Here is a 53,549-nt window from a genome sequence, read left to right as displayed (position 1 = left end):
CGTTGAGGACGGGAAGGGCAGGCCAGACGCGAATAGCTTCGTTCCACTGGAGAAGCTGATCTTCTACCGCGACTTTTACGGGTTCCGGATACCTGAGGCTGAGGCCGAGCAGGTGGAGCTGCTGCTGCGCGCTGCTGGTGACATCAACGGTCGGCAGTGGAAGGGTCGCAAGGCCAATCCTGATCAGGCAATGGCCTGGCCCAGGCGCGATTGCAAGATCGAATGCCAGACGTTGTCCGAGACGTTCGTGCCCTTTGAGCTTGAGTGGGGTCAGGTGCGGCTGGCGGTTGAGTTACACGCCGCCGAGCAGGGCTTTCAGATCGAAGAACCGACGCATTGCACTGAGCTGAATGGTCGGCGCACAAGACTCAACCGCGATACGCCAGGCTTTCGCATGCGGCCACCGCCATACGCGCCGAGCAGGACGCAGTTCGCCGATTATTTGGTGATGCGCGGCCTCAGTATCGTACGAAGCCAGGCTCAGTAATGGCGGCAATTACATCGTCATCAAGTATTCGGCCACGATGATATCGATGAGGTCTGTTTAGTCTTTCCAGTTCATCAAAGTGCCTCTTTGTGGCATTTCTGTTGATTATGAACTGTTTGTGGATGACCAAAAACTTATCGTGCGGCTCCGCCCTGGTGTTGATCAGTTGGCTGCTGGCGGTCACGTAAATCTCTGCGTCGCATGGCGACTTGTCGCTGTTGATTTCTTCGAGTCGGCTGTAATGATGCGCCGTCGCGTCAGTACTCATGATGTACTCGCCGCCCTCTACAAAGCCCATATGCTCAAATTCTCCCAGAACATCAGTACCCTGAAACATGAGGATATGACCTTCTTCGTGAGTACGCCCGACTATAAGCCCGCCGTCTCGAGCATCGACGATCCATCCGTTGATGAAGCTTCTGACGAATTCATCCTGCGACATTGAATACCGTTCTTCGCTCATAACCGCTTCCTATCGTTGAGTGATCAGCAAGTACCGAACATTAGCAAAATTCCAAGCCTCGGCCATGCCGGGGTTTTTTTATGCCTGCAAAGCGGGCCGACCAAACCCAAGGGGTGCACCAAGTGGCAGACGAAAACCAGATTGATCTTGAAGACCCGGCAGTTCAGACCGCCATTGCTGCAGCTGTCGAGGCGGCGACCCTGGGCCTCAAGAACAAAAACACCGAGCTGCTTGGCTCGCTCCGGACCACTAAAACAGAACTGGAAGGCTTCAAGGGCCAGTTCGAAGGCCTGGACATCGCAGCCGTAAAAGGGCTGTTGACCAAGGTTGGACAGGACGAAGAGACCAAGCTGATTGCCGAGGGCAAGCTGGACGAGGTCATCACCCGCCGCACAGAGCGCCTGCGCACCGACTACGACACCAAGCTGGCCGCCGAGAAGGCCCGCGCCGATAAGGCCGAACAATTTGCCGCCAAGTACAGCGACAAGGTGCTGGCCGACTCCATCCGCGCTGCTGCCATCAAGGCCGGCGCGCTCCCAGAGGCCGCCGAGGACATCATCCTGCGCGCCCGGGGCACTTTCAAACTCAGTGAAGACGGCGAGGCGATTGCCACCGACCGTGACGGCGAGGTCGTTTACGGGAAGGACGGGAAAACCCCGCTGTCGCCACTCGAATGGGCGGAATCCCTGCGTGAAACAGCAACACACCTGTGGCCAAGGGCCCAGGGCGCCGGGCAGACCGGCGACAACGGTGGCAAGGCCACGAAAAAGTGGGGCGAATACACGGAGGTCGAGCGCGCCTCGATTGCCCGTGACAACCCTGAGCTCTTCAAGAAAATCCAGGCCACCAAAGGAACCTAATCCATGGCAACTACCCAACTGACCGACATCTTCGTCGGCGACTACTACGCCTCGCTGGCGCCGGTTAACAGCCCGGAAAAGACCGCTGTATATGAGTCGGGCATCGTGACTCGCTCGCCAGTGCTGGATGCGATCGCATCTGGCAGCCAGGGCACCGCCGAAATCAGCTACTGGCAGGATCTCAACGCTGATGAAGCCCCTAACATCAGCAACGATGACCCGAACGACCAGGGCGAAGTCGGCAAGGTTACCCAGGACAGCATGCGTGCCCGCGTCCTGTACCTCAACAAAGGCTATGGCGTCACTGACCTGACCGCTGAGCTGGCGAACAGTGAGCCCCAGCAGCAGATTCGCAACCGTTTCGGCACCTACTGGACCCGCCAGTGGCAGCGTTACACCTTGGGCGCGGCTCGCGGCATCATCGCCTCGAACATCGCGAACAACGGCGGTGACATGGTCATCGACGCGGGCGCGACCATCAGTGCGAACGCCTTCCAGGATGCTGCGTTCACCGCCGGCGATGCCGCTGACCAGTTCGGCGCGATCGGCGTGCACTCGGTGGTGATGAACCAGATGGTCAAGCAGGACCTCATCGAGTACCTACGTGATTCCGACGGCAAGATCATCCTGGCCACCTATCTCGGCAAGCCAGTCTTCATGGACGACGCTCTGGTGTATGGCGCTGGCAAGTACTTGTCGGTGTTCTTCGGCCAAGGCGCCTTCGGTTACGGCGAAGGCACTCCGAAGGTACCAGTAGAGCTGGAGCGTAAGCCGGGCGGCGGTAACGGCGGCGGTGCCGAAGTGCTGTGGGAGCGGAAGACTTACATCCTCCAGCCTGCCGGCTTCAGCTGGAAGGGCTCCGAGGCTCAGAACCTCAGCCCAACCGCGACTCAGTACGCCGCCGCTGCGAACTGGCAGCGCGTGTTCAGCCGCAAGCAGGTTCCGTTCGCCGCCGTGATCAGCGGTACCACCACGCCGTAATTCGGCCCACACAGCCTGGCGCCCGTATGGCGCCGGGATGCTTTTGAGGTGACTTATGAAAGTGATCTACACGGACAAGCCGGGCAAAGAGCGCGGCGTGTGCTACCGCCTGCTGAGCGAGTTTTTCGGCGTCATCGGCTCCGCCACTGAGGTGGTTGTTGATGGTGATGCGCCGGATATCTTCGATGCTTACCAGGCCGCCGGCATCAAGGTGTCTGACGGCAAGGAGCAGGAAGCCCCGGAAACCGGCCCTCTGAAAATGAAGGTCCCCGAGCTGAAAGAATGGCTTACCGGGAAGGGCATTGCGTTCGACCCGTCCGCCAAGAAAGAAGACCTGCAGGCCTTGGTGCCAGCGGAATAAGGACAAGCACATGACCGACTTCATCACCGTTGCCGATGTTGACGCCCAGCTCGGTCCTGACTGGGCCGGCACCGGTGATCCGGTCCTTGCTGTGACCATGGCCAACGCCTGGCTCACGGCCAAGATTAAGCGGGCTGTTCCCGATCCGGTTCCTGCCGAGATCAAAACGGCCGGCGCCCAGGTTGCCAAAGAGGCGGCGGCGGGCAAGCTGTACACAGCAACGCAGAAGGAAGTGCAGAGCAAGACGGTATCGGCTCAGCCCGGCACATCGGTGAGCAAAACCTACGTGGCGGGCTCTACCGATCAGTCGGCGGGCGTCAACTTCGCCCTGGCGCTGCTGGCACCTTGGATTAAGCGCTCCGGCGTGATGATGCTGAAAAGGATCTGATCATGGGCATGCGCGAAGATATCCAGGCCGAATTGGCTGAGTCGTTCGACGATCCTGATGGCCTGGCCGATGCGGTAAATCCGGTGACAGGCATACGCAAGGTTGCGGGCGAGTATGACCCCGACCTGGGCGGCGAAACGCCCGAGACCACCGTCACGTACGTGGGGCGCGGTGTCCTGGGCAGCTACCTGTCCAAGGAGATAGACGGCTCCCTCATCCAGACGACCGACAAGAAGCTGCTGGTGCTGCAAAACGAGCTTTTCGTGTCGGAGGCCGGCGTTCCAACGATGGTACCGGCTGCCCCGGCTATTGGCGATATCGTCAACGGGCTGCGGGTTATGAACGTATCCGCCGATCCGGCTGATGCAACGTGGACGGCGCAGCTGAGGAAGTGACATGGCGACTCAATCCGGAAGCTTCGCCCTTAGCCTGGCCGAGTTCGCCGCCCAGACCAGCGAGGCAATCGACGCGAGCCTGCGCGAGATCATCATCGAGATCGGCAGCAGCATCATCCGCATGTCACCGGTGGGCAACCCTGAGATATGGGCTGCCAACGTTGCTCATCGAGAGGCCAACTCCCGCGCTGCCGATGACTACGACTTCAAAGTCGCTGTACGAAATACGCTCATCAACCTGAACGAATCGAATTTCACGAAGGCTGGCAACCTCAAGCGCGGCGTGAAATATGCCAAACCGCTAACGAAGACCGAGCGCGACCAGAACTTCAGCGTGAATGGCTTGGTGACTGGCCGGGACTATGTTGGCGGGCGCTTTCGGGCGAACTGGAATTTCTCCATCGGCTCTGTCGACAACAGCTTCCGCATTCACCCAGACCCGACAGGAACCGAAGCAACCGCAAGGCTTGTGGCGGGCGCTATTGAGTTCAAGGCCGGGCAGACAGCTTTCATCGTTAACAACTTGCCCTATGCGATCCCGCTGGAGTTCGGCCATTCCACCCAGGCCCCTGGCGGGATGGTCCGGGTAACAGTGGCTCGCTTTCAGCAGATCGTGCTGGAGGCCATCAGGAACAATCAGGTATGAGTCACGCACGCGCCCGTCAGGCCATCGAAACGAAGCTGGCCGCATGGGCGGCTGCGCGCCCGATACGAGTGGCCTACGCAAACCAGCCTTTTACACCAAGTGCCTCTGAAACGTACCTGCGAGCCTACCAGCTGCCGGCCAGCACCACCTGCCGCTATCTCGGCGGGGAGGCTTACGAGTACGCCGGTGTTTATCAGATCAGCATCGTCTGCCCCTCCGCCCAGGCCATGGCCACCGCCGAGACGCTTATTGATGAGCTGACCCGTCTATTCCGCGTTGACACGCCTATGACCCGCAACGGTTTCGAGGGACTGATCATTGAGCCAGTAGATCAGGGGCCAACTATCACAGAGTCGGCGACCTACACGGTCCCGGCCAGCTTCACCTATCTGGGTGTCGCAGACCAACCGCCCGCTGGGGCATAACCTACCGCCATCAGGCGGGCATTTAAGAGGAAACACATCATGGCCGCACGCTTCCCGCTGCCGAACGGCGCTGTGCTGGAGATCGCCAGCGTTTTGGGATCTGCTGTACCGTTCACCGCCCTGACAAATGCGAAGCCACCTGTCGCCGCCTCTGTAGGGCACAGTATTGAAAACGGCGACGTCCTGCTGATCAATTCTGGCTGGGCACTCATCAATGACCGCGCTGTAAAAGCTTCCGGCATTACTGCGGACGCTTTTGCTTTGGCTGGTCTCAATACCGCCAATGTCGACAAGTACACCGTGGGCGCAGGCGCTGGCTCGGTGATCCCGGTGTCCGGCTGGACGCAAATCTCGAAGGTCACATCGTTCACATCCTCCGGCGGCGAGCAGCAGTATCAAACTGTCGGCTACCTGGAAGATGACGACGACAAGCAGTTCCCAACCAACCGTAACCCCACCACCCTCACCATCGTGGTGGAGGACCAGCCAACGGCCCAGTACGTGGAGACTGTCGAGGGCTACGACGACACCAAGGAGCTGGCAGTTGTTCGCATGAAGCTGCGTAACGGCGATCAGATCCTCTACCCCGGCTACGTGAGTATCACTCCGGATCCGACCATGGAGCGAAATAACGTAATGACGCGCACCATCAGCATCGGGCTTTCTGCTCGCTCGCTCCGCTACTTGGCTGGCGCATAAGGAGTTCCCATGGCAAAAATCAGGATCGCCCAGAGCCCTACATTCAAGGCATTCGTGCTGATTCCAATTGTTGGGGAAGAGCCCGAGAAAATCGAGTTCACCTTCAAGTATCGGGATCGCCCAGGGCTTGCAGCCCTGTTCGATGATTGGAGTGCAAAGGGAAAGGAGATGCGCGCGAGCTTCGGTGAGGCGACCACACTGTCCGATGTCGTCGCGGCCGAGACCGAGCTTCAGGTGCAGCAGATCAAGGATCTAGTTGTTGGTTGGGGTTTCGATGACAAGTTCGACGACAAAAGCATCAACGCCCTTGTTAAGTCCTGTTACGGCACCGCCGAAGCGGTTGTTAACGCTTATCAGGGCGCGTTCAGTCAGGCTCGCCTGGGAAACTGAAGGCGGCAGCCAGCGCTATGTACGCAAGCGGCCAATCTGCTGAGCAGTTGGCTGCTCTCGGGCTGACGGCTGCCGACCTCGATGAGGAAGAGGTCGAAGTCTGGCCCTGCAACTGGCCGTCCTTCCTCTTGTTCAACCGCATGTCCACTCAGTGGCGAGCAGGCTCTAGCGGCGTTATCGGTCTCGACTACAGCAGCATCCGCGACGTAGCCGGGTTCCTCGGCATCAAGAAAAAGAAACTCGCTGAAATCTTCCCTGACCTTCAAGTCCTGGAAGGCGAAGCCCTGCGCGTTATGGCGGAGGAAAGGGAAAACAGCCCGTAACCACGGGCACTTATTCAAGGTGAGTCGATGAACATTGCAGAACTCGGCGTCAAGATCGACTCGGCCGATGCAATCCAGGCGAAAACGAGCTTTGATGAAATGGCGAAGGCCGGCGGCCGGGCCGAGCAGTCCGCTGTTTCGCTGATGAACGAAATGCAGGCGCTGGAGAAATCGCTTTCTACCAACGCCAAAACCACGCAGGACCTGGCAAAGCAGCGTGACGCGCTCGCCAAACTGACCAAGACCGGCGCCTATGGCGAGTCCGAAGCCGCGAAGATCTCCGCGCAGCTCGACAAGCAGCAGGTGGCGCTGACCAAGTCTGCGATGGATGAACAGAAGGCGCTGAACAGCCTGCTGGGGGCGATTGATCCAGCGCGCGCGGCACTCGTCAAGCTCGATACCCAGGTAGAGCAGCTGGGCAAGCACCTCGACGAGGGTCGGATCAGCCAGGATCAGTACAACAGCGCCCTGGGCAAGATCGATAAGGATTACGCAAAGCTCGAAAAGACTACAAACGGCTTCGACAAGCTGCGGCTCGGCACCCGCCAAGCCCAGGAAAACGTCGTTCAACTGGGTAACGCGCTGTCGTCCGGCGACTGGGGTAGCGGTGTTCGTGCCGTTGCTCAGTTGGGGGCTGGCGCCGGTGCGGGGGCTGCGGGGCTCCTTGCCATACTGGCTCCGCTTGCCTTGGCCACTGCCGCCGTGGGCGGCCTTGCTTACGCGTACCACAAAGGTAGTGAAGAACAAGACAGCTACAACAAGTCGCTGATCCTCACCGGAAACTATGCTGGTGTGAGTGCCGGGCAGTTGGGCGATATGGCGCGCCAAGTGAGCGCGACGGTAGGCACTACCGGGCAGGCTGCGGCGGTGCTGGCCCTGCTGGCTGACAACGGCAAGATCGCTGGCGAGAGTTTCTCAGGTATCACCCACGCCGCCGTGTCGATGCAGGAGGCCACCGGCAAGGCCGTAAGCGAAACGGTCGCTGAGTTCTCCAAACTGGCTGACGATCCGGTCAAGGCATCCGCCGCGCTGAATGAGCAATACCATTACCTGACTGCCTCGGTTTATTCGCAGATTGCAGCACTGGAACAACAAGGCAGTCACGCGGGCGCCGTGAAGCTGGCGACGGAGACTTACGCCGATGCCATCAACGAGCGCACGCCGAAGATTCTGGCAAACCTCAGCCTCTGGGAAAAGGCATACAACGCTGTAGCTCATGCTGCAGATGGCATCAAGAATATCGGGCGACCTGATATTGGTGCAGATATAGAGCAGGCCCGCCGCGATCTGGACGATGCCCAGAAGGGCAATATTGGTCTGTTCCAAAACCAAAAAGAGATGATCGAGTTCCGGCAGAACCGCCTGAACATGCTGGAGGATGAAAAAGCCGCTCAGGCAGATATCGCCAAGTTTGAAGGTGAGCAGGCAAAAGCGCAGAGCGACGCTGTTTCGTCCATGACGAAAATCGACGCGCTGACTAAATCTGCATGGACGAATGAGCAAAAGCGCACAGAGGCGATCAAGGACTACAAGCGGCAGCTCGAAAACATCCGCAAGGTTGCGCCGAATGACCCGCGCCTGAATCAGGCAACGATCGATAAGAACCTGGCGAACATCAACGACCAGTTCAAAGATTCGAAGACTGCCGGAACGCAGGTAGATCTGACCAGCTTCAACGATGCCAAGAACAACCTTGCGTCCATCTCGGCTGACTACAAAAACTACCAAAAGGAACTGGAAGCGGCACAAAAGGCCGGCCTGCTTTCCGAGGGTGACTATCTTCTGCGGCGCCAAGCTCTCATCGGCAACGAACGCGACCAGGTAACGGCAGCATACGAGGCCGAGATCACCGCACTGGAAGCCGTCAAGGGCAAGAAGACCACATCGGCCGCGCAAAGCATCCAGCTGGACCAGAAGATCGCCGACGCACGCGCAGGCATGGTCAAAGCCCAAAAGGATGCCGACAGCCAGCTTGAGGTGTTGGCGACCAACGAGACTGGGCGACTCGCCAAGCAGGAGCGGGCGATCAGCACATATGTGCAGGCGCTCGGGCAACAACAGCGCGCCCTGGAGCTTGCCGGCCAACGTGCAGTTATCGGCGTTGGGCAGGGCGATCGCCAGAACGCACTCAGTGGTGAGCTGAACAGCCAGCAAGACCGGTTTGCTCAGCAGTCGCTGGAGTTGGCCAACCAGAAGTCGGACCCGTCGCGGAACATGTCGGAGGAAGAGTTCACCCGGAAATCGCAAGCGCTCGTAGACGCAAACAAGGCGGCTACCGACCAAATCCGGCAGAACTACGCGGATGTAGAGAACGCCCAGGGCGACTGGACGAAGGGTGCGACAGCTGCCTGGGATAACTACCTTGACTCGGCGCGCAACATAGCCGGCCAGACGAAAAGCCTATTCGGCAACGCTTTCAGCTCAATGGAAGACTCGCTGGTTAACTTCGCCGTATCAGGCAAAGCGTCGTTCGCTGATTTTACCAAGTCGATCCTGGCGGACATGGCACGCATTGCCACACGTCAAGCCAGTTCGGCATTGCTGGGAAGTCTGGTGGGCGCAGCGGCAAGTTACTTCGGTGGAAGCGCCGCCGGTGGCAATGGATTGGCGGCCGGATCTGCCGGTGCCGCGTCGTCGAATCTTGGTGCATCTGCAGGCGGCTATTCCGGCTCGTACTTTCCGCAGGCCAAGGGTGGTGCATGGGTGGGTGGTGTGCAGATGTTCGCCGACGGCGGCGCCTTCACCAACTCCATCGTCAGAAAGCCTACGGCGTTCGGCATGGCCAACGGCAAAACCGGGGTCATGGGTGAGGCTGGGGCGGAGGCGATCATGCCTCTGACCCGTACTTCGAGCGGCAAACTTGGTGTTATGGCCATGGGAGGAGGCGGTGCTGGCTCTACACAGATCAATGTGGAAGTGCACATCGACGGCCACGGCAATGCGTCTTCCTCTGCGGATGCGCCCGGCTACGACCTGTTCGGCAAAGAACTGGCCACGTTCGTTGAGCAGAAGTATCAGCAACTGCGCAACAAGGATATGGGCCAGGGCGGCGTCATCAACAAAGCAATCAAGGGGCGCTGATGGCAATCGAACGATTCATTTGGGCGACGGAGAAGGGCGCGGAGGGCGATATTACCCAGCGCATCCGGACCAAGCAGTTCGGCGATGGGTACGCCCAGTCTGTCGAGGACGGGATCAACAACCGGACGCAATCCTGGCCGGTGACCTTCACTGGCTTGAAGCCGCGTATCAAAGACATCATGGCGTTCCTGGATCGGCACAAAGGGGCGCGGGGTTTCCTATGGGAGCCGCCCCTGGGTGATCTTGGACTCTACAAGTGCAACGGTTACAAGCCAGTGCACCGCGGCGGCCAGGTCTACGCCATCACCGCTACCTTCGAACAAACCTTTCATCCCTGAGACTTACCCATGGCACTGATCACGGACATCCAGAAGCTGGAGCCCGGCGGCGAAATTCGACTGTTCGAAATTGACGGGACCGAGTACGGCGCGGATTACCTCCGCTTCCACGGGCACGCAATTCCGCATACGCCCGAGGAGCTGCTTGCCTACGAGCATTCGGAAGAGGGCTTGCCCGCGAAGTCGATATGGTGGCAGGGCGCCGAGTACGCGGCCTGGCCGGTGCAGATAGAAGGCATAAGCTCCAGTAGCGACGGCACGGCATCTCGACCGACGTTTGCCGCCGGCAACATCAATGGTCGCGTCACCGCGTTGTGTTTGGCTTTCGAGGACCTGCTGAAGTTCAAGCTGACGGTGCGCGAGACGCTGGCGCAGTACCTGGATGCGGCGAACTTCCCCGACGGTAACCCAACTGCAGATCCGACTCAGGAGGCTCTGGAGATCTGGTACATCGACCAGAAAACCAGCGAAGACGGCGAGGCGGTGGTCTGGGAGTTGTCCTCACCAGGCGAGATCGATAACCACGGGCTGCCTGGGCGACAGATGACGACCTTCTGCCACTGGGCAATGACCAACGGTTACCGAGGGCCGGACTGCGGCTACACAGGTGCGGCGATGTTCGACGACGAGGACAACCCAACGGATGACCCGGCCCTGGACCAGTGCAAGGGCTGTCTGTCGTCCTGCAAGTTGCGGTTCGGCGAGAACAACGAACTCTCCTTCGGTGGATTCCCCGCCGTTTCCCTGATTGCCCGGAGCTGACCATGCGCAAGCACATCGTTGCGGCGATCCAGGCGCACGCTGCCGCCGAGTACCCGAGAGAGTGCTGCGGTCTGTTGCTTGCCATGGGCCGCGCGCAGAAGTACTTCCCCTGTAAGAACATCTCCACGGAGCCTCACGAAGAGTTCAGGCTTGATCCAGAGGACTACGCCGCTGCGGAAGACCTGGGCGAGGTGATCGGCATCGTCCACTCCCACCCAGACGCCACCAGCCGGCCGTCACCGCACGACCTGGCCATGTGCGAGGTCACGGCGCTGCCCTGGCACATTCTCTCCTGGCCCGAAGGAGACTTCAGGACGATCACGCCGTCTGGCGCCGTGCCGCTGCTCAAGCGTCCGTTTGTTCATGGGGTTTGGGACTGCTGGGCTGTTTGCGCAGAATGGTATCAGCGCGAGTGGGGGCTTGAGTTTGAAGCGTTCCAGCGCGTCGACGGCTGGTGGGAGAGCGCGGAAAACGCCAGTCTCTACGAACAGCATTATGAGGCTGCCGGCTTCGTGCGCGTAGACAGCCCTCAGCGCGGTGACATGATCGTTATGCAGGTGGGCCGGACGGCGCATCCAAACCACGCAGGCATCTACCTGGGCACTGATCCGGCTCTACCTGGTGAGGATTCCGCTACCTTCGGCCCTGGGCCATTCATGCTGCACCACCTTTACGGTAGGCCGTCCGAGATCATTGTCTACGGCGGTCCCTGGCATGACCGTGCGCGCCTGATCCTCAGGCACAAAGACGCAAAACAACCAACATGACGCGGCATGGCCGCAGGAGATAGCTATGTTTTATATTGCTGAGACTGTCAGATCTGAAAATTTTGAAGATGGTGTTGCAGGCTGGGAGTTGGGGGCAGATGGCTCGATTCGATTTTTTGGATCATCGTCGAGCCATTTTCTCAACGCGGTTACAGGCTTTGATTAATCCACTTCAGAGCCTGCTCTTGGTCATTGGCCAAGGCTTCTAGTGTCCTGCGGTACGATACGAGCGCTTCGGGCGTACTGATTGCTGCAGGCGGCTCCAAGATGAATTTCTGAGCGACTAACTTTAGTGCTTCGTTGTTGAACCCCGGCGACGCCTTCAATGCCAGAGCTATAGCTAGAATTGATTGTTGCAGTCCAATCTCATTAGGGGTTGCCAAACTTTCGTTTTTACTCACATTGACCTCCAGGTCATAAACGCGCCGATATTGGCGCTATCCCAGTCCTTGGGCTTGCAGGCGAAGGACTGGGGAAGTCCTTTAGCCTTTTGTTTGGGTTTCGACGATCAATCGCCACCCGATAGTGGTGGCTGATCCGGGGTGCTGATGCTTGTTCTGGGGAGGGAACTCTGTCCCCTTGTTGGATGTGATCTCGTCACCACAACCCTCACACCGATAAATACCTGATACCGGTACGATGCTCCCAATTTTATGCACGGTGCTCCAAGCAGCGCTGCCGAGAACGCTCGGTGTCGTTTTGGAGAGGTACTTGACTGTTTCCTGAATGTATAACGCCATTTTCCGTCCTACCTTGGTTAGAAATGAGGCGCAACGCTACTACGCCAAACCCTTCACCGGTTACTGGCATTCCATCCACGCTGGATGCCTGGCCAGGTCGCATATAGTAGGAGGGATTCAATTTCGGGCGAACAGGGGAGACGCGCCTGGGGCGGTTTGAAAATGCTATGGTGAGCGATACAAATTCATTGAAAGGATTCACTGCTAATGCAAAAGCTACCTAGCCTCACCGTCACAGCGGATCAAGTTATTGCCGACTCCTTCCAAGGCAGTATTAGCGTGAAGGGGTGTACGCTCGTTATTAGCGGGTCGCATCAAGGTTCTTTAGCTATTTCTGAAGGGGCTATGGTGGAGGTTTATGGCGCACATCAGGGCTCAACATCTATATCTGGCGATAGCAAAATGGTGGTTTCTGGCACAAATCTAGGCTCTGTTACCATTTCTTCTGATTCAGAATTGGTAGTTGAGTTTGGCGGTAAACATACCGGATCTGTTGGCAACGAAGGTCGCCTTATCATTCGCGGGACATTTGGAGGCTCAACTAGCGGCTCTGGAGCCCAAACGGTTGAAGAGGGTGGTTACATCAAAGCCCCGCGTATCGAAAATGGCATTCACTACTACGACTTGTGAAGCTGCGCTTCTCGTCCGACGCTGGGCTTTTTGCTTCTGGCCCCTAGTGCTCTACAGTCCCGCCAAATCAAAGAGGGAACGACATGCGGATTTTGATAGCGGCGGTGGCGGTGGCGATGCTGGCGGGGTGCATGGCACCGACGATGAATGAGGCGCGCCAAAGCGGACCTTACAAGGTGATGAGCTCCAAGAAGCCTGATGCTGCGCTCGCCAAATGCGTTCAGTACGAATGGCAGAACCAGTCAATCTTCGGTGGTACGCCTGGCGCAACCCTTCAGCCTGGCCGTGAAACCGGATACACGGTATTCACCGAGGGATCGCAATACTTCGTTGATATCCAGCCGAAAGGATCGGGGGCCGAAGCAAAGTATTACGTGGTGGTCGCCAACTGGATTGCGAATAAGCGATTGGCCGCACTGCAAGGCTGCCTATAGCCCGCACCACTTCCATCAAAGGCTCGCTTCGGCGGGCTTTTTTATTGTCCGGAGAAAAATCAATGGCAGCACTCGCAATCAATTATCAGCCCATGACCACGATCCTGCTTTACGGTCAGCTTCGACAGTTTGGCCGGTCTTTCCGCATGGCTGTGAATTCGCCCGCAGAGGCGATAAAAGCGCTGTGCGTGCAGATCCCCGGATTTGAACGCTTCCTGTCGAACGCCAAATCACGAGGGATTGAGTTTGCCGTATTCCGAGGAAAGACGAACCTGGCAGAAAAGGAGCTTGGGTTTGCGGGCGGCGGCGATATTCGAATTGCCCCGATCATCACCGGCAGTAAGCGCGGCGGAGCGCTGCAAACCATCATCGGCGCTGTGCTGATTGTTGTCGGTCTTGTCATCACCGGCGGCACGTTCGGTGCCGGTGCGCCCTTCGGTTCCGCTCTGGTCATGATGGGCGGATCGATGGTGCTGGGTGGCGTGATTCAAATGCTCAGCCCCCAGGCTGGCGGGCTCAAGACCAGCGCCGCGCCCGAGAACACACCGGGCTACGCGTTCGGCAGCGCGAAGAACACCACTGCATCCGGAAACCCGGTACCGCTGTGCATCGGCGAGCGCCGCTGGGGTGGGGCAATCATCAGTGCCGCCATCTACGCAGAAGACCAGATGTAGCCAATACCTGAAGCACCGCAGCCGCCCCATGAGGCGGTTTTTTATTGCCTGGAGAAAAGCATGGGCGCAGCACGCAAGATTGACATCCACGGCGCCAAGGGCGGCGAAGAGAAACCAAAAACGCCAACTGAGGCCCCGGACAGCCTTCGCTCCGTTGCCATCGCCAAAATGTTGATCGCTATAGGGGAGGGGGAGTTCGAAGGCACGCCGACAGCCCGAGACATCTACCTCGACAACACTCCGCTGCAAGACCCCCAGGGCAACATGAACTTCCCGAACGTGAAATGGGAGTGGCGCACCGGGGCTGTGGACCAGACCTATATCCAGGGGATCCCGTCGGTCGAGAACGAGACCACTATCAACACCGAACTGCGCAGCGGAACCCCGTGGGTTAGAGCGATCAGCAACACTCAGCTTTCCGCTGTGCGCGTGCGGTTTGCCTGGCCGGCGCTTCAGTCCGTCGATGCAAATAACAACATCAACGGCTATCGCATTCAGTACAAAGTCGAGTTGGCAACCGATGGCGGGGCTTACCAGGAAGTCTTGAACGAGGCGGTAGATGGGAAGACAACAAACCTATACGAGCGTACCCGTCGAATTGACTTGCCGAAGTCCACCACCGGCTGGCTGATGCGCATAACACGGTTGACGGTAAACCAAAATAGTCCGGGCAAGTTTTCGGACATCATGCAGATCGCCGGTTTCACCGAGGTGATTGACGCAAAGATCCGCTATCCAAACACCGCGCTCCTATTCATCGAGTTTTCCGCCGAGCAGTTTCGCAGCATTCCGGCGGTAACCGTCGGCTGTAAGGCTCGCAAGTGGCCAGTCCCAAGCAACTACGACCCAGTTTCGCGCACATATAGCGGAATTTGGGACGGGACATTGAAGGAGGTTTATACCAACAACCCTACCTGGGCTACCTACGGCATTACCACCATTGATCGCTTCGGCCTTGGCCGGCGCATCAAGCCGTGGATGGTGGACAAGTGGGAGCTGTACCGAATCGCGCAATACTGCGACCAGCTTGTGCCGGACGGGAAGGGTGGCCAGGAGCCGCGCTTCATCTGCAACTTGAACCTGCAGAGCAAAGTTGATGCCTGGTCACTGTTGCGCGATATCTCGGCGATCTACCGAGGCATGACCTACTGGGCCCAAGGCCAGGTGTTCACCCTCGCGGATATGCCGCGGGCAACGGACTTCGACTTTGCCTACACCCGGGCAAACGTCATCGACGGCAAGTTCACCTATTCCAGCGCTTCAGAGCGCACACGCTTTACCCGGGCGCTGGTCAGCTACGACAACCCGCTGAACAACTACGACACTGACGTCACCGCCGTGACCGATCAGAAGCTGCAGCGGCGCTACGGCGATAACCCGCTGGAGATCAGCGCTATCGGCTGCACGCGTGAATCCGAGGCCCAGCGCCGCGGCAAGTGGGCGCTGCTGACCAACTCCAAGGATCGGGCCGTAACCTTCAAGGTTGGCCTGGATGGCCGTATCCCGCTGCCTGGCTACGTGATCCCGATTGCTGACGAACTGCTGGCCGGCCGTGCCATTGGCGGGCGTATATCGGCGGTAAACGGCAAGGTCATCAAGCTGGACCGCGATACCCAAGCCAAGCCAGGCGACCGACTGATCCTCAACCTGCCTGACGGCAAGTGCGAGGGCCGCACCGTGCAACTGGTCAACGGGCGAGAAGTTACGGTCACCGTGGCTTACTCCGTTGTGCCTGAACCGGAACTTGTGTGGGCGCTGGATGCTGATGATCTGGCCGTCCCGCTTTACCGGGTGGTCAGCGTGGCCCGGCCAGAGCCTGGCGTGTTCGAAATCTCGGCCGTACAGTACGATCCGAGCAAGTTCGCGCACATCGATACCGGTGCGCGCCTTGAAGAACGCCCGATCAGCGTTATCCCGATCACCGTTGTACCGCCGCCGGCCAGCGTCACGCTCACGTCGAGTTACGCGGTAGATCAGGGCATTGCCATCAGCACCATGAACATCTCGTGGCCAGCCGTCGCTGGCGCCGTTGCCTATGACGTGGAGTGGCGCAAAGACAGCGGCAACTGGATCAAGGTGCAGCGTACCGGCTCGACGAGCGTTGACGTCACCGGCATCTACTCGGGCGCCTACCTGGCCCGCGTGCGTTCGGTGAGCGCCTTCGAAATCTCGTCGATCTGGAAAAGCTCTAGCCTGACCAACCTGGAAGGCAAGACCGGCCTGCCGCCGGCAGTTTCGTCCCTTACCACTAAAGGCGAGCTGTTCGGGATCAGCATCAAGTGGGGCTTCCCTGCTGGCGCCGAGGACACCCAGCGGACCGAGCTGTGGTATGGGCCTGCGAACAACCTGGAGGCGGCGACGAAGCTGGCCGACCTGGCATATCCGCAGGCCGACTACCGTATGCAGTCGCTTTTGTCCGGGGCGACACTGTTTTTCTGGGCGCGCCTGGTGGATCGTACCGGGAACATTGGCCCTTTCTATCCGACCGTAAACGGAGTGATGGGACAGTCTGTTTCGGATGCTTGGCCGCTCCTTGAGCAGGTCAAGGGGCAGATTGATGAATCATCGTTGGCTCCAGCCCTTAACGGTCGCATCGATCTGATTGACGGAGATGGGCCTGGCTCCGTAAACGCTCGAAATGAGCAGCTTAGAAAGGATCTAGAGGAGCAAATCAAGCCATACGTTGATGCGCTGTTGTGGGACGCAGCAAAGGCTTACGCCAAGGGTGACATTGTTCGCCAGGGAAACAAGCTGTACCAAGCCCTGGCGGCTAACAGTGGCTCTCAGCCGCCCAGCGCAAACTGGAAAGACGTCGGCGATATCCTCACTGATGCGAACGCTTTGGCAATACGGGTTGATAACCTTGACCAGGAAATCACCGTAGTCGATGGGAAGGTGGTTGCCACTCAGGACCAGCTTAACCAGCTACAGACAAAGGTAAATGACCCTGTAACTGGCCTGGCGGCTACGGCAAATAACGTTACCCAAGTGAATCAGCGAGTAACCAACGTCGATGACAAGCTGACCGCGCAGACGCAGCGAATTGATGGCGTTTACGCTGAAATCAATGCGCCTATGGCTGGTTCTGAGAATGACCTGGCTGGCGGAACCCAGGGCTATGCGGGCGTTTGGTCGATCCAGTCTGCTATTACCGATGGTGACTACGCCCAAGGCAAGCTGACTCAAACTGTCGAAGCTCAAGTCATCAAAAACTACGCCACCTATGAGGAGACAACTACCGCGCTCGTCAACCAGCAGACCGCTACAACCAGCCAAGTAACGGCTCTTCGCTCCGATTTTGATGGGAACAAGTCCACCGTACAGACGCAGATTAAGGCGGTATCCGATCAGGCGTCAGCCACCGCAAGCCAGACCACTCAGCTGCAAACAACCGTCAACGGACACACGCAGCAGTTCCAGCAACAAGCAAGCATCAACCAAGACGTAAACGGAAAGATCACCGGCACCTACTCGTTCCGATTCAAGTTCGATGTGAATGGGTCGCCTTACTCTACCGGCGTAGGACTTGGTATTGAGACTGGGGCGAACGGTCAGGTTACTTCGCGCTTCGTCATCCAAGCCGACCAGTTTGCAATCTACAACGGTGCGGTAGGGGCGGCAGGGTCAAGCGTGCCATTCGCGGTGAACGGGACAGAAACCTACATCAAGTCGGCATTCATCCAGGACGGGACGATAACGAACGCGAAGATAGGTAGCTACATCCAGTCGAACAACTACGTCGCAGGGCAGACAGGCTGGAAGTTGTTCTTCGACGGAACCTTCGAAATCAACGGTATAGCTCCTGGTCAAGGGCGATCAATGATGACGAACAGATCTCTGCGCTTTTGGGACGCAAACAACGTCAAAAGACTGCAGTTAGGAGACCAAACAGAATGAGTTCCGGCTTAAGAATTTGGTCTCCTAACGGCACCCTTGAGTTCGATACAAGCATATCCACTTATAGGATTGTTCTGTCCGTACTTGTGTCCTATGCCTCAGGACCGCTGGGCACTAGGACGTTTGCAGCGCCAGGGTGCACCACAAACAACGCAATATGCTTTTTGTTGCCGATCAATAACGATAACTCGCAGGTCGTATCTAACAGGCAGTTGGAGTGCGAAATGGGCACGAACGAAGTTTATGTTAGGAATTTTCTCAAGGCTCGTCCTTCCGATTCATTCTCTTCCGCAACCATGCGTCTCATTGTTGCAAGGTGGGCGTGATGAGTTACGGACTGCAAGTGGTAAATGATTCTGGCGCTATATCCCTAGACTCTGAATATGCGAGGTTGTGTGTCTTTCATAAGGGAACCTATAACTCTGGCGCGTCCGTCGTCTTTCAGAATGTGGTTGACACGCAGGAGCCGCCCCTTGTTTTTATCAGGCCGCCAAATAATGGCTCGCTGATTCAGCTTGGCGTTCTTCTTGAAGGATCGGCGGGGGCGTGGACCGGCGCCACAGTGACCTCTGGGCAGGTTCACTCTGGAAACATATTCGTAGCTGCGTTTTCATCCAAGCCTTTGTCCACTTATGGCCTAAGAATGTGGGGTGCGGATGGAAAGCAGATATTTGACTCTGCTGTTCAGGCGGCAGTATTCACAAGGGTCGCGCACAACTGGACATTTACGCACGCGGAGCAGAGCGGACAAGGGCTAATAACAAATTGGTATTCGGTTCCTCTCAACTACGCCCTAGGTGATTACTTGATGATCAATAATGCAAGGATGCCCATGATGGCGGGAAACAATGAATCTAGAGGGACGGGGCTGCGATATGACTTCCCGGCCGGGCTTATCAGATTTAGCGTTACTACCGTGACGAATCCAACATACTTTTCGCTCTCTGCGGTATTTGGGAAGCTGGCTGTTTAATTTTCATTTCGTATAGGGGTTTAATTCAATGGCAAGACAAGGCATTAATCTCGGTACGGCGCCTACAGGCCAGGGCGGCGATACGTTCCGTACTGCCAGCCAGAAAAATAACGACAACTCGAGCGAGCTTTATACTGCCCTTGGTGCTCCGGCTAACGGACAGCTGCCTGGGTCACTACCCGTTGCAAAAGGCGGCACGGGCGGGACTACGCAGATTACCGCCCGACAAGGTTTAGGCCTGGGCACTGCTTCAACTGCGAACTCAGGTATCCAAGAAGCTCAACTTATTCCTGCCGGCGTTGCAAGCGGCATGTTCTCTAGCGTTGCTCGTGACGCTTACCAATATGACAGACCGGCAGAGCCTGGTCAGCCAGGAGCTTTTTACAAGTTCCTTAACGACGGATCGTCTTCAGGGCTCAGCTACTCCACTCTCATTAGAATCCCTTACAACACCGGGTATGAGGCGCAGATTTTCATTCCGGTGTCGCAAGGTACTGGATCGCTATACTTCAGGACTACTCCGGGAGCTGCCGGCACGTTCGGCCCGACTTATAGCGTTTACCACACAGGCAACACCACCCGAGGTTCGGGCGGTGCGCTTTCTGCGGCTTCACCCATCCTGCGAATTGCCAATGTCGCGCTGACTGAGCGCCGGGATTTGGGGGAGCAATCCTTTGAGCCGGCCGGTGAATGGGGCGTAGCAAACGAAGAGGCGCGGGGCGTGACCGTTGAGCGCTTTGGTTTGGGCGAGTACCGGGTGAACGGAAGCCTTGGCCTGGCACTGGAAGGCTGGCGGACCCACGACCCAAGCTCCCCAGATGGTGGCCGAATGCTTGGTATCACCGAAAGCCATCAGGAAGAGGATGGCACTGTCATCATTCGCCTATTCAAACAGCGCTGGACGCTCACCGATGACGGAGAGATGGTGCCGGGTCGGGGGGCGCCAATGGATGTCCCGCTGAATAGCTGGATCGATGTGCGGCTTGAAATGCCCAAGGTCGATACACCACCGCCACTCAGATCGACCGAAGAATAGCAGCCCGCCAACTGAGCGGGCTTTTTTACGCCTGGAGAAAAGCATGTCGACCACCGAAACTCGCGGGGTACGCAACAACAACCCCGGCAACATCGATTACAACCCGGCCAACCAGTGGCAGGGCCAGCTGAAGCCAGACCCTGCTTTAGAGAAGCGCTTCGCCAGGTTCGACACGCCGGAGAATGGTATCCGCGCCCTGGGCAAGCTCCTGCTGACTTATCAGCGCAAACATGGCCTGAAAACTGTGAAGGCGATCATCAGCCGGTGGGCGCCGTCGGTAGAGAACGACACTGCGGCGTACGTGCGCGCGGTCGAAGCGAACACCGGCACCCGGCCTGGCGCCGAGATTGACCTGGTCAACCCGGTGGTAATGGCTGGCTTCGTCAAAGCCATCATCCATCACGAGAACGCCGGATATGCCTACCCTGATGCGGTGTTGGCAGAAGGCGTGCGGCGGGCGCTGGCATGACGTCGGTACAGAAGCTGGCCGGCCTGGTGGTGCTGATCCTGGTGCTGATGGCCAGTGCCGCGGGCGTTACCTGGCAGGTTCAAGACTGGCGGATGGGCAATAAGCTCGCCCAGCAGGCCGTCCTGCACGGGGATGACCTTGCCGCGATCAGTAATGCCGCCACCGCCCAAGCCCGCGCCGAGCAGGGCAAGCGCCTGGCCCTGGAGCAGCAGCTCGCTGGCCAGGACAAACAACATACAAAGGAATTATCCGATGCTCAACGCAACCAGGCTCGCATGCGTGACCAGCTTGCTACTGCTGATGTCCGGCTGTCAGTCCTCCTTGCCGAGGATCCAGCCAGTAGCTGCAACGTGCCTACCGCCCCCGGCGCCGTCGGGATGGTTCATGCAGCCCGTCGAGCCCAACTTGACCCAGCGCATGCGCAACGAATTGTCGCCATCACCGACGATGGGGACAACGCCATAATCGCCTTGCGTGCGTGCCAGGCGTACGTCAGGGCTATCGCTCGCTGATCGGCTGAATCAGCTCGGGCCCTTTGTTGCGCACGTTGCCCACGGCCGTGTCGACCTTGAACCACTCGAATACCTCAGACGGTTCACCCTGGTGAAGTACCATCTGCTCGGCGCGCTCCTTGGGCGTGGCAGGATCCAACCATTCCCGCGCCAGGTCCGGGGTAAGCACCACCGGGCGGCGGTCGTGAATGTCCACCATGCCCCCGGCACTGTCGGCGGTGATGATCACGAAGCCATCATGCTCGCCCGGTCCTTCATCAGCGTCCGGCAGTTGGCCAATGGCAGCGCAGAGTATCGGTGCACCATCCCGCCGGCGGATGAGGTAGGGCTGCTTTTTTGGGCCGCCTTCATCCACCCACTCAAACCAGTTGTCGATAGGTGTGATGGCCCGGTGCGGCCAGATCGCTCGGAAGAACGGGCCGTGTGCCACCTTCTCCACGCGGGCATTGATCGGCGCTGCTCGGTCTTTTGCCCAGTGTGGTCGCCAGCCCCAGCGCACTGGATCAGCGTGTAGCAGGTCGCCCTGCAGGTGCAGCAGCGCAACCGCAGTTGATGGCGCCACGTTGTACCGCTCAATCGGCTGATCGCCCACGGAGTTAGCAAGCGCATTGGGCATGCTCAACGCTGCAACGAAGTCGTGGATTCCCCGGTACTGCGAAAGTCTCCCGCACATAAGCATCTCCGCTCGTCGGCGCCGATGAACAGCCGGTCCCCGGCCAATCTCTACACTGTAGACACTGGCCCGAGGTATTCGTCATGGCGATCAACATTGATCAGGTGAGCGCAATGGAGGCGTGGTTTGCGCTGCGTAACGATCCAACCTTCATATCGGCCACACCGGAAGAACGCTACGAAACGCGACTGGCCCTGGCTGACGACCTCAAACAACAGGGGCTGATCAACGAAGGTGAGTGGCGCGAACTGACTGAGGAAGCAGTTGCGGCCTATGCCGACGAGTTAGGCTAATGGCTGCTTGTAAACGCTAAGCTCGAGCAGCAATCGCTGGTTCTCCCTGCGGAGGTGTTCGTTCTGGTTTGAGATCATCTTCAGGCTCATGATCTCTTTGCCTCTTTCCGAGTATTCGACATTTAAGCGGCTGAGTTCTGCCTCGGCGTAACGGAGCTTTTCTTCTGCGTCGGACTTTCCTGTCATCAGCAGATCATTCATCTGCACCAGGCCGGCAATATTCGCCCGCGCTCGACGCAGCATGCGCTCAGTCTCCACCAACTCATCCACGAGGATGGCGCACTGGTGCTGGTACATCTCCAGCGGAGTGGGGCAGCCGAGCCAATCATCGGTGTCCATGTCTACGTTCATAGCGTGAATCTCGGGTACTGTATGTGCGTACAGTAATGGAGGTTTTAGCGTGGTGCGATTTGAGCCGACGAACTGCATCAGGCTCCACGTGATGGCATATTGGTATTCCGTGCTCTACAGTCACACGCTCAGATCTTTAGATGGAGCGCGTGATGAAGCTAAAAGTGGACAGCGTCAACAATCGTGGAAATCTCAATCAAGAGCACGTCTCCCTAAGGGTGCTTGCGAACTGCAATCTGTCGCACTACATGGTGATGGACACGACTTTTGCTGGTGACGGCGGAATATCGAATGCTCATCGTCATGTAAAATGGTTGCCTCAAATCGATGTCACGGCCGGGATGATGGTCGCGCTCTGGACCGGAAAGGGCGCAGACCGAATCGAGGTACATGATGGAATTACATGGCAGTACATATATTGGGGGTCTGGTACTCACATCTGGAACAATGATGGTGATGCCGCCGTTTTACTGGAGCTTTCGAATTGGGAAACGACAGCTGTAAAGTAGTTTATTTTACGGGTTTGGCCTCTGGTGTAACGAGGTTGGCCCATTCCTGCATCATCCCTCGACGCTGATCTATATAGGTGGCGTGGTTATACACGTCACGGATGAAGCTACTATCGGCGTGAGCAAGCTGTCTCTCAATCCAGTCACGGTTGTATCCGCGTCCGTTCATCTCGGTGGAGAATAGGTGACGGAACCCGTGTGGTGACTGGATGCCGGTGAGCCCGCAGGAATCCATGACGTTGTTGGCGTAGTTGGTCCCGATCGGTGCGGTGGTGCTGTTGCGGTTGATGAACACGTACCGCTTATCGCCGGTGATGGGGAGCATACTCTTGAGTATGGCGATGGCCTGTGTCGATAGCGGGACTGTGTGATCCCTCCGCATCTTCATTTTCGCGGCAGGCGTGGTCCATATCGCGGCGTCCAGATCGATTTCCGACCATTCGGCGTGTCGGACCTCGCCCGGACGAGAAGCGGTGTAGATCATCAGCATCAGCGCGGCTTTCAGCTGTTGGCCTGAGGCGCAGTCGCGGATCGCCACCATAATCCTGGGCATTTCACTGAACGGAAGGAATGGGTGCGGCTTGTGCTGGCCCATCTTCTCGGTCACGGCGTGCATCTCGGCGGTGGGATTCGCCTCAATGACGCCAGTAGCGATGGCATAGCTGAACACCTGGCTCATGCGCTGACGGACCTTCACGGCAGTGGCTACCGATCCCCGCTTTTCCACCCGGCGAATCAGCGCAATAACATCGGCTCGCTTGATAGCGTCGATCTGACGATCGCCAAGCGTAGGCAGAACGTCCAGCGCCATGGCATTGCTGATCACCCTGTAAGTGCCCGGCGAAATGCTCCCCTTCCTGAACGCCAGCCATTCGTCATAGACACGACGGAAGGTTTGCCCGCCTGCCGCGATCATCCCGGCTTTCTTTTCCCTTCTTGAATCGCGCGGATCTACTCCATTCGCGACGTCCCCTCGCGCCTCGTCTCTCCGTGCGCGCGCTTCCTTAAGGCCGGTCTCCGGGTAAGTCCCGATCGAGATGCGCACCTGCTTTCCAAGCCATGTAAATCGAAAATGCCAACTCTTTACACCGCTTGGAGCCACATAGAGTGAAAGGCCGAGCGAGTCGGGGATGGTGTATCCAGTTTCCCTGGGCTTTGCCTGCTTCGCTGCCGTGTCCGTGAGTGCCACTAGTACATTGCTCCACGCGTTCAATTTTCAATGTACTGGATAATGTACTAACTGTTTTGCATTGGGAAGGTATTGAGCGGTACGCGGTGATACGCCTAGCGCTGAGACTCGCGGGCGTTCATTGAGATGGTGATGCGAGGCGGTTTTTGGTGGGAGGCTACCGTGGAATTCTTGAAGATTTCCACAGTGTTTTCAGCTCGGTCAGGTGTCTGGCAGGCGGCGAGTTTAACAGCTTGATCAACCTCTGCGCATACCGCCCCTCATGTTGTAGGAGCAAGCTTGCTCGCGAAAAACCCAAGGGCGCCGCGTTAGTCCAGGCACCCTGCGTTATCGTTGACGACCTTCGCGAGCAAGCTCGCTCCTACACTTAAAGGGCTAGCAAACGGTCGCCGAGCTTGCCGTTATCCGCCAATGCCAAAAACTCATCCCCCAGCCGTTGGCTCTCGCTCATGGCAGCTTGCCAATATTTGTTGCGACCAGGGTCATCGCCCATAAAGCGCTTGAAGTCGCTGCGGTCTGGCAGCTTGCCGTGGGGCAGGCGGGCCAGGTAGTCCCTGGACGGCGCCAGCAGTAACACATCCTGCAAGCCTTGCTGGTTGCTGCGTCGCCATGGCAGGCCCTTGTCGAACCAGCCGGGGATGACCCGGTCGGTAAAGTGCGGGTACAGCACGATGTCATCGCCGTGGTAGGGCAGGTCGAGGTGGTAGTCCAGCAGGCCGCCGTCGCGGTAGGTGCCGGCCCCGGCCCCAGGCAGGTCGCGTACGCCTTGCATGACCATGGGGATCGACCCGGACGCGAGCAACGCCTGGCGCAGGTTGCCCACGTCCAGGGTGAGAAAGCGCGAGGGGAAATCTTTCAGGGGGTGTACCGGTGGCGCCTGGCGCGGGTCGTGGATGATCAGCCGCTCGAAATGCCGCGACAGCCGTGCGCGGCCCCGCAGGTTATCGGCAATCACCGACGACAGGCCCAGCCCCAGCCGCCCACGGTGGTCATCGGCGAGCAAGCCGTGGCTCTTTACCACCATGATGTTCAGCCGATAGTCGGGGTTGTCCAGCACCCGCGCATCGCGCCCGGCCAGCAGGTCGTCGAGCATGCGTTGGCAGCTCTGGCTGACTTGCGCCATGGTCACGCCTTTGGCAAAGCGCTGCTCGTTGTACAGCCGGCCCAGGTCGAGCAAACCTTGCACCGGGTCGGGCAGGCAGGCGCTGGCAAACCGCCAGGAGCCAATGGACGCGCCGATCAGCGCACGCTCGCGCGGCGCACGGGGCAACCAATCACCGAACAGCGCCAGGTCGAGCCCTTGGATACCCAGGGCCTTGGGGCCGCCAGCCGCCCCGGGGAGGATGCCGACGTCGGCAGGCGCAAGGCCCTGCTCGCGAATGCGGGTGATGGCGCGTTTACCGGCCTTGAGTGTCAAGGCCGGGAACTTGATATGGATGGCTGTCATACCGGTCTCTGTTGAGGCGAGCGGGGCAGTATAGGAAATCTCGCAGGCAGTGGGAAAAATGGCTCGACTGGAATTGCCATGGTGGCAATTCAGTTTCAGTTAAGTTGCAGCGCGTACCGTGGCCGGCGTAGGAAAACATCATGTAACGGAGACTTATCATGAAGCGCCTCACTGCCCTGGGCGCCGCCGCTATCATCCTCGTTACGGCGACCCCGGCCGCCGCCGTGGACCCCGACAAGCCACTGATCGTGCCGGCCACTGTTACAATTGTCGCTTTCGATCAACTGGAAGCTACGGCCCTGGCCCTTCACCCTGGTTCGACGCTGCTGGACACCGATTTGGATGAGGAATACGGCAAGTACGTCTATGAAGTCGAGCTACGAGATGCAGACGGCATTGAATGGGACGTTGAATTGAACGCGCTCACCGGGCAGGTTCTCAAGAATCATCAGGATACGTAATGAAGGTAAATTTACGCGTCGGCAGTCGCGTGGCGCTGGTGCTCATGGTGTTCTGTTCCAGCCTGGCGGCCCGCGACCTCAACCAGGACGAAGCCCTGGCCCTGCGCCAACAAGGCGTCATCCTGCCATTGGAACAGCTGTTGCAGCAGGCCATGGCGCGATACCCCGGCTCACGGCTGCTGGAAGCCGAACTGGAAAAGAAACACGGGCAATACGCCTATGAAGTGGAACTGGTGACCACCGAGGGCGTGGTGCGCGAGATCAAGCTGGATGCCACCAATGGCGACCTGATCAAAGATGAGGAAGACTGATGCGCCTGCTCCTGGTGGAAGACAACGTGCCCCTGGCCGACGAACTGATGGCCGGCCTGCAGCGCCAGGGCTACGCGGTCGACTGGCTGGCCGATGGCCGCGACGCCGTGTATCAGGGACGCAGCGAGCCGTATGACTTGATCATCCTCGACCTTGGCTTGCCCGGTTTACCCGGGCTTGAAGTGCTGGCGCAATGGCGCGCCGCCGCGTTGGCCATCCCGGTGCTGATCCTTACCGCCCGCGATTCCTGGGCCGAGCGTATCGAAGGGCTCAAGGCCGGCGCCGATGATTACCTGAGCAAACCCTTTCACCCTGAAGAGCTGTACCTGCGCATCCAGTCGCTGCTGCGCCGCTCCCACGGCCAGACGAACCAGCCCACCCTGCAAGCTGCCGGTCTGCATTTGGATGAAGGGCGCCAGTGCGTGCTACGCGACGGCGCCGAGATCCAATTGACGGCTGCCGAGTTTCGCTTGTTGCGCTATTTCATGCTGCATCCCGAACAGATCCTGTCCAAAAGCCACCTGGCCGAACACTTGTATGACGGTGAGACCGAGCGCGACTCAAATGTACTTGAGGTGCACGTCAACCACCTGCGACGCAAATTGGGCCGCAGCGTGATCGAGACCCGGCGTGGCCAGGGCTACCGTTTCGGCGCCACCCCGGCATGAGGTCGATCCAGCGGCGCTTGAGCCTGGGGTTGATCAGCGTGATGGTGATTGTCGGCGTGGTGCTGGCGCAAACCAGCCTGTGGTTGTTCGAGGCGGGTTTGCAACGCTACCTTGAAGCGGGCTTGCGCAACGACAGCGAAAACCTGCTGGTGGCGCTGGTGCGTGGGCCCAACGGCGTGCAGTTGGATGAGCAACGCCTGTCGCCGGCGTACCAGCGGCCGTTTTCCGGGCATTACTTTCGTATCGACTTTGCCGATGTGCATTGGCGCTCCCGTTCATTGTGGGACCAGGAACTGCCCCGGCTCCCGGTGGCGGGGCTCAAGGGCAACCTGCAACTGGGGCCCGAAGGCCAGCAACTGTTGGTGCTGCGCTCGGACTACAAGCGCTTCGGCCAATCGATTTCCATCAGCGTGGCCCAGGACTACACGCCTGTGCGCGAAAGCTTTCGCCTGATGCGCCAGGTCGGCCTGGTGATGGGGCTGGCGGCGCTGCTGTTGGTGCTGATCCTGCAACGGGTCACCGTGCGCCGTGCCCTGCGCCCCCTGGAGACCGCACGCAACCAGATCGCCCAACTGCAACAAGGCCAACGCTCGCAACTCGACACCCAAGTGCCGCTTGAGCTGGAGCCCCTGGTGGCGCAGATCAACCACCTGTTGGCGCACACCGAAGACAGCCTCAAGCGCTCTCGCAACGCCCTCGGCAACCTGGGGCATGCGCTGAAAACCCCGCTGGCAGTGTTGTTGAGCGCCGCCTCCAGTGACGCCCTCAAGGATCATCCGCAACTGAGCCAGTTGCTGCGCGAGCAATTGGAGCAGGTGCAGCAGCGCCTCAACCGTGAACTCAACCGTGCGCGCCTGGCGGGCGATGCCTTGCCGGGCGCGTTGTTTGACTGTGAACAAGAGCTGCCCGGTTTACTGGCCACCCTGCGCATGATCCACGGCGAACACCTGGACCTCAGCTATCAGGTGGCGCCGGGCCTGCAACTGCCCTGGGACCGTGAAGACTTGCTGGAACTGCTGGGCAATCTGTTGGACAACGCCTGTAAATGGGCGGACGCCGAGGTACGCCTGAGCGTCAGCGAGACGCCCCAGGGCTATCGGCTGGCGGTGGAAGACGACGGCCCCGGCATTCCCGAGGCCCAGCGCGACCAAGTGTTCAGCCGTGGCGCACGCCTGGATGAGCAAAGGGTTGGCCATGGCCTGGGTTTGGGGATCGTGCGCGACATTGTTGAGGTGTGGGGTGGGGTGTTGCAACTGCAGGAGAGTGAGCTGGGTGGGCTCCAGGTATTGATCCAGTTGCCACGCCGCTGACACTGGCACACCGCTGCTCAAAATGTGGGAGCTGGCTTGCCTGCGATCGCATCGACTCGGTTTACCTGGAATACCGAGGTGTCTGCATCGCCTACTGTAGGAGCGAGCTTGCTCGCGAAAAACNACGTCAACGAGTGCTTGCTGAATGAACGCGGCGCCTGTGAGTTTTTCGCGAGCAAGCTCGCTCCTACAAAAAGCCCTTAACGGACTGGCATTGGGGCAGGGTCCCACAGAAAAGCCTAGCTACATTCAGACCCTGAACTGATCCATCAACCCCTGCTGCTGGTTCGCCAGGCTGTTCAACGCCTGGCTGACCCGCGCCGATTCATTGGCCTGCTCCGACAACGATTCGGTCACATCGCGAATGGTCGCCACGTTGCTGTTGATCTCTTCGGCCACGGCGCTTTGCTCTTCCGCGGCGCTGGCGATTTGCAGGTTCATGTCGCTGATCACCGTGACCGCATCGCCAATCTGGCGCAAGGCGGTGACGGCCTGGCCGACCTGTTCGACGCTGCCCTGGGCCTGGCGATAGCTGTTGCCCATGGAACCGACCACATCGCTGGTACCGGTTTGCAATTGTTCGATCACCAGGCGGGTTTCTTCCACCGATTCCTGGGTGCGCCGTGCCAGGTTGCGCACTTCGTCGGCGACCACGGCAAAACCGCGGCCGGCTTCACCGGCGCGAGCGGCTTCGATGGCGGCGTTGAGCGCCAACAGGTTGGTCTGCTCGGCGATGCCGCGAATCACTTCGAGCACCGAGCCGATCTGTTCGCTGTTGGCGGCCAAGCCTTCAACTTGGGTCATAGCGGTGCTCATGTCGGCGGCGAGCTCGCCAATGTTGGCGGTGGTGCGGTCGATAACCGTCAAGCCTTGACGAGTCGCCTGGTCGGCATCTCGGGCGGCTTGGGCCGCCTGGGCGGCGCTGCGGGCCACGTCCTGGGCGGTGGCGCTCATTTCGTGGGATGCGGTGGCCACCTGATCCACCTGACGGTACTGCTGCTCCATGCCGGCGCTGGTTTGCGTGGCAATAGCGGCGGACTGGTCGGCGGTGCCGCGAGCGTCCTGCACCGAGCGTTTGACCTCGGCAATGATCGGCTGCAGCTTGTCGAGGAAACGGTTGAACCAGCCGGCCAATTGGCCCAGTTCGTCCTGTTTGGCATAGGCCAGGCGCCGGGTCAGGTCGCCTTCGCCGCTGGCGATATCCTCAAGCATGTGCGCCACGCCGAGGATTGGCCGGGTCACGCTGCGTGCCATCAGCCACACCAGGATCAAGCCGACCACGGCGGCCAGCAGGCCCAGGCCCAGTTCCAGCAGGGTGCCTTTGGCGTTGTCGGCGTCCAGCTGGTTTTTCAGCGCTTCGGCGGGGGCGACCAGGACTTTTTCCGGTACATCCAGCAATACGCCCCACGCCTTACCGCCGGGAATCGGCGCAAAAGGCGCCAGTACCTTGAGTTGGTGGTCGGTGCGCAGGCTGCGGGTCTGGGTACTGCTGGCCAAGGCACTGGTCAGCTGTGCGCCGCTGGCCGGGTCGACCTGCTCCAGGCGTTGGCTGAGTTTGCTGGCATCCGGGCTGTAGCCAGCCAATAAGCCAGTGGCGCTGAGGATGCTGACCTGGGTCTGGCCGTCGTACAGTTTCTGGCTGGCCTGTTGGCTGACCGCCTGCAGGCTGTTGAGGTTGATATCCACCGACAGCGAGGCGATGACTTTGCCATTGACCATCAGCGGGAACACGATGCTGGTCATCAGCACGTTCTGGCCGTCGATCACATAGAAGTAGGGCTCGATCACGCAGGGCTTGAGAGTCGTGCGCGGGCAGGTGAACCAGGCGTTGGCCTTTTCGCCGCTGGGGCCGATGGAGGTGTCGGCCATGTCGCTCTCGGGCAGCGCCATCGAGGTGATTTTCCCCGGTGTCGGTTGCGACCAGTACAGCGCGAAACGGCCTTTGTCATTGCTGCCCAGTTCCGCCTGGTTGGCGAACAGTTCGTCCTTGCCGTCCAGCGCATTGGCTTCGAACACCAGGGACAGGCCGAGCAGGTCGGGGTTGGCCTGCAGGGCGGCCTTGACCTGGCGCGTCAGGTCTTCACGGGTGTCGAAGGCATCGAGAAAGCGCTTCTCGGCCTGCTCGCGCAAAAACAACACCTGGCGGGAAAAGCCATGGCCGTACTGGTAAGCATCCATGAACTGCTGGCGAATGCCCAGCGCTTGCACTTCGCCTTGGGCCTCGATGCGCGACTGGGCAGCTTCGTCGAGCATCTGCATGCTGGACGCCTTGACCTGCTGCGAGCTCTGCGCCATGCGATACAGCGACAGACCCACCAGCAGGGTCACGATCCCCAGCAGGCAGAGGCCCGCCAGCAGGGTGATTTTCCATTGAATGGAGAGCTGCCTGAGCGACATCGGGACATCCTTACCTGAAAGCACATAGAGACAGCGTATCGGCCAGTGCCGGTATTTCTTTATCTGTGCAGAGGGCTTTGTCTCACCACAGTTTTTGACATGACAGCCCAGCTCCTGCAAAGTGCGCGCCCTCTAATAAGACCTCTTTCAAGCCTGCACGCCGGCAGCTGTTCCCATGGGCCGCGCGCGGGCATGCCTGTCTTTTTTGTTTCTGCTTGAGGTAACCATGATTAACGCAGTCATCGCCGCGGTCGGCACCATGCTGGTACTCAGCCTGTCCCGCGTGCATGTGGTCATCGCCATTATCGTCGGCGCCCTGGTGGGTGGCTTGACCGGTGGTCTAGGCATCGAGGCCACGCTCAAGGCCTTCAACGGCGGGCTGGGCGGCGGCGCAACCGTGGCCTTGTCCTACGCATTGCTCGGTGCTTTCGCCGTGGCGATTGCCAAGTCCGGCCTGGCCCATGCGCTGGCGGACAAAGCCTTGCTGCTGGTGGACCGCCAGGACGCCAGCGGTGGCAACCACGTCAAATGGCTGCTGATCGGCCTGTTGTGGGTGGTGGCGATTGCCTCGCAGAACATCTTGCCGATCCACATTGCGTTTATTCCGCTGCTGGTACCGCCGCTGCTGTATGTACTGACCAAGCTGCAACTGGACCGTCGCCTGATCGCCTGCGTGATGACCTTCGGCCTGATCACCCCGTACATGTTTCTGCCGGTGGGCTTTGGCAATATCTTCCTCAATCAGATCCTGCTGGCCAACGTCGCCAAGAGCGGGGTGGATATCAGCGGGGTCAACGTCACCCACGCCATGGGCCTGCCGGCGCTGGGCATGGTGGTCGGCCTGCTGGTGGCGGTGCTGATCAGCTACCGCAAAAAGCGTGTGTACGACCTGAAGAAAATCGAGCGTGTCGAGCAAGTGGCGGTGCAGTACAACCCGCTGACCCTGCTGGTGGCCGGCCTGGCAATTGCCTCGGCGTTCATCATCCAGCTGTGGTTGGACTCGATGATCATCGGCGCCCTGGCCGGGTTCCTGATCTTCTCGGTGTCGGGCATCGTGCGCTGGCGCGACACCGATGACCTGTTCACCGAAGGCATGAAAATGATGGCGATGATCGGCTTCATCATGATCGCGTCCTCAGGTTTTGCCGAAGTGCTCAAGGCCACCGGTGACGTGAACTCGCTGGTGCAAACTTCGGCGGCGTTCATCGGCCATAGCCGGGGCGTCGGGGCGTTGTTGATGCTGCTGGTGGGGTTGTTGGTGACCATGGGCATCGGCTCGTCGTTTTCCACGGTGCCGATCCTCGCGGCGATTTTCGTGCCGCTGTGTGTGCAGTTGGGCTTCAGCCCGGTGGCCATCGTGTGCATCGTTGGTACCGCCGGTGCCTTGGGCGACGCCGGTTCGCCTGCCTCGGACTCCACCCTCGGCCCCACCTCCGGCCTGAACATCGACGGCCAGCACCACCATATCTGGGACACCGTGGTGCCGACCTTCCTGCACTACAACCTGCCGCTGCTGGCGTTCGGCTGGCTGGCCGCGATGACGCTCTGATCCAGGCGAGAACCTCTGTGGCGAGGGAGCTTGCTCCCGCTGGGCTGCGAAGCAGCCCCAAAAAAGCGTGCGGGCGCTGCGCACCCCAGCGGCAGCAAGCTGCCTCGCCACACAAGCTCGCTCCTACAGTAATCGCTCACATGGCCGTTAACCTCTCAAGTCGCCACTAACAAGAGAGAAAAGCCATGCGTCTGAGTTTGAAGGCCAAAGTCCTGGCCCTTGCTGTCGTGCCGGTGTTGTTGTTTGCCGTGGTCATCAGCCTGACCACCGTGTGGATTCTGCAGGGCCAGGCCCGCAACGAGGTGGATGAAACCCGTCAGCGCCTGCTCAACGACGCCAAGGCCACCCTGCAAAGTTATGTCGAGGTGGCCATGACCACCATCAAGCCGCTCTACGACGCGGCAGCCCCCGGCGACAGCGCGGCGCGGGCGCAGGTGGTCAAGTTGTTATCCAATACCAGCTACGGCAAAGACGGCTATTTCTTCGGCTACGACTCCGAAACCATCCGCCTGTTCAAGGGCAACAGCCCGGACGGCGTGGGCAAAAGCTTCAAGGACAACCGCGACCCCAACGGCGTCTACGTCAACCGCGACCTGGTCAAGGTCGGCAAGGACGGCACCCACTACCTGCAATACAGCTCGACCCAGCCCGGCCAGACCGAGCTGGTGCCCAAGCTCGGCTATACCGAGTATCTGCCCAAGTGGGACATGGTGATCGGCACCTCGGTGAACCTCGATGGCATCGACGCCCAAGTGGCGGTGGTGCAGGCAAAAGTCGAGAAGCGCATGCAAGGCGTACTGTTGAGCATCCTCGGCGTGGCCGTGGTGGTGTTGCTGGTGATCGCCGCCGTGGGCATGCTGCTGGCCAATACCATCCTGCGCCCGCTGCACCTGATGAAGGCCAACCTCGATGACATCGCCGCGGGTGAAGGCGACCTGACGCGCCGCCTGGCCATTACCAGCCAGGATGAACTCGGCGACCTGGCCGGTGCATTCAACCGCTTTGTCGATAAAATCCACGGCCTGGTGCGCCAGATCACCGACATGACCGCCCAACTCACCGGGCTGGTGACCCAGGTGTCCGACCAGGCCCAGCGCTCTGAACAGGCCATGGAACGCCAGCGCCACGAGACCGACCAGGTGGCCACCGCGATCAACCAGATGTCCTCGGCGGCCCACGAAGTGGCACGCAGTGCCCAAGGCGCGGCCGTCGCTGCGCAGCAGACCGACGCCGAAGGCCAGGCCGCCAAGCGGGTGGTGGACGGCAGCATCGCGCAGATCCATGCGCTGGTGAACGACATCCGCAGCAGCGGCGTGTCCCTGGACAGCCTGCAGCAGGATGTGTCGTCAATCGTCAGTGTGCTCGGCGTGATCCGCTCTATCGCCGAGCAAACCAACCTGCTGGCGCTCAACGCTGCCATCGAGGCCGCACGGGCCGGGGAGGCTGGGCGTGGCTTTGCCGTGGTCGCCGATGAAGTGCGTGCCCTGGCCAGTCGCACCCAAACCAGCACCCAGGAAATCCAGGGCATGATCGATCGCCTGCAAAAAGGCACCGAGGCGGCCGTGGACGCTATGCGCCGCTCCAGCGATGCCGGCGACGGCACCTCGGCCCAGGCCAACCAGGCCGGCGCGTCCCTGGACACCATGGCGCAACTGATTGGCACCATCAACTCAATGAACGCCCAGATTGCCAGCGCCGCGGAAGAGCAGACCGCCGTGGCGGAAGAGATCAACCGCAGCGTGCATCAGATTGCCGTAGCGGTGGACAGCGTGGCGGACGAAACCCAGTTGGGCGCTCAGACGTCTCGCAGCCTGGCAGATCTGGGCCAGCGCCTCGGGCAGTTGGTAGGCCAGTTCAGGATCTGATCCATCCAACCCACGGCAGGGTTTAAACGTCGCGCATCAGCAGGCCAAAACGCAGGTCCATCTGCGCCGGAATCGGCACATACACCGTATGCCCGTCCCCCGGCGCCACCTCAATGCTTTCGCCCTTGGCGTTATGCAGGCTCGGCAAGTCAAAATGAAAATTGCCGGCGGGCGTCATCAACTCCAGGTGGTCGCCCAGCACAAAGCGATTCTTCACCTTCACCTCGGCCAACGCGCCACGGCGCTCGCCGGTCAGCTCCCCGACAAACTGCTGGCGCTCGGAAACCGAGCTGCCGTTCTGGTAGTTCTGGTATTCATCGTGCACGTGGCGGCGCAGGAAACCTTCGGTGTAGCCACGCTGGGCCAGGGACTCGAGGTTGGTCATCAAGCCGCGGTCAAACGCCCGGCCGGCCACTGCGTCATCGATGGCCTGGCGGTACACCTGGGTGGTGCGCGCGCAGTAGAAGTGGGACTTGGTGCGGCCTTCGATCTTCAACGAATGCAAGCCCATCTGTGCCAGGCGCTCCACATGCTGCACGGCGCGCAGGTCCTTGGCGTTCATGATGTAGGTGCCGTGTTCGTCTTCGAAAGCAGGCATGGGGTCATCGGGGCGATTGGCCTCTTGTAGCAGGAACACCTGATCGGTGGGCGTGCCGATGCCCAATGTGGGTTGGTATTCATGGACGATATCGCCAGTGGCATTCTCCACTGCCGGCGTGGCCTGGTATTTCCAGCGGCAGGCATTGGTGCAAGTGCCCTGGTTGGCATCGCGTTTGTTCATATAGCCCGACAGCAGGCACCGCCCGGAATAGGCCATGCACAAGGCGCCATGTACAAACACCTCCAACTCCATCGTCGGCACCTGCTGGCGGATTTCGCCAATCTCTTCCAGAGACAGCTCCCGCGACAGAATCACCCTGCAAATGCCTTGTTGCTGCCAGAACGCCACGCTGGCCCAATTCACCGTATTGGCCTGCACCGACAGGTGGATGGGCATCTGCGGGAAGTGCTGGCGCACCAGCATGATCAGCCCAGGATCGGACATGATCAGCGCATCCGGGCCCATGGCGATCACGGGCGCCAGGTCCTTGAGGAAGGTCTTGAGCTTGGCGTTGTGCGGCGCAATGTTCACCACCACGTAGAAGCGCTTGCCCAGGTCATGGGCTTCCTGGATGCCGAGGGCCAGGTTGGCGTGGTCGAACTCGTTATTGCGCACCCGCAGGCTGTAGCGCGGCTGGCCGGCGTAGACCGCGTCGGCACCGTAGGCGAAGGCGTAGCGCATGTTTTTCAGGGTGCCGGCGGGAGCGAGCAGTTCGGGGGCAGTTATCGGGCGCATGGGTGTGGGTCGCAAAAAGGCGCGAGGGTAGTGCTGGAGCGATAACGGGATATTGACCCAGGTCTAAATAACGCGATCTATGCTTGTTCGATAAACAAGGGCACTCCCACGTTTGGCTGCGGACTAAGCAACAGGGCCGCCATCGGCCCTGTTTTTCTGACATGGACCGGACATGAATCAAACCAACCTGCAATTCAAAACCCTGTTGCTGCTACTGGCCTTGGTCACCGTGGCTTTTATCTGGATATTGCTGCCGTTCTACGGTGCGGTGTTCTGGGCGGTGATCCTGGGCATTATCTTTGCGCCGATGCAGCGCCGCCTGCAGCAACGTTTTAGCTGGAACCGCAACCTGACCTCCCTGACCACCTTGATGGTGTGCCTGGTGATCGCGATTCTGCCGGTGATCATCACCAGTGCTTTGCTGGTGCAAGAGGGGGCCACGCTCTACAAAAACATCGAGAGCGGCAAACTCGACATAGCGGGTTATATCGAGCAATTCAAGAACGTTTTACCGCCGTATTTCCAGCAGTTGCTCGACCGTTTTGGCATGGGCAACCTCGAAGGGCTGCGGGAAAAGGTCGTCAAGGGCGCGATGCAGGGCAGTCAGTTCTTTGCCTCCCAGGCGTTCAGCTTCGGCCAGGGGACGTTTGATTTCCTGGTGAGCTTTTTCATCATGCTGTACCTGCTGTTTTTCCTGCTGCGCGATGGCCCGGAACTGGTACGCAAAGTGCGCACAGCCGTACCGTTGGCCGAGCCGCAAAAGCGTCGCCTGCAGCTCAAGTTCAACCGCGTGGTGCGCGCCACGGTCAAGGGCAACGTGCTGGTGGCTGTGACCCAAGGTGCGCTGGGAGGCTTGATCTTCTGGTTCCTGGACATCCCGAGTGCCTTGCTCTGGGCCGTGCTGATGGCGTTCCTGTCACTACTGCCTGCGGTGGGTGCCGGGCTGGTCTGGGGGCCGGTGGCGGTTTATTTCCTGTTGAGCGGTTCGATCTGGCAGGGCGTGGTGCTGGGGCTGTTCGGGGTGTTCGTGATTGGCCTGGTGGACAACGTGCTGCGCCCGATCCTGGTGGGCAAGGACACCAAGATGCCGGACTACCTGATCCTGATCTCGACCTTGGGCGGCCTGTCGGTGTTCGGCCTTAACGGCTTTGTAATCGGGCCGCTGGTGGCAGCGTTGTTCATGTCGTGCTGGGCGTTGTTCGTCGAAACCAAGCCGCGGGTCAAGTTGCCATTGCCGTAGCTTTCAGGCCTCGAGCCTGAAGTCGGTTGCCATTCGGCGCTGTGTTTCGGCATCGGATAACGAAGTGAGCGGGCCGCTGATCGGCTCGCCATCGCGCACAACGTACCAGCAGGCGAGCAAGCCCAGTTTGCGCAGAGGGGCGGGGACGGCGCTGCCGATGACGGACATGATTTGAATAGTGGGCATAAGTACCTCCAAACGTTATGGAGGTCACCTTACGGTTTGCCGGTGCCTGGGAAAAATCACCTGGCTCGATAGTCGACATCAACGTCAGGCGTTAGTCCACCACCTGGTCGAGCATGTTCACCACTTCGTGCTCACTGAGCAGGCCCTTGCGCACCAGGTTTTCTGCCAGCAATGCCAGGAACTTGGCGCTGCGATGGCCTTCAAGGTGCTTGAGTTCAGTCAAGGCGCTGTAGACCTTGCTGGAGGTGCAAAGGCCGGCGGTGCGGTGCGGGTTTTGTGTGGGCATGGTCAGTCGTCCTTAATTGTTATTGGTTGGACTGGGTCGATAGTGCGACTGTTTTGTGACGCAAACATGACAGCGCAGCCCGTCATCGATCAAGAGGATATTTGACGCTTATCATGTGGGATTGCTGCTCGTACGTTGTTCTCACAGCGACACTGGCAGGATTAATCCGGACTTCCCAGGCAAAAAAAGGCCCCGCGTGTGGGCGAGGCCTGTGGCTGTCAACGGATTAAAACTTACCAACCATGGCGGTAGTAGCCGTGGGGCGGGCCGTAATAACCGCGAGGCGGCCCATAATAACCGCGCGGTGGGCCGTAGTAGACGGGCGCCGGGCGATAGTAAACCTGCTGTTGCACATACACTGGTGGCGGTGGCGCGTAGTAGACCGGCGGCGGCGCGGCATACACCGGCTGCGGCTGCACATACACCGGTTGTTGCACGTACACCTCACGCGGCTGGCTGGCAACCACAGAGCCGACTACCGCTGCGCCGACAAGCGCACCGAACACGGCCGGGCCACCCCAACCACCACCGTGGGCGGAGGCTTGGCCGGCCATCGCGAGTGCGCCGATAAGCAAGGCGATCCTGGGGAGTTTACGCATGATGGTCTTTCCTCGGTTAGCCCCTGCGCTTGTGGTCTGCAATCAATAGACTCAAGGATTGTCGCGGGGATACTTTTAAGACAACGTATTTCGAGAAAACAGCACGGCCAATGGGTAAAGGTTGTGTAAGGTCTGTACCGATTTGCTTACTTCAAGGAGTTATCCATGCAGATGCACCCCAACAAGGACACCCAACTGTGCATGTCGCTGTCGGCGCGCCCTGGGAACTTTGGCCTGCGTTTTCATAACCACCTGTATGAACAGCTGGGTCTGAATTTTTACTATAAAGCCTTCAGCAGCCAGGACTTACCCGGCGCGATCGGCGGTATCCGAGCCCTGGGTGTGCGGGGTTGCGGGGTGTCCATGCCGTTCAAGGAGGCCGCCATTGCCTTGATGGACGAACTCGACGATTCGGTTCAAGCCATCGACTCCCTGAACACCATCGTCAACACCAACGGCCACCTCAAGGCTTACAACACCGACTACATCGCCATCGAGCAATTGCTGAAAAAACACGCGGTGCCCAAGGACTCCAGCTTCGCCCTGCGCGGCAGCGGCGGCATGGCCAAGGCGGTCGCCAGCGCCTTGCGTGACGGAGGGTACGCCAATGGCGTGATCGTGGCGCGTAATGAGGTGGCGGGCCAGGCATTGGCCAGGAACCTGGGGTATCAGTGGCAGGCGGATCTGGGCAGCCTGCGGCCACAGATGCTGATCAACGTGACACCCATCGGCATGACCGGCGGGGTCGAGGCGGATGCGTTGGCGTTTGAGGCCGAGGCAATCGATCAGGCTGAGACGGTCTTCGATGTGGTGGCGATCCCGGCGGAAACGCCGTTGATCGTGCGTGGTCGTGCCCAGGGCAAGCGGGTGATTACCGGGCTGGAGGTGATCGCTATCCAGGCGTTGGAGCAGTTTGTGCTTTATACCGGCGTGCGGCCTACTCAGGAGCAGTTCGAGGCAGCGGTGGCCTTCGCCCGCAGCTGAAGCCTTGCACCAATCCACTGTGGGAGCTGGCTTGCCTGCGATAGCGCCTTGCCAGCCGACGCTTCTCTACCTGACACCCCACGATCCAACTGTGGGAGCTGGCTTGCTCGCGAAGGCCGCAAGCCAGCTCCCACATGTTTATCTGCGTTATGCCTGTTCCAGCTGCGCCAGCCGTTCTTCCAGTGCGGCAATCCGCGCTTCCAGCTCTTCAATCCGCTCCACCGAAACAGCCCCCGCGCTACGCTCTACCGGATTCCCCCGTGCGGTCATAATCGCTTCAATATCTGCCGGGTCCCCTAGTGCATGGGTATACCGGTCTTCCCGCTGCCCCGCCTGACGCGGCACCAGCAGCGCCAGCCCTCGTGCAATCAGGCGTTCGATCTGATGCACAACCTGTTCGGCATCCTCAAAGTCATGCATGCGCCCGCTGCGGGTGAGCAACTCGTTGACGGTCTGCGGCCCCCGCAGGAACAGCAGCCCGGTCAGGATCACCTGGGCCGGCACCAGTTCCAGGGCCTTGTCCACACGGTGCTCCCAGCGGTCGGCGCGGCTGCCCATCACCAGGCGCGTGAAGCCTTGGCCTTCGAGCGCGCGCAGGCTCTGGCCGACCTGGCCTTGGCTGAGGTTCATCACCGGCTCGCGGCTGGTCTTCTGGTTGCAGGCCAGCACCAAGGCGTTGAGGGTGAGGGGGTAGGTTTCCGGGTTGGTCGCCTGTTTTTCGATCAGGCAGCCCAGGATGCGGATTTCCGTGCTGTTCAGGCGCGGCTCAGGGGTGTCGGTGTCGTGCTCGGCGGTCATCGCGCTTTCCCTATGCAGTGAAGCCCCTTAGCCTAAGCTTGAAAAAATAAAAGACAAGCGCCAGGCATGGCTATAATCGCGGCTGGTTCCAACCCCGCCATTACCGTGAGACTGTCATGACTATTTCCCTGTACGCCGCTTCCATCCCGGTCTTCAAGCAAATGCTCAACGCCCTCAGCGATGTGCTGAACAAAGCTGAAGCCCATGCCAGCGCCAAGAACATCGAGCCCAACGCCTTGCTGCAAGCGCGCCTGTTCCCGGACATGTTCCCGTTGGTGCGCCAGGTGCAGATCGCCGTGGACTTCGCCAAAGGTGTGTCGGCACGCCTGGCCGAGATCGAAGTACCGAAGTACGAAGACAGCGAAGTCACCTTTGCCGACCTGCAAGCGTTGATCGCCAAGGTCCTGGCCTTTGTCGACACCATCAAGCCCGAGCAGATCGACGGCAAGGAAGGCATCGAGATCGTCACGCGCCCAGGCACCCCGAAAGAGAAGCGCTTCAGCGGTCAGTCCTACCTGCTGACCTACGGCCTGCCGCAGTTCTTCTTCCACGTCACCACCGCTTATGCGCTGCTGCGTCATAACGGTGTGGAAGTGGGCAAGCGCGATTACATGGGCGCGTTCTAAACCCGCAAGCACAAAAAAGCCCGGTGCCGTTCTCTGCGAACGGCACCGGGCTTTTTTATGGGGCTGTGTTAAGCGGCCTGTTCTTCCTTGCCCAAACACGCCGCCGCGGTAAACAGCACATCGGTAGACGAGTTGAGTGCGGTTTCCGCCGAGTCCTGCAGCACGCCGATGATGAAACCGACGGCCACTACCTGCATGGCGATTTCACTGGGGATGCCAAACAGGCTGCACGCCAGGGGAATCAACAGCAGCGAACCACCCGCCACCCCCGATGCACCGCAGGCACACACCGCAGCGACCACGCTGAGCAGCACGGCGGTTGGCATGTCCACGGCGATGCCCAGGGTGTGCACGGCCGCCAGGGTCAGCACGGTGATAGTGATGGCGGCGCCGGCCATGTTGATGGTGGCACCGAGGGGGATCGACACCGAGTAGGTGTCTTCATGCAGGCCCAGGCGTTTGCTCAGCGCCAGGTTGACCGGAATGTTCGCCGCCGAGCTGCGGGTGAAAAACGCGGTGATGCCGCTTTCGCGCAGGCACATCAGCACCAGCGGGTAAGGGTTGCGACGCAGTTTCCAGAACACGATGGCCGGGTTGATCACCAGTGCCACGAACAACATGCAGCCGATCAGCACGACCAGCAGGTGGGCATAGCCGAGCAGGGCGTCGAAACCAGAGGTGGCGAGGGTGGAGGCCACAAGACCGAAGATACCCAGCGGGGCGAAGCGGATCACCACGCGTACGATCAGGGTGACGCCGTTGGACAAGTCGTCCAATACCGTACGGGTGGTCTCACCGGCATGGCGAATAGCGATGCCCATGCCGATGGCCCAGGCGAGGATGCCGATGAAGTTGGCGTTCATCAGTGCACTGACCGGGTTATCCACCACACTGAGCAGCAGGCTTTGCAACACTTCGCCAATGCCCCCAGGAGCGCTCACCGTGGCGTCATGGGTAGCCAATACCAGGAACGACGGAAACATCATGCTGGCAACCACCGCAACCACGGCGGCGGCAAAGGTGCCGAGCAGATACAGGAACAGGATCGGGCGGATATGGGTTTCCTGGCCATGCTTATGGTTGGCAATCGAGGCCATGACCAGCACAAACACCAGGATTGGCGCGACAGCCTTCAGCGCCGTGACAAACACCTTGCCGATAAAACCGGTGGCGCGCGCGGCCTCGGGGAACAGCAGGGCCAGCACGATCCCGGCAATCAGGCCGATGACAATTTGGGAGACCAGGCTGACGCGCATTAAACGTTGCAACAGGGAAGGGGCAGCAGTCATAAAGAGTTGTCTCTAGTTTTTTTAGTAGGGCACAGCATTGCAGGCAGAAAGTACTGTAGGAAGTAGGCGCGAAGTCTAGCATGCTGTAGGGCACGTCTCGTTTGCTGCGGCATTCCGTCACCCGTTTCAGCCGGGCTTGGTCAAATCCGGACATGTTCTGTTAAGATTCCCCCCTCTCATCTTTCCTCTCCGTCAGCGGGCCCTTCGGGCTGTCGTTGATGTCGCCGTTTCTGGAGTTTTCATGTTGTTTCCTATCCTGCTGCTGTCAGCCGCCGGTTTTACCGTGCTGACCACAGAATTCGTCATCGTCGGCCTGTTGCCGTCGATTGCTCGGGACCTGAACGTCAGCGTGTCCCAGGCGGGGCTGCTGGTGACGCTGTTCGCGTTCACCGTGGCCGCGTTCGGCCCGTTCCTCACGGCCTACTGCGCGCGCTTTTCGCGCAAGCGCCTGTTTATCAGCATCCTGATCATGTTTGCAGCGGCCAACACCGTGGCGGCTTTGGCGCCGAATATCTGGGTGATGGCCGTGGCCCGTTTGATTCCCGCCTTGGGCTTGCCAGTATTCTGGGCCCTCGCCAGCGAAACGGCGGTAGACATTGTCGGCCCTGAGTTCGCCGGGCGTGCGATTGAAAAAATCGGCTTTGGCATTGTTTGCGCCACCGTATTTGGTATTCCGGTGGGCACGCTGATTTCCGATATGTTCGGCTGGCGCACCGCGTTCGCCGTGCTCGCTGTGATTGCCCTGGCCAAGGCATTGCTGCTGTATCTCTATCTGCCGGTCACCCCGGCCAAGCACCAGCAGGGCAGTCTGCGTTCGCAATTCAGGATCCTGCGCAGCCCCGTGATGCAGGGGCATATCCTGCTGTCGGTCCTGGTGTTCAGTGGCATGTTCACCGCCTATACCTACCTGGCAGATATCCTTGAGCGGCTGGCCGGCTTCGACGGTACGTTGGTGGGCTGGTGCCTGATGGGCTTTGGCGCGGTCGGGCTGATTGGCAACTCCCTTGGCGGACGCGCCGTGGATCGTCACCCATTGATCGCGTCCATGGTGTTCTGCGGGTTCATGATCGCGGGCATGGTGGCAGTGGTGCCGGCGATTCACTCGGCCATCGGCCTGGCCGCGGCGATGGCGGTGTGGGGAGTGACCCAGGCGGCGATGTTCCTGGTCAGCCATGTGCGCTTGATGAAGGCCGCGCCCCATGCACCGGCGTTTGCCGCGTCGCTGAATATCGCCGGCGCCAACCTCGGCATTGGCCTGGGCGCGATGGTGGGCGGGCATGTCATCGACACTCTGGGCCTGGGAAGCCTGGGGTTTGCCGCTTCGGGGTTTATCCTGGTGTCGATCCTGCTCGCACTGTGGCTGATGACCGCCAAACCCACGGCGCTCAATGCCTGAGCGATCAGGGCAGGGCGGTAAACAACTCCCGCCGGGCACCCTCGGTAATGGCCACAATGCCGGGGTGCTTGACCTTGCGCTCCACTGAGATCGCATAAAACGACTCGGTCACTGCATCGGTCTGGCCGATCAGCGCCACGCCGTATTGGCGCACCACCTCGTCGGCGATCACGCTGGGCGCGATAAAAATCCCGCTGCCGGATTGCCCGAAGGCCTGCATCAAGGCGCTGTCGTCGAACTCGCCGATGATGCGGGGTTGAATCTGCTGTTCGGCAAACCAGCGCTGCAAACGGCTGCGCACCACGGTCTCAGCGCCCGGAATCAACAGCGGTGCGCCCTGCAAACGCTGTGGGAAATCCCCCCCATGCTGGTCTGCCAACGCCTGGGTGGCGAAAAAACTGATGCCGCATTCTCCCAGCTTCTGGCTGTAGCCCTTGATGTCCAAGTGCGTGGGCATGGGGCTGTCGGAAATCACCAGGTCCAGGCGCTGGATCGCCAGGTCGGCCAGTAAACGTTCGAGTTTGTCTTCACGGCAGGTGATGCGGATCGGTTCGCTCAACTCCATGGTCGGCGCGATCAGCCGGTACACGATGGATTTGGGCACCACATCCGCCACCCCAACGCGGAACGGGATCTGCTGCTCGTCAGGCTGGGCGCGCAGCATCGCCTCCAGTTCATTGCCGGTCTGGAACATCTGCTCGGCGTAGGGCAGCGCCTGGCGCCCGGCTTCGGTCAGTTCAAGCTGGCGCCCGACCCGCTGAAACAGGGCAATACCGAAGGTCTGCTCCAACAGGCTGATCTGCCCGCTGATGGTCTGCGGCGTGAGGTTCAATTGCTCACAGGCGCGCACGATGCTGCCGGTCTTGGCCACCACCCAGAAGTAATGCAGTTGTCGATAATTGAGCATCACGGCCTACACTTCGTAAAAATCGAAGTATACGCGAGAAAAATACGAATTTTCCTGAACTGTTCGCCTGCATAGAATGCCTCGCTATCGAGGGGCCACTACTTGGACCCAAGGGTTCTAACGAGGAATACATCATGAAACTCAATTCCCTGGGCGCGGCGTCGTTGCTTGCGCTTTCATTGATAGTGGTCAGCGGCTGTGATCAAGTCGAGAAAAGCGCGCAACAGGTGCTGGGCAAAGCCACCGAGTCGGCCAAGCAGGCCATCGACGACACCCACAAGGCCGCCGAGCAGGCATTGAGTGAAGCAACCCAGGGCTTGATCAGCCCTGAGAAGCAGGAAAAAGACGCCGAAAACGCTGCTGAATCCGACACCAAAGAAACCTAATTCCCCAGCACTACCACGTCAGGACTGACCTATGGATTACCTTCTACAACTGGCCGCCAGCCCCACCGCCTGGGTCGCACTGGCGACCTTGATCGTCATGGAAATCGTGCTGGGCATCGATAACCTGATCTTTATCTCGATCCTCACCAACAAACTGCCGGAGAAGCACCGGGCCAAGGCGCGGCGCATTGGTATCAGCATGGCGTTGATATTGCGCCTGGGCCTGTTGAGCACCATCGCATTCATCGTGCAATTGACGACACCGGTGTTCGAAGTGTTCGGCCAGGCGTTCTCGTGGAAGGACATGATCCTGATCGCCGGCGGCCTGTTCCTGGTGTGGAAGGCAACCACCGAGATCCATCACAGCATGGACCCGGAGCCTGAAGAGAAGGCAACCGTCAGTAATACCGTGACCATCGGTTTTGCCGCCGCCATCGGCCAGATCCTGATGCTCGACCTGGTGTTCTCCATCGATAGCATCATCACCGCCGTGGGCATGACCGAGCACTTGCCGATCATGATCATTGCCGTGGTGGTCTCGGTGATCGTGATGCTGGTGGCCGCTGAGCCGTTGGCCAAGTTCATCAACGACAACCCGACCGTGGTGATGCTGGCCCTGGGCTTCTTGATCATGATCGGCATGACGCTGATCGCCGAAGGCTTCGGCGCCCACGTACCAAAAGGCTACGTGTATGCGGCCATGGCCTTCTCGGCGGCGATCGAATGCTTGAACATCGCCCGGCGTAACCGGCACGCACGTTTGCTCGCTGCGCGCCAGTAACCGCTGAACAAACAGGCCGGCTGTGCTCACAAGAGCCCAGCCGGCCTTTTGCTGTCTGCTAGAATCGGCCCACTTGATAGCTTGAGGTCCCCCATGAACGAGCCGATTCGCCTTACCCAGTACAGCCACGGTGCGGGTTGCGGTTGCAAGATTTCGCCACAGGTCCTGGAAGTGATCCTTGCGGGCAGCGGTGCACAGAACCTCGACCCCAACCTGTGGGTGGGCAATGCCTCCCGCGACGATGCGGCGGTATACGCCATCGACGACGAGCGCGGCGTGGTGTCCACCACGGACTTTTTCATGCCGATTGTCGACGACCCGTTCGACTTCGGCCGCATCGCCGCCACCAATGCCATCAGCGATATCTACGCCATGGGCGGCGATCCCTTGATGGCCATCGCCATTCTCGGCTGGCCGGTCAATGTGCTCGCGCCGGAGATTGCTCGCGAAGTGATTCGCGGCGGTCGGGCGGTGTGCGACGCAGCTGGCATTCCGCTTGCGGGCGGGCATTCCATCGACGCGCCGGAGCCGATCTTCGGCCTGGCCGTGACCGGCATCGTGCAAAAGCGCCATATGAAGCGTAACGACACGGCCACTGCCGGCTGCCGCCTGTACCTGACCAAGCCCCTGGGCATCGGCATCCTCACCACCGCCGAGAAGAAGGGCAAGCTGCGCGAGGCGGATATCGGCCTGGCGCGTGACTGGATGTGCACCCTCAACAAGCCGGGCAGCCGTTTCGGCAAGTTGGCCGGTGTGACGGCCATGACCGATGTCACCGGTTTCGGCCTGCTCGGCCACCTGGTGGAAATGGCTGATGGCAGTGGCCTGACGGCCCGTATCGACTATGCAAAGGTTCCGCGCCTGCCGGGGGTGGAGTATTACCTGGACCAGGGGTGTGTGCCGGGTGGCACCTTGCGCAACTTTGAAAGCTACGCCAGCAAGCTGGGGCGTGTGCAGGAGCTGCACAAGCGCGTGCTGTGCGACCCCCAGACCAGCGGTGGCCTGCTGATCGCGGTTACCCCAGAAGGTGATGCCGAGTTCCACGCCGTGGCTGCCGAGCTGGGCTTGGCCCTTGAGCCTATCGGTGAACTGCTGGAGCGACAGACCAACGCGGTTGAGGTGATTTGATGGCGACGGACATCACCGATTACCGCGATATCTTCCTCAACGACCGCCCGATGATGGATACTCGCGCGCCGGTCGAATTCACCAAGGGCGCGTTCCCCGGGGTGATCAACCTGCCGCTGATGACCGACGATGAGCGCCAGCGGGTCGGCACCTGTTACAAGCAGCAAGGCCAGCAAGCGGCGATCGTGCTGGGGCATGAACTGGTGTCGGGGGCAATCAAGGCCGAGCGCATAGAACAGTGGGCTCAGTTTGCCCAGGCTAACCCCAATGGCTACCTGTACTGCTTTCGGGGCGGCCTGCGTTCGCAGATCGTGCAGCAATGGTTGAAAACCGAAGCGGGCATCGAATACCCCCGCGTCGGCGGTGGCTACAAGGCCATGCGTACCTTCCTGCTGGAAACCCTGGAGCAGGCGACTGCCCAGTGTGATTTCGTACTGCTGGGCGGCATGACCGGCACCGGCAAGACCGAAGTGCTCGGCCAACTGCGCAATGCCCTGGATTTGGAAGGGCACGCCAACCATCGCGGTTCCAGTTTCGGCAAGCGCGCCACGGCGCAACCCTCCAATATCGACTTCGAAAATCGCCTGGCGGTGGATTTGCTGAAGAAGCGTGCAGGTGGTATCGAGCAGTTTGTGGTGGAGGACGAGAGCCGCATGATCGGCAGCTGTGCGCTGCCGCTGCCATTGCACAAGGGTATGCAGACGTTTCCTATGGTGTGGCTGGAAGACAGCGTCGAGGGCCGTGTCGAGCGCATCCTGAAGGATTACGTGGTGGATCTGTGCGCCGAGTTCATTGAGGTGTTTGGGGAAACCGGCCAGCGATTATTTGCCGAGCGCCTGACCCAGAGCCTGGCCAATATTCACAAGCGCCTGGGCGGTGAGCGTTTCCAACGGCTGCAGGCGGTGTTGCAGGAGGCCCTGGCCGAACAGGCACGCAGCGGCGCAGTGGAGCTGCATCAGGTATGGATTGAAGGCTTGCTGCGTGAGTATTACGACCCGATGTATGCGTTCCAGCGCGAGAGCAAGGGCGCGCGTATCGAGTTTGCCGGGGAGCAGGGTGCGGTGGTGGAGTATTTGCGCGAGCGAGCAGCTCGGGTGGGGTGACCTTTCGGACGCCATCGCAGGCAAGCCAGCTCCCACCTTTTGAAGTGTGAATACATACAAAGGTGGGAGCTGGCTTGCCTGCGATGAGGCCATCAGCCCCACTGAAACTCTAAAGAATCACCGCCCCAATCAACCCACACACCACCCCCACCAGCATGGTCAACCCGGCCACCGTCACCAGCACCCGCGCATCGAAATCCTTGCGCAGCATCAACAGCGACGGCAGGCTCACGCTCGGCAGGGTCATCAGCAAGGCCACGGCCGGGCCGGTGCCCATGCCCAGGGCCATCATGGTTTGTACGATAGGAATCTCTGCCGCTGTCGGAATCACGAACAGCGTGCCCACAATCGCCAGCGGCACCAGCCACACCAGGCTGTCGGCCATCGCCCCGTCTACATGAGGGAACAGCCACACCCGCGCCGCGCCGAGGATCAGCACCGCCAGGATATACACCGGGATAGTGCTCCAGAACAGCTGCCACAGGGTGCGCAACCAGCGGCTCAGGAACGGTTGCGACTCCACTGTGCTGACGTCGGCAACGGCTTCAAGTGCTGCTTCCGGCACCTGGTCCGGGCGCGCAATGCGCTGTGCCACCAGGGACACGCCCACCACCAGCACAATCCCCGCCACCAGCCGCAGCGCGGTGAAACCCCAGCCCAGCACAAAGCCCATGAACACCAATGTCGCCGGGTTCAATACCGGGTTGGCAATCCAGAACGCCAGCGCCGCGCCGACCGACACCTGCTGGCGGCGCATGCCCGCCGCCACCGGGGCCGCGCAGCAACTGCACATCATCCCCGGCAGGGCGAACAGCCCACCGCGCAGGGTCGAGCCCAGCCCGGCGCGGCCAAACAGGCGCAGCAGCCAGTCGCGGGGGATCAATACCTGCAGCAATGAACCGAGGATCACTGCCAGTACGGCGGCTTTCCAGATGGCCAGGAAATACACCTGGGCATAGGCCAGCGCCGCCGCCAGAGGCGAGCTTTGCTGATCATTGAGAATCGAGGCGCCAATGCTGTGGTTGTCGGCCGCTACAAACGCCTTTAGGTAGTAGGGCGACCACTTCACATAGTAGAGGCCGATGCAGGCCACCAGGAGAAACAGCGCAGGTTTGCACCAGAATGCCCAGCCGCGGTTGGGCTGGGTGGAAGCGAGGTTGGACATGGAGATGATCCGCAGGTGAGTCGATAGCCCGGCATCATACGCCCCTGCGGCCCAAGCTTCAGATATCTGCGCTGACCTGGGTCGGGTCCGGGCAGTTTTCCCCGCCGTTATTCAGCCCTTGCTTGTAGTTGCGGCTGAGCAGCGAAGCCTTGCCGTTGTGCCAGGTCAATGTCAGCACGTACAGGGAGTCGTAGTCATTTCCAGACCAATCATCGGTAATGGTGTGTTTTTCGCCGGCGGCTTCGCTGGCGACTTTGTTGATCAGTTCCGGCAAGTAACCATGGGACCAGGCCGTGTAGATGGTCGCGTTGCGGTACTTGTCCTCGACCAGTTCTTCGGCCAGGGCACTGGTGTCATTCGCTGAGAACTCGATGTTCACCGGCAGGCCGAGCTTGATCGCGCTGGGGCTGATGGTGATCAGTGGGCGAATGTAGCTGTAGGAGTTATCCAGTTCGCCTTCCTCGACGTTACGCGTCGGGTTGGCAGCGAACACATAGTTGGCTTTGCCGAACTTTTCCGGCAACAGAGTCGCCAGGTTCATGGCGCGGTTCAGGCCCTGGCAATTGAGTTGGCCCAGGCCTCCGGCCGGTTTTTCGCCGTGGCGCAGGAATACCAGGGTTTGTACGCCATCGACCGGTTGCGCACGGCTTTCACGGGCGTCCAGGGCGGTGACGATGGCAGCGCTGACCAGCAGCAGCGGCAATACCATGTAGGAATAACGTTTGAGTCGTGGCACAAGGCGCAGAGGCTTGATCTTCATGATAGGTTCGAGTCTTCGTGCGTCGGGTTAAGGCGGACAAGCCCGGCCGCAGTGACGCATCAGCGTCCTGCGGTGTTCCCTGTCGATATAGCAAGCAGCCTCCATTCATTGTTCGGGCGCTCTTAAGAGTGCATTCGGGCGCTTTGGTTCGCCCACGCGGGATACTAGCTGGCAAATGTTGCGCAACGATGACCCATGCACGACGGCAGGCAGATGACTATGATGGGGCTTTCCGACCAGGGGGTTCTCGATGAACGCACTCGCCGCTTTCCCGATCAATAGCAAATGGCCCGCCCAGCACCCAGAACGCCTGCAGCTGTATTCGCTACCCACGCCCAACGGCGTCAAGGTGTCGATCATGCTCGAAGAACTGGGCCTGCCTTACGAGGCGCACAAGGTCAGCTTCGACACCCAGGACCAATTGTCTCCCGAGTTCCTGTCCCTGAACCCCAACAACAAGATCCCTGCGATTATCGACCCCAACGGCCCGAGCGGGCAGCCGCTGGCACTGTTCGAATCCGGCGCGATCCTCGTTTACCTGGCGGAAAAGACCAGCCAGTTGCTTTCCGAAGACCCGGCCACCCGCTATGAAACCCTGCAATGGTTGATGTTCCAGATGGGCGGCATTGGCCCGATGTTTGGCCAACTGGGGTTCTTTAACAAATTCGCCGGCAAGGCTTATGAGGACAAGCGCCCGCGTGATCGCTACGCCGCCGAATCGCGGCGCTTGCTGGGCGTGCTGGAAAAGCGCCTGCTGGGCCGCACCTGGATCATGGGCGACGAGTACAGCATCGCCGACATTGCGATCTTTCCGTGGGTTCGCAACCTGATCGGGTTCTACGAGTCCGGTGACCTGGTAGGCATCACCGATTTCCCTAACGTACTGCGCGCGTTGGACGGCTTTGTCGCACGTCCTGCGGTGATCCGTGGCCTGAACATTCCGAGCTGATGCATGCCGACTTTCGATTTTCAACAACTGGACGTATTCAGCAGCGTACCGCTCAAAGGCAACCCCTTGGCCGTGGTGCTGGGGGCCGATAGCTTCACCGACCAGCAGATGGCGGACTTTGCCAATTGGACCAACCTCAGCGAAACCACGTTTTTACTGACGCCGCGCGACCCACGTGCTGACTATCGGGTAAGAATCTTCACCACCCTCAAAGAGCTGCCGTTCGCCGGGCATCCAACCTTGGGCAGTTGCCACGCCTGGTTGCAGGCTGGCGGCGTGCCACGTGGGGAGGAGATTATCCAGGAGTGCGAAATCGGCTTGGTGCGTATTCGTCGCCAGGGTGACCAACTGGCATTTATCGCGCCGCCATTGTTGCGTGCAGGGCCCGTGGAGGCGCCGTTGCTGGAGCGCGTGCGTCTGGCATTGAAGTTGGCGCCCGAGGCGATTGTGCGCAGCCAGTGGGTCGACAATGGTGCGGGTTGGCTGGCGGTGATGCTGGCTGATCGTGACGCAGTGCTTGCGTTGCAACCGGACTATGCGCAACTGCTGGGTCTGGCCGTAGGGGTGATCGCTCCCTGTGATCCGACGCGTGATGCGGTGGACGCGCAATTTGAAGTGCGCGCTTTTGTCGCTGGCGATGGCGCCGCCGAAGACCCGGCCACCGGCAGCTTGAATGCCGGCGTGGCCCAGTGGCTGCTCGCCGAGGGCCTGGCGCCCAGCCGTTACGTGGTCAGCCAAGGCACGGCGATCGGGCGAGCGGGGCGTATTCATATCGAGCGCCAGGGCGATGAAATCTGGGTGGGCGGTGCCGTAGCGTTGTGCATCGAAGGGCGTCTACAGCTGTAAATCAATGAATTGTTACGCACCCGGCAATACACTATTGGCCCCTCGGCATTTGTGTTGCCGGGACTTGGGGGCATAAGCTTTCGCCCCAAAGTGTTCAGCCATTTTTCAGGATTGCCATGACCAGCCAGTTCCCCCAAGCCCGCCCACGTCGCCTGCGCCGCTCCCCGGAGCTGCGTGGCCTGTTCCAGGAAAGTGAGTTCACCCTCAACGACCTGGTACTGCCGATTTTTGTCGAAGAAGAAATCGACGACTTCGTGCCCATCACCAGCATGCCGGGTGTGTTGCGCATTCCTGAGAAAAAACTCGCCGGTGAGATCGAGCGTTACGCCCGCGCCGGCATCAAGTCGGTGATGACCTTCGGCGTCTCCCACCACCTCGACGCCAGCGGCAGCGACACATGGAAAGAACGCGGCCTGGTTTCGCGCATGTCCTCGATCATCAAGGACGCCGTGCCGGAAATGATCGTGATGTCCGACACCTGCTTCTGCGAATACACAGACCACGGCCACTGCGGTGTGATGCACGGTGCCCATGTCGACAACGACGCGACCCTGGTCAACCTCGGCAAACAAGCCGTGGCCGCCGCCCGCGCCGGCGCCGACGTGATCGCTCCTTCAGCCGCGATGGACGGCCAGGTCCAGGCCATCCGCCGTGCCCTGGATGACGCCGGCTTCACCCACATCCCGATCATGGCCTACTCCACCAAATTCGCCTCGGCCCTCTACGGCCCCTTCCGAGAAGCCGGCGGCAGCGCGCTCAAGGGCGACCGCAAAAGCTACCAGATGAACCCGATGAACCGCCGCGAAGCCGTGCGCGAATCGCTGCTGGACGAACAGGAAGGCGCCGATGCGCTGATGGTCAAGCCTGCCGGTGCCTACCTCGACATCATCCGCGACATCCGCGAAGCCTCGCGCCTGCCGGTGGCGGCGTACCAGGTGAGCGGTGAGTACGCGATGATCAAGTTCGGCGCACAGGCCGGGGCGATTGATGAGGATCGAGTGGTGCGCGAGACGTTGGGGTCGATCAAGCGGGCGGGGGCGGATTTGATATTTACGTATTTTGCGATGGATTTGGCGTTGGCGGGGATTTAAAGGCGGCGTTTAGCCCTGTGGCAAAGGAGGTTAGTTGCCACGGGGCATCCGCTAGATCTGCACCGATTCAGCCCATCGCTGGCAGAAATCATGCTGCTGTTGTATATCATTGGTGAGATCGTTTTCCTCGTGAGCGAATATATGTACAACCTCCCCATCTGGCCGCCCCAGTGTTAGCTCGTAAGCAATAAGACCATTTGACATATGTGAGGACATACCTGATGTATGAACGTTAATTTTTCCGCCTTTGCAAAGAAAAACGGTGTCTTTCATATCCGCTCTCAATACACCGAAGCAGTCGTATAAATCCATTGCTGTATAGGTTTTTTTTGTCCCATTGCTTAGCAAAAGATAAAGGGTGGGCTTGCCTCCTTCGTATTCGATCACTGCGCTGTCACGTATACCGTTTTTAATGATGGTGATTTCACGCGATTTCATGGGTATTTCCTATTAGGGTTCAATATTGTGTATCCCTTGAAGGTACCGTCTTCGTTGACTGGCGATGCACCTAAAATATCCTTGGTATCAATTCGTCCAGGAATTGCGATTTCTAACTCGTTTCTATGTTTGGAACGTGCGCCCAACGCTTTATTTACGTCTATTCCAGGGATTTTTTTTAGGGTGTAAAGAAAGCCTTCCTCGAAGCCAAAATTTGAAGCGAATACCAAGGCTTGTTTCCTTGAGGTCGAAGTAGGGACGAAATTGCTGGGAGGGCTGGCATTATTCAACGTGTGCAGGAATAGGTCTGTGCTGGCGCCTCTACTTTCAAAACCTCTTTCAAAAATTTCATCTGGCTCTCTTAAATCCCCGCGAAATAGATATTCTCTTTTTTTATCTGAGCTGGGGAGCGAGGGAGCCCCCTCATCTACCTTTGCCTGGCCGTGGGAGGTTTCAGTACGTTGATGTTGCGTACATCCATCTGCACCTGGACACGTACTTAAGCCTAGCTGATCCACCCACCCCGTAGGATTGGGCACATACCGGTACCCATTGATCCCACCCGCCAACCTCACCGGGTCCGGTGTCAGGTAACGACCAATATCCGGATTGTAGTAGCGATGGCGGTTGTAGTGCAGTCCGCTTTCCGCATCGAAATACTGGCCTTGAAACCGCAGCGGATTGTCGACCTTGCCCACGTCGAGCCGGGCGATCTGGCCGTAGGCGCGGTAGTGGGCGGACCAGACGATTTCGCCTTCAGGGCTGGTCAGTTCCTGCGGGGTGCCGAGGTGGTCGAGTTGGTAGTGGTAGGGCGTGGTTTCTTTTGGGCCGAAACCTTCCAACAGCGCCAATGGGCGGAAGCTGTCGGGTTCGTAGAGGTAGCTGCGATGGCGCTCTGCATGGTGTTCGGCAATCAGCTTGTCGCCTTGCCAGAAAAACCCGGTGGTCTTGCCGTCTACGGTCTTGCTGATGCGCCGCCCAAATGGGTCATAGCGATAACTGGCGGTTTCGCCGTTGGGCTTTGTGATGCTGATTAACCGATGCTGGCAGTCGTAGCGGTATTCAGTGACGAGTTGCTGGCTTTTGCCGCGCCGTTCACGGATGAGGTTGCCGAAGGCGTCGTAGTCATAGTGCCGGTCGCCTTGGATCATCAGGCGGTTGGCCGCGACGATGTCCGGGCCGGGGCGGTCTTGCATCAGCAGGTTGCCGGCCGGGTTGTGGGCGAAGCGTTCCTGCACGTCCTGGGAGTGATCGGCGCGGGTCAGGCGATTAAGCGGGTCGTAGCGGTAAAGGTGTTCGCCTTTGCGAGTGTCGACCAGGCGGGTGAGGTTGCCGCTTTTGTCGTAGTCGTATTGGCGTTGGTAGAGGTAGTTTTGCTGCTGCGTAACGGCGTGGGCGTGCAGACGATTCTGGTCGTCGTAGTGGTAGTGGCTGAGCAGTTGGCCTTGCTGGCGCTGATGCTCGCGGCCGCTCTTGAACAGATGTGAGGTGAGCACTTCAC

The 53,549-nt window shown here is 59.7% G+C and carries 60 protein-coding genes and 2 pseudogenes (1 of these 62 running past the window's edge); 43 read left to right on the top strand and 19 right to left on the bottom strand.

Annotated features, from left to right (window positions below; genetic code table 11):
* On the top strand, positions 1-487 hold the 3' portion of the coding sequence (locus ACTJLA_RS18115; protein ID WP_440841798.1) for a DnaT-like ssDNA-binding protein. Its footprint begins 11 nt before the window's first position; only the last 487 of its 498 coding nucleotides appear in the window; its start codon lies off the left edge, out of view; its stop codon occupies positions 485-487.
* On the opposite strand, the gene ACTJLA_RS18110 is transcribed toward ACTJLA_RS18115, so the two are convergent.
* Positions 459-950: a hypothetical protein gene (locus ACTJLA_RS18110; RefSeq protein WP_186751122.1), complete on the bottom strand. Its 492-nt coding sequence runs from the start codon at positions 948-950 to the stop codon at positions 459-461. The two genes, ACTJLA_RS18115 and ACTJLA_RS18110, sit on opposite strands and share 29 nt — an antisense overlap.
* Positions 951-1,072: 122 nt before the next feature.
* Here ACTJLA_RS18110 and ACTJLA_RS18105 point away from each other — a divergent pair, with 122 nt between their 5' ends.
* The 14 genes from ACTJLA_RS18105 to ACTJLA_RS18040 are packed head-to-tail and all read left to right on the top strand — an operon-like array spanning position 1,073 to position 11,366.
* A complete protein-coding gene (locus ACTJLA_RS18105) occupies positions 1,073-1,810 on the top strand; it encodes a hypothetical protein (RefSeq protein ID WP_280089493.1) in 738 nt (245 codons plus the stop codon).
* A 3-nt stretch (positions 1,811-1,813) separates the two neighbouring features.
* Positions 1,814-2,791, top strand: a complete 978-nt coding sequence (locus ACTJLA_RS18100; protein WP_012724055.1) for a major capsid protein — start codon at positions 1,814-1,816, stop codon at positions 2,789-2,791.
* Positions 2,792-2,846: 55 nt separating this feature from the next.
* The gene (locus tag ACTJLA_RS18095; protein ID WP_440841797.1) at positions 2,847-3,152 is read left to right on the top strand and encodes a HeH/LEM domain-containing protein; all 306 of its coding nucleotides are present in this window, start codon (positions 2,847-2,849) and stop codon (positions 3,150-3,152) included.
* A gap of 10 nt (positions 3,153-3,162) precedes the next feature.
* Positions 3,163-3,540, top strand: a complete 378-nt coding sequence (locus tag ACTJLA_RS18090) for a hypothetical protein (protein WP_280089479.1) — start codon at positions 3,163-3,165, stop codon at positions 3,538-3,540.
* A gap of 2 nt (positions 3,541-3,542) precedes the next feature.
* Positions 3,543-3,935, top strand: coding sequence for a hypothetical protein (locus tag ACTJLA_RS18085; RefSeq protein WP_280089480.1), 393 nt, complete (start codon positions 3,543-3,545; stop codon positions 3,933-3,935).
* Between the two features lies 1 nt (position 3,936).
* Positions 3,937-4,581 carry a hypothetical protein gene (locus ACTJLA_RS18080; protein WP_440841796.1) on the top strand — a complete coding sequence of 215 codons (645 nt, stop codon included), beginning with the start codon at positions 3,937-3,939 and terminating at the stop codon, positions 4,579-4,581.
* Complete coding sequence (locus ACTJLA_RS18075) at positions 4,578-5,006, top strand: phage tail terminator-like protein (RefSeq protein ID WP_280089482.1); 429 nt, start codon at positions 4,578-4,580, stop codon at positions 5,004-5,006. Before ACTJLA_RS18080 ends, ACTJLA_RS18075 begins: the two co-directional genes overlap by 4 nt.
* Positions 5,007-5,045: 39 nt before the next feature.
* Positions 5,046-5,705, top strand: a complete 660-nt coding sequence (locus ACTJLA_RS18070; RefSeq protein WP_440841794.1) for a phage tail protein — start codon at positions 5,046-5,048, stop codon at positions 5,703-5,705.
* A 9-nt stretch (positions 5,706-5,714) separates the two neighbouring features.
* Positions 5,715-6,095 carry a phage tail assembly chaperone gene (locus ACTJLA_RS18065; RefSeq protein ID WP_198834525.1) on the top strand — a complete coding sequence of 127 codons (381 nt, stop codon included), beginning with the start codon at positions 5,715-5,717 and terminating at the stop codon, positions 6,093-6,095.
* Positions 6,096-6,112: 17 nt separating this feature from the next.
* The gene (locus tag ACTJLA_RS18060; protein ID WP_073845212.1) at positions 6,113-6,418 is read left to right on the top strand and encodes a DUF1799 domain-containing protein; all 306 of its coding nucleotides are present in this window, start codon (positions 6,113-6,115) and stop codon (positions 6,416-6,418) included.
* A 27-nt stretch (positions 6,419-6,445) separates the two neighbouring features.
* Positions 6,446-9,499, top strand: a complete 3,054-nt coding sequence (locus ACTJLA_RS18055) for a phage tail tape measure protein (protein WP_440841791.1) — start codon at positions 6,446-6,448, stop codon at positions 9,497-9,499.
* A complete protein-coding gene (locus ACTJLA_RS18050) occupies positions 9,499-9,837 on the top strand; it encodes a phage tail protein (protein ID WP_280089485.1) in 339 nt (112 codons plus the stop codon). Before ACTJLA_RS18055 ends, ACTJLA_RS18050 begins: the two co-directional genes overlap by 1 nt.
* Positions 9,838-9,846: 9 nt before the next feature.
* Positions 9,847-10,599 (top strand): phage minor tail protein L, encoded by a 753-nt coding sequence (locus ACTJLA_RS18045; protein WP_280089486.1) that lies wholly within the window; start codon positions 9,847-9,849, stop codon positions 10,597-10,599.
* A gap of 2 nt (positions 10,600-10,601) precedes the next feature.
* Complete coding sequence (locus ACTJLA_RS18040) at positions 10,602-11,366, top strand: C40 family peptidase (RefSeq protein ID WP_280089487.1); 765 nt, start codon at positions 10,602-10,604, stop codon at positions 11,364-11,366.
* A 149-nt stretch (positions 11,367-11,515) separates the two neighbouring features.
* Here ACTJLA_RS18040 and ACTJLA_RS18035 read toward each other — a convergent pair whose 3' ends face one another.
* Positions 11,516-11,767, bottom strand: a complete 252-nt coding sequence (locus ACTJLA_RS18035) for a hypothetical protein (protein WP_058411005.1) — start codon at positions 11,765-11,767, stop codon at positions 11,516-11,518.
* 546 nt (positions 11,768-12,313) lie between these two features.
* Here ACTJLA_RS18035 and ACTJLA_RS18030 point away from each other — a divergent pair.
* The 8 genes from ACTJLA_RS18030 to ACTJLA_RS17995 all read left to right on the top strand — a co-directional run bounded on the left by ACTJLA_RS18030 (position 12,314) and on the right by ACTJLA_RS17995 (position 20,731).
* Positions 12,314-12,736: a hypothetical protein gene (locus tag ACTJLA_RS18030; protein ID WP_280089488.1), complete on the top strand. Its 423-nt coding sequence runs from the start codon at positions 12,314-12,316 to the stop codon at positions 12,734-12,736.
* 83 nt (positions 12,737-12,819) lie between these two features.
* Positions 12,820-13,170, top strand: a complete 351-nt coding sequence (locus ACTJLA_RS18025) for a hypothetical protein (RefSeq protein ID WP_280089489.1) — start codon at positions 12,820-12,822, stop codon at positions 13,168-13,170.
* A gap of 62 nt (positions 13,171-13,232) precedes the next feature.
* The gene (locus ACTJLA_RS18020) at positions 13,233-13,844 is read left to right on the top strand and encodes a tail assembly protein (protein WP_440841787.1); all 612 of its coding nucleotides are present in this window, start codon (positions 13,233-13,235) and stop codon (positions 13,842-13,844) included.
* Between the two features lie 60 nt (positions 13,845-13,904).
* Positions 13,905-17,741, top strand: a complete 3,837-nt coding sequence (gpJ, locus tag ACTJLA_RS18015; protein ID WP_440841785.1) for a TipJ family phage tail tip protein — start codon at positions 13,905-13,907, stop codon at positions 17,739-17,741.
* Between the two features lie 325 nt (positions 17,742-18,066).
* Positions 18,067-18,714: a hypothetical protein gene (locus tag ACTJLA_RS18010; protein WP_440841783.1), complete on the top strand. Its 648-nt coding sequence runs from the start codon at positions 18,067-18,069 to the stop codon at positions 18,712-18,714.
* A gap of 28 nt (positions 18,715-18,742) precedes the next feature.
* On the top strand, positions 18,743-19,750 hold the full coding sequence (locus ACTJLA_RS18005; RefSeq protein WP_440841781.1) for a hypothetical protein: 1,008 nt from the start codon (positions 18,743-18,745) through the stop codon (positions 19,748-19,750).
* Between the two features lie 43 nt (positions 19,751-19,793).
* The gene (locus ACTJLA_RS18000) at positions 19,794-20,219 is read left to right on the top strand and encodes a structural protein (RefSeq protein WP_440841779.1); all 426 of its coding nucleotides are present in this window, start codon (positions 19,794-19,796) and stop codon (positions 20,217-20,219) included.
* A complete protein-coding gene (locus ACTJLA_RS17995; RefSeq protein ID WP_440841777.1) occupies positions 20,216-20,731 on the top strand; it encodes a lysis system i-spanin subunit Rz in 516 nt (171 codons plus the stop codon). The genes ACTJLA_RS18000 and ACTJLA_RS17995 overlap by 4 nt, the downstream gene beginning before the upstream one ends.
* Here the strand turns inward: ACTJLA_RS17995 and ACTJLA_RS17990 are convergent.
* Complete coding sequence (locus ACTJLA_RS17990) at positions 20,718-21,404, bottom strand: SOS response-associated peptidase family protein (RefSeq protein WP_440841775.1); 687 nt, start codon at positions 21,402-21,404, stop codon at positions 20,718-20,720. The genes ACTJLA_RS17995 and ACTJLA_RS17990 overlap by 14 nt on opposite strands.
* 83 nt (positions 21,405-21,487) lie before the next feature.
* Between ACTJLA_RS17990 and ACTJLA_RS17985 the strand changes: the two genes are divergently transcribed.
* On the top strand, positions 21,488-21,697 hold the full coding sequence (locus tag ACTJLA_RS17985) for a hypothetical protein (RefSeq protein WP_440841773.1): 210 nt from the start codon (positions 21,488-21,490) through the stop codon (positions 21,695-21,697).
* Here the strand turns inward: ACTJLA_RS17985 and ACTJLA_RS17980 are convergent.
* Positions 21,689-22,048 (bottom strand): hypothetical protein, encoded by a 360-nt coding sequence (locus tag ACTJLA_RS17980; RefSeq protein ID WP_181125677.1) that lies wholly within the window; start codon positions 22,046-22,048, stop codon positions 21,689-21,691. The two genes, ACTJLA_RS17985 and ACTJLA_RS17980, sit on opposite strands and share 9 nt — an antisense overlap.
* A gap of 152 nt (positions 22,049-22,200) precedes the next feature.
* On the opposite strand from ACTJLA_RS17980, the gene ACTJLA_RS17975 reads away from it, so the two are divergent.
* On the top strand, positions 22,201-22,557 hold the full coding sequence (locus tag ACTJLA_RS17975; RefSeq protein ID WP_440841772.1) for a hypothetical protein: 357 nt from the start codon (positions 22,201-22,203) through the stop codon (positions 22,555-22,557).
* Between the two features lies 1 nt (position 22,558).
* Here the strand turns inward: ACTJLA_RS17975 and ACTJLA_RS17970 are convergent, their stop codons facing one another.
* Entirely contained in the window at positions 22,559-23,746 is a 1,188-nt protein-coding gene (locus ACTJLA_RS17970) for a tyrosine-type recombinase/integrase (RefSeq protein WP_440841770.1), read from the bottom strand.
* A 367-nt stretch (positions 23,747-24,113) separates the two neighbouring features.
* On the bottom strand, positions 24,114-25,193 hold the full coding sequence (locus tag ACTJLA_RS17965) for a hypothetical protein (RefSeq protein ID WP_054922297.1): 1,080 nt from the start codon (positions 25,191-25,193) through the stop codon (positions 24,114-24,116).
* Positions 25,194-25,351: 158 nt separating this feature from the next.
* On the opposite strand from ACTJLA_RS17965, the gene ACTJLA_RS17960 reads away from it, so the two are divergent.
* From ACTJLA_RS17960 to ACTJLA_RS17945, 4 genes are read left to right on the top strand one after another with little or no spacing between them, the layout of a single operon-like run.
* Positions 25,352-25,654 (top strand): PepSY domain-containing protein, encoded by a 303-nt coding sequence (locus tag ACTJLA_RS17960; RefSeq protein ID WP_034125808.1) that lies wholly within the window; start codon positions 25,352-25,354, stop codon positions 25,652-25,654.
* Positions 25,654-25,965, top strand: a complete 312-nt coding sequence (locus tag ACTJLA_RS17955) for a PepSY domain-containing protein (RefSeq protein WP_003190266.1) — start codon at positions 25,654-25,656, stop codon at positions 25,963-25,965. The genes ACTJLA_RS17960 and ACTJLA_RS17955 overlap by 1 nt, the downstream gene beginning before the upstream one ends.
* Positions 25,965-26,633, top strand: a complete 669-nt coding sequence (locus ACTJLA_RS17950) for a response regulator transcription factor (RefSeq protein ID WP_034135263.1) — start codon at positions 25,965-25,967, stop codon at positions 26,631-26,633. The genes ACTJLA_RS17955 and ACTJLA_RS17950 overlap by 1 nt, the downstream gene beginning before the upstream one ends.
* Positions 26,630-27,943: a sensor histidine kinase gene (locus tag ACTJLA_RS17945; RefSeq protein WP_054898804.1), complete on the top strand. Its 1,314-nt coding sequence runs from the start codon at positions 26,630-26,632 to the stop codon at positions 27,941-27,943. Before ACTJLA_RS17950 ends, ACTJLA_RS17945 begins: the two co-directional genes overlap by 4 nt.
* A 249-nt stretch (positions 27,944-28,192) precedes the next feature.
* Here the strand turns inward: ACTJLA_RS17945 and ACTJLA_RS17940 are convergent, their stop codons facing one another.
* Positions 28,193-28,948, bottom strand: a complete 756-nt coding sequence (locus ACTJLA_RS17940) for a methyl-accepting chemotaxis protein (RefSeq protein ID WP_370694801.1) — start codon at positions 28,946-28,948, stop codon at positions 28,193-28,195.
* 102 nt (positions 28,949-29,050) lie between these two features.
* Positions 29,051-29,197 (bottom strand): annotated as a pseudogene (locus tag ACTJLA_RS17935) (HAMP domain-containing protein); the annotation flags it as partial.
* A gap of 1,372 nt (positions 29,198-30,569) precedes the next feature.
* Here ACTJLA_RS17935 and ACTJLA_RS17930 point away from each other — a divergent pair.
* From ACTJLA_RS17930 to ACTJLA_RS17920, 3 genes and pseudogenes are all read left to right on the top strand, one after another.
* Complete coding sequence (locus ACTJLA_RS17930; RefSeq protein ID WP_164919368.1) at positions 30,570-31,889, top strand: Na+/H+ antiporter family protein; 1,320 nt, start codon at positions 30,570-30,572, stop codon at positions 31,887-31,889.
* A gap of 185 nt (positions 31,890-32,074) precedes the next feature.
* Positions 32,075-32,896: pseudogene (locus ACTJLA_RS17925) on the top strand (cache domain-containing protein); the annotation flags it as partial.
* Positions 32,897-32,932: 36 nt separating this feature from the next.
* Positions 32,933-33,754: a methyl-accepting chemotaxis protein gene (locus ACTJLA_RS17920; protein WP_373456482.1), complete on the top strand. Its 822-nt coding sequence runs from the start codon at positions 32,933-32,935 to the stop codon at positions 33,752-33,754.
* A gap of 22 nt (positions 33,755-33,776) precedes the next feature.
* On the opposite strand, the gene trhP is transcribed toward ACTJLA_RS17920, so the two are convergent.
* Positions 33,777-35,090, bottom strand: a complete 1,314-nt coding sequence (gene trhP, locus ACTJLA_RS17915; protein WP_072448711.1) for a prephenate-dependent tRNA uridine(34) hydroxylase TrhP — start codon at positions 35,088-35,090, stop codon at positions 33,777-33,779.
* A 172-nt stretch (positions 35,091-35,262) separates the two neighbouring features.
* On the opposite strand from trhP, the gene ACTJLA_RS17910 reads away from it, so the two are divergent.
* The gene (locus ACTJLA_RS17910; protein WP_200648044.1) at positions 35,263-36,330 is read left to right on the top strand and encodes an AI-2E family transporter; all 1,068 of its coding nucleotides are present in this window, start codon (positions 35,263-35,265) and stop codon (positions 36,328-36,330) included.
* Between the two features lie 3 nt (positions 36,331-36,333).
* Here ACTJLA_RS17910 and ACTJLA_RS17905 read toward each other — a convergent pair whose 3' ends face one another.
* The 3 genes from ACTJLA_RS17905 to ACTJLA_RS17895 form a co-directional block, all read right to left on the bottom strand.
* A complete protein-coding gene (locus ACTJLA_RS17905; protein ID WP_034125803.1) occupies positions 36,334-36,516 on the bottom strand; it encodes a hypothetical protein in 183 nt (60 codons plus the stop codon).
* Positions 36,517-36,607: 91 nt separating this feature from the next.
* On the bottom strand, positions 36,608-36,802 hold the full coding sequence (locus ACTJLA_RS17900; RefSeq protein ID WP_003190284.1) for a hypothetical protein: 195 nt from the start codon (positions 36,800-36,802) through the stop codon (positions 36,608-36,610).
* Between the two features lie 233 nt (positions 36,803-37,035).
* The gene (locus tag ACTJLA_RS17895) at positions 37,036-37,401 is read right to left on the bottom strand and encodes a hypothetical protein (RefSeq protein WP_003190286.1); all 366 of its coding nucleotides are present in this window, start codon (positions 37,399-37,401) and stop codon (positions 37,036-37,038) included.
* Between the two features lie 165 nt (positions 37,402-37,566).
* On the opposite strand from ACTJLA_RS17895, the gene ACTJLA_RS17890 reads away from it, so the two are divergent.
* Positions 37,567-38,385, top strand: a complete 819-nt coding sequence (locus ACTJLA_RS17890) for a shikimate 5-dehydrogenase (protein ID WP_034125801.1) — start codon at positions 37,567-37,569, stop codon at positions 38,383-38,385.
* A 147-nt stretch (positions 38,386-38,532) separates the two neighbouring features.
* Here ACTJLA_RS17890 and ACTJLA_RS17885 read toward each other — a convergent pair whose 3' ends face one another.
* Positions 38,533-39,183 (bottom strand): YceH family protein, encoded by a 651-nt coding sequence (locus ACTJLA_RS17885; protein WP_198791577.1) that lies wholly within the window; start codon positions 39,181-39,183, stop codon positions 38,533-38,535.
* A 116-nt stretch (positions 39,184-39,299) separates the two neighbouring features.
* Here ACTJLA_RS17885 and ACTJLA_RS17880 point away from each other — a divergent pair, with 116 nt between their 5' ends.
* Positions 39,300-39,809: a DUF1993 domain-containing protein gene (locus tag ACTJLA_RS17880; RefSeq protein ID WP_003190292.1), complete on the top strand. Its 510-nt coding sequence runs from the start codon at positions 39,300-39,302 to the stop codon at positions 39,807-39,809.
* 68 nt (positions 39,810-39,877) lie between these two features.
* On the opposite strand, the gene sstT is transcribed toward ACTJLA_RS17880, so the two are convergent.
* Positions 39,878-41,098 carry a serine/threonine transporter SstT gene (gene sstT, locus ACTJLA_RS17875; protein WP_034125799.1) on the bottom strand — a complete coding sequence of 407 codons (1,221 nt, stop codon included), beginning with the start codon at positions 41,096-41,098 and terminating at the stop codon, positions 39,878-39,880.
* A gap of 241 nt (positions 41,099-41,339) precedes the next feature.
* Between sstT and ACTJLA_RS17870 the strand changes: the two genes are divergently transcribed.
* Complete coding sequence (locus ACTJLA_RS17870) at positions 41,340-42,494, top strand: MFS transporter (protein WP_089042732.1); 1,155 nt, start codon at positions 41,340-41,342, stop codon at positions 42,492-42,494.
* Positions 42,495-42,498: 4 nt separating this feature from the next.
* Here ACTJLA_RS17870 and nhaR read toward each other — a convergent pair whose 3' ends face one another.
* On the bottom strand, positions 42,499-43,401 hold the full coding sequence (nhaR, locus tag ACTJLA_RS17865) for a transcriptional activator NhaR (protein ID WP_089042731.1): 903 nt from the start codon (positions 43,399-43,401) through the stop codon (positions 42,499-42,501).
* Positions 43,402-43,535: 134 nt separating this feature from the next.
* On the opposite strand from nhaR, the gene ACTJLA_RS17860 reads away from it, so the two are divergent.
* The 4 genes from ACTJLA_RS17860 to mnmH all read left to right on the top strand — a co-directional run bounded on the left by ACTJLA_RS17860 (position 43,536) and on the right by mnmH (position 46,799).
* Positions 43,536-43,787 carry a hypothetical protein gene (locus tag ACTJLA_RS17860; RefSeq protein ID WP_060764289.1) on the top strand — a complete coding sequence of 84 codons (252 nt, stop codon included), beginning with the start codon at positions 43,536-43,538 and terminating at the stop codon, positions 43,785-43,787.
* Between the two features lie 31 nt (positions 43,788-43,818).
* A complete protein-coding gene (locus ACTJLA_RS17855; RefSeq protein WP_014717958.1) occupies positions 43,819-44,568 on the top strand; it encodes a TerC family protein in 750 nt (249 codons plus the stop codon).
* Between the two features lie 93 nt (positions 44,569-44,661).
* A complete protein-coding gene (selD, locus tag ACTJLA_RS17850; protein WP_020302053.1) occupies positions 44,662-45,696 on the top strand; it encodes a selenide, water dikinase SelD in 1,035 nt (344 codons plus the stop codon).
* The gene (mnmH, locus tag ACTJLA_RS17845) at positions 45,696-46,799 is read left to right on the top strand and encodes a tRNA 2-selenouridine(34) synthase MnmH (protein ID WP_060764290.1); all 1,104 of its coding nucleotides are present in this window, start codon (positions 45,696-45,698) and stop codon (positions 46,797-46,799) included. Before selD ends, mnmH begins: the two co-directional genes overlap by 1 nt.
* 109 nt (positions 46,800-46,908) lie before the next feature.
* On the opposite strand, the gene ACTJLA_RS17840 is transcribed toward mnmH, so the two are convergent.
* Positions 46,909-47,964, bottom strand: a complete 1,056-nt coding sequence (locus ACTJLA_RS17840) for a permease (RefSeq protein WP_032903692.1) — start codon at positions 47,962-47,964, stop codon at positions 46,909-46,911.
* Positions 47,965-48,022: 58 nt separating this feature from the next.
* On the bottom strand, positions 48,023-48,724 hold the full coding sequence (locus tag ACTJLA_RS17835; protein WP_019817513.1) for a hypothetical protein: 702 nt from the start codon (positions 48,722-48,724) through the stop codon (positions 48,023-48,025).
* Between the two features lie 250 nt (positions 48,725-48,974).
* On the opposite strand from ACTJLA_RS17835, the gene ACTJLA_RS17830 reads away from it, so the two are divergent.
* From ACTJLA_RS17830 to hemB, 3 genes are all read left to right on the top strand, one after another.
* The gene (locus tag ACTJLA_RS17830; protein ID WP_003190312.1) at positions 48,975-49,673 is read left to right on the top strand and encodes a glutathione S-transferase N-terminal domain-containing protein; all 699 of its coding nucleotides are present in this window, start codon (positions 48,975-48,977) and stop codon (positions 49,671-49,673) included.
* A gap of 3 nt (positions 49,674-49,676) precedes the next feature.
* Positions 49,677-50,519 (top strand): PhzF family phenazine biosynthesis protein, encoded by an 843-nt coding sequence (locus ACTJLA_RS17825; protein ID WP_054898813.1) that lies wholly within the window; start codon positions 49,677-49,679, stop codon positions 50,517-50,519.
* A gap of 116 nt (positions 50,520-50,635) precedes the next feature.
* The gene (hemB, locus tag ACTJLA_RS17820; RefSeq protein WP_016977356.1) at positions 50,636-51,610 is read left to right on the top strand and encodes a porphobilinogen synthase; all 975 of its coding nucleotides are present in this window, start codon (positions 50,636-50,638) and stop codon (positions 51,608-51,610) included.
* A gap of 51 nt (positions 51,611-51,661) precedes the next feature.
* Here hemB and ACTJLA_RS17815 read toward each other — a convergent pair whose 3' ends face one another.
* The gene (locus tag ACTJLA_RS17815; protein WP_054898814.1) at positions 51,662-52,048 is read right to left on the bottom strand and encodes a hypothetical protein; all 387 of its coding nucleotides are present in this window, start codon (positions 52,046-52,048) and stop codon (positions 51,662-51,664) included.
* Positions 52,045-53,549 (bottom strand): RHS repeat-associated core domain-containing protein (locus ACTJLA_RS17810; protein WP_440841761.1); only part of this gene is annotated, 1,505 nt, incomplete at its 5' end. The genes ACTJLA_RS17815 and ACTJLA_RS17810, both read right to left, overlap by 4 nt.

It is taken from the genome of Pseudomonas sp. 22072, from assembly GCF_052046095.1.
GTDB lineage: Bacteria > Pseudomonadota > Gammaproteobacteria > Pseudomonadales > Pseudomonadaceae > Aquipseudomonas > Aquipseudomonas paracarnis.
Note: the sequence above shows the minus strand (reverse complement) of the source record. Positions and strands in the feature narration are given on the sequence as shown.

What these genes read in the sequence shown, in the direction of transcription:
- ACTJLA_RS18110 (WP_186751122.1), bottom strand. Translation starts at nt 950, where the DNA reads ATGAGCGAAGAACGGTATTCAATGTCGCAGGATGAATTCGTCAGAAGC.
- ACTJLA_RS17895 (WP_003190286.1), bottom strand. Translation starts at nt 37,401, where the DNA reads ATGCGTAAACTCCCCAGGATCGCCTTGCTTATCGGCGCACTCGCGATG.
- mnmH (WP_060764290.1), top strand. Translation starts at nt 45,696, where the DNA reads ATGGCGACGGACATCACCGATTACCGCGATATCTTCCTCAACGACCGC.
- hemB (WP_016977356.1), top strand. Translation starts at nt 50,636, where the DNA reads ATGACCAGCCAGTTCCCCCAAGCCCGCCCACGTCGCCTGCGCCGCTCC.
- selD (WP_020302053.1), top strand. Translation starts at nt 44,662, where the DNA reads ATGAACGAGCCGATTCGCCTTACCCAGTACAGCCACGGTGCGGGTTGC.
- ACTJLA_RS17860 (WP_060764289.1), top strand. Translation starts at nt 43,536, where the DNA reads ATGAAACTCAATTCCCTGGGCGCGGCGTCGTTGCTTGCGCTTTCATTG.
- ACTJLA_RS18090 (WP_280089479.1), top strand. Translation starts at nt 3,163, where the DNA reads ATGACCGACTTCATCACCGTTGCCGATGTTGACGCCCAGCTCGGTCCT.
- ACTJLA_RS17900 (WP_003190284.1), bottom strand. Translation starts at nt 36,802, where the DNA reads ATGCCCACACAAAACCCGCACCGCACCGCCGGCCTTTGCACCTCCAGC.
- ACTJLA_RS18080 (WP_440841796.1), top strand. Translation starts at nt 3,937, where the DNA reads ATGGCGACTCAATCCGGAAGCTTCGCCCTTAGCCTGGCCGAGTTCGCC.
- gpJ (WP_440841785.1), top strand. Translation starts at nt 13,905, where the DNA reads ATGGGCGCAGCACGCAAGATTGACATCCACGGCGCCAAGGGCGGCGAA.
- sstT (WP_034125799.1), bottom strand. Translation starts at nt 41,098, where the DNA reads ATGACTGCTGCCCCTTCCCTGTTGCAACGTTTAATGCGCGTCAGCCTG.
- ACTJLA_RS17960 (WP_034125808.1), top strand. Translation starts at nt 25,352, where the DNA reads ATGAAGCGCCTCACTGCCCTGGGCGCCGCCGCTATCATCCTCGTTACG.
- ACTJLA_RS17905 (WP_034125803.1), bottom strand. Translation starts at nt 36,516, where the DNA reads ATGCCCACTATTCAAATCATGTCCGTCATCGGCAGCGCCGTCCCCGCC.
- ACTJLA_RS17920 (WP_373456482.1), top strand. Translation starts at nt 32,933, where the DNA reads ATGACCGCCCAACTCACCGGGCTGGTGACCCAGGTGTCCGACCAGGCC.
- ACTJLA_RS17815 (WP_054898814.1), bottom strand. Translation starts at nt 52,048, where the DNA reads ATGAAATCGCGTGAAATCACCATCATTAAAAACGGTATACGTGACAGC.
- ACTJLA_RS18075 (WP_280089482.1), top strand. Translation starts at nt 4,578, where the DNA reads ATGAGTCACGCACGCGCCCGTCAGGCCATCGAAACGAAGCTGGCCGCA.
- ACTJLA_RS17965 (WP_054922297.1), bottom strand. Translation starts at nt 25,193, where the DNA reads ATGACAGCCATCCATATCAAGTTCCCGGCCTTGACACTCAAGGCCGGT.
- ACTJLA_RS17870 (WP_089042732.1), top strand. Translation starts at nt 41,340, where the DNA reads ATGTTGTTTCCTATCCTGCTGCTGTCAGCCGCCGGTTTTACCGTGCTG.
- ACTJLA_RS17975 (WP_440841772.1), top strand. Translation starts at nt 22,201, where the DNA reads ATGAAGCTAAAAGTGGACAGCGTCAACAATCGTGGAAATCTCAATCAA.
- ACTJLA_RS18020 (WP_440841787.1), top strand. Translation starts at nt 13,233, where the DNA reads ATGGCAGCACTCGCAATCAATTATCAGCCCATGACCACGATCCTGCTT.
- ACTJLA_RS18040 (WP_280089487.1), top strand. Translation starts at nt 10,602, where the DNA reads ATGCGCAAGCACATCGTTGCGGCGATCCAGGCGCACGCTGCCGCCGAG.
- ACTJLA_RS17855 (WP_014717958.1), top strand. Translation starts at nt 43,819, where the DNA reads ATGGATTACCTTCTACAACTGGCCGCCAGCCCCACCGCCTGGGTCGCA.
- ACTJLA_RS17990 (WP_440841775.1), bottom strand. Translation starts at nt 21,404, where the DNA reads ATGTGCGGGAGACTTTCGCAGTACCGGGGAATCCACGACTTCGTTGCA.
- ACTJLA_RS18095 (WP_440841797.1), top strand. Translation starts at nt 2,847, where the DNA reads ATGAAAGTGATCTACACGGACAAGCCGGGCAAAGAGCGCGGCGTGTGC.
- ACTJLA_RS17950 (WP_034135263.1), top strand. Translation starts at nt 25,965, where the DNA reads ATGCGCCTGCTCCTGGTGGAAGACAACGTGCCCCTGGCCGACGAACTG.
- ACTJLA_RS17995 (WP_440841777.1), top strand. Translation starts at nt 20,216, where the DNA reads ATGACGTCGGTACAGAAGCTGGCCGGCCTGGTGGTGCTGATCCTGGTG.
- ACTJLA_RS18030 (WP_280089488.1), top strand. Translation starts at nt 12,314, where the DNA reads ATGCAAAAGCTACCTAGCCTCACCGTCACAGCGGATCAAGTTATTGCC.
- ACTJLA_RS18085 (WP_280089480.1), top strand. Translation starts at nt 3,543, where the DNA reads ATGGGCATGCGCGAAGATATCCAGGCCGAATTGGCTGAGTCGTTCGAC.
- ACTJLA_RS18005 (WP_440841781.1), top strand. Translation starts at nt 18,743, where the DNA reads ATGGCAAGACAAGGCATTAATCTCGGTACGGCGCCTACAGGCCAGGGC.
- ACTJLA_RS18070 (WP_440841794.1), top strand. Translation starts at nt 5,046, where the DNA reads ATGGCCGCACGCTTCCCGCTGCCGAACGGCGCTGTGCTGGAGATCGCC.
- trhP (WP_072448711.1), bottom strand. Translation starts at nt 35,090, where the DNA reads ATGCGCCCGATAACTGCCCCCGAACTGCTCGCTCCCGCCGGCACCCTG.
- ACTJLA_RS18050 (WP_280089485.1), top strand. Translation starts at nt 9,499, where the DNA reads ATGGCAATCGAACGATTCATTTGGGCGACGGAGAAGGGCGCGGAGGGC.
- ACTJLA_RS17885 (WP_198791577.1), bottom strand. Translation starts at nt 39,183, where the DNA reads ATGACCGCCGAGCACGACACCGACACCCCTGAGCCGCGCCTGAACAGC.
- ACTJLA_RS17825 (WP_054898813.1), top strand. Translation starts at nt 49,677, where the DNA reads ATGCCGACTTTCGATTTTCAACAACTGGACGTATTCAGCAGCGTACCG.
- ACTJLA_RS17835 (WP_019817513.1), bottom strand. Translation starts at nt 48,724, where the DNA reads ATGAAGATCAAGCCTCTGCGCCTTGTGCCACGACTCAAACGTTATTCC.
- ACTJLA_RS18010 (WP_440841783.1), top strand. Translation starts at nt 18,067, where the DNA reads ATGAGTTACGGACTGCAAGTGGTAAATGATTCTGGCGCTATATCCCTA.
- ACTJLA_RS18100 (WP_012724055.1), top strand. Translation starts at nt 1,814, where the DNA reads ATGGCAACTACCCAACTGACCGACATCTTCGTCGGCGACTACTACGCC.
- ACTJLA_RS17880 (WP_003190292.1), top strand. Translation starts at nt 39,300, where the DNA reads ATGACTATTTCCCTGTACGCCGCTTCCATCCCGGTCTTCAAGCAAATG.
- ACTJLA_RS17910 (WP_200648044.1), top strand. Translation starts at nt 35,263, where the DNA reads ATGAATCAAACCAACCTGCAATTCAAAACCCTGTTGCTGCTACTGGCC.
- ACTJLA_RS18065 (WP_198834525.1), top strand. Translation starts at nt 5,715, where the DNA reads ATGGCAAAAATCAGGATCGCCCAGAGCCCTACATTCAAGGCATTCGTG.
- ACTJLA_RS17955 (WP_003190266.1), top strand. Translation starts at nt 25,654, where the DNA reads ATGAAGGTAAATTTACGCGTCGGCAGTCGCGTGGCGCTGGTGCTCATG.
- ACTJLA_RS17940 (WP_370694801.1), bottom strand. Translation starts at nt 28,948, where the DNA reads ATGGAGCAGCAGTACCGTCAGGTGGATCAGGTGGCCACCGCATCCCAC.
- ACTJLA_RS17980 (WP_181125677.1), bottom strand. Translation starts at nt 22,048, where the DNA reads ATGAACGTAGACATGGACACCGATGATTGGCTCGGCTGCCCCACTCCG.
- ACTJLA_RS17830 (WP_003190312.1), top strand. Translation starts at nt 48,975, where the DNA reads ATGAACGCACTCGCCGCTTTCCCGATCAATAGCAAATGGCCCGCCCAG.
- ACTJLA_RS18060 (WP_073845212.1), top strand. Translation starts at nt 6,113, where the DNA reads ATGTACGCAAGCGGCCAATCTGCTGAGCAGTTGGCTGCTCTCGGGCTG.
- ACTJLA_RS17985 (WP_440841773.1), top strand. Translation starts at nt 21,488, where the DNA reads ATGGCGATCAACATTGATCAGGTGAGCGCAATGGAGGCGTGGTTTGCG.
- ACTJLA_RS17945 (WP_054898804.1), top strand. Translation starts at nt 26,630, where the DNA reads ATGAGGTCGATCCAGCGGCGCTTGAGCCTGGGGTTGATCAGCGTGATG.
- ACTJLA_RS17890 (WP_034125801.1), top strand. Translation starts at nt 37,567, where the DNA reads ATGCAGATGCACCCCAACAAGGACACCCAACTGTGCATGTCGCTGTCG.
- nhaR (WP_089042731.1), bottom strand. Translation starts at nt 43,401, where the DNA reads ATGCTCAATTATCGACAACTGCATTACTTCTGGGTGGTGGCCAAGACC.
- ACTJLA_RS18000 (WP_440841779.1), top strand. Translation starts at nt 19,794, where the DNA reads ATGTCGACCACCGAAACTCGCGGGGTACGCAACAACAACCCCGGCAAC.
- ACTJLA_RS18055 (WP_440841791.1), top strand. Translation starts at nt 6,446, where the DNA reads ATGAACATTGCAGAACTCGGCGTCAAGATCGACTCGGCCGATGCAATC.
- ACTJLA_RS18045 (WP_280089486.1), top strand. Translation starts at nt 9,847, where the DNA reads ATGGCACTGATCACGGACATCCAGAAGCTGGAGCCCGGCGGCGAAATT.
- ACTJLA_RS17840 (WP_032903692.1), bottom strand. Translation starts at nt 47,964, where the DNA reads ATGTCCAACCTCGCTTCCACCCAGCCCAACCGCGGCTGGGCATTCTGG.
- ACTJLA_RS18025 (WP_280089489.1), top strand. Translation starts at nt 12,820, where the DNA reads ATGCGGATTTTGATAGCGGCGGTGGCGGTGGCGATGCTGGCGGGGTGC.